The organism is Sphingomonas sp. Leaf34 (genome assembly GCF_001421805.1).
GTDB lineage: Bacteria > Pseudomonadota > Alphaproteobacteria > Sphingomonadales > Sphingomonadaceae > Sphingomonas.
Window position 1 is genome coordinate 568465 of record NZ_LMLC01000003.1, and the last position, 56776, is coordinate 625240.

Sequence of the window (56776 nt, forward strand, 5' to 3'; positions counted from 1 at the left end):
CCGCGGGCCTCACCGCTGCGATCTATCTCGCGCGGTTCCACCTCTCGATCCGGCTGTTCGACTGCGGCAGCAGCCGCGCCGCGCTGATCCCCTGCACGCACAACCACGCCGGCTATCCCGAGGGGATCCGCGGCACCGATCTGCTCGCCCGCATGCTGGCGCAGGCGGAAACCTATGGAGCAGTCCGCGAGGGCGCCCGTGTCGACGCGATCGAGGTCGACGACGACGGCTTCACCGTCCGCCTCGGCGACCGCCGCGCCCGCGCGCGGAGCGTCCTGCTCGCGACCGGGGTGGTCAACAACCGTCCGGCCATGCCCGACGCGGTCCACGACGCAGCGCTCGAGGCCGGCCTGTTCCGCTATTGCCCAATCTGCGACGGCTACGAGGTGACGGACAAGCGTGTCGGCGTAATCGGCACCGGCGACCACGGCATGCGCGAGGCGCTGTTCCTGCGTGGCTATACCAAGGATGTGACGCTGATCGCGCCGGACGGCGGCCATGACCTCGACGCGACCTGCGAGGCGGCGCTCGACGAGGCCGGGATCGTCCGCGTCGTTGGGCCTTGCGGTAACTATGCAATCGAAGGCGACCGCTTAGCGCTGGATACCGTCGAGGGCCGGCTGTCGTTCGACAGTGTCTACCCCGCGCTGGGATCGGTGATCCGGTCGGAACTCGCCGTCGCGGCCGGCGCACGCGCGACGGACGAAGGATGCCTCGAGGTCGACGACCATCAACGCACCTCGATCCCCGGGCTGTTCGCGGCAGGCGATGTCGTGAAGGGGCTAGACCAGATCAGCCACGCGATGGGCGAGGCCGGCGTGGCCGCCACGACGATCCGCAACATGCTGTCGGAGCAGCGCCCGTTGCGCCGCTGATTATTCGACGGCGAAGGACGCTTCGACCACCAGCCGGTCCGCATCCCATTCAGGCACGGCCTCGGCACGCATCGGCACCATGAAGCGCTTGCCAGTCGGCCGCTCGATCTCGATCACGTCGCCCGCACCGAAATTGTCGATCGCAACGACCCGCCCGATCGACTCCCCGTCGGTCGAAACGACCGCGAGCCCGATCAGGTCGGTATGATAATATTCGCCGTCGTCGAGCGGCGGCAGCGACGACCGCGGTACGGTCAGTTCGGTCCCGCGCATCGCCTCGGCCGCATTGCGATCGGCGACCTCGGCGAAGCGCGCGATCGTGCCGTTATTGCCAGCCCGCGCCGACTTCAGCATCAGCGCGCCATCGTTGAAGCTCTTATAGGCGCCGAAATTCTCGGCGAATACCTTCAGCCGCACTTCGCCGCCGATGCCGTGCGCGCCGATCACGACGGCGAGCGTCACGCTATCCCTGCGCGGAGCCGGTGTCGGGTCCGGGGCTGTCGTCGGCGCCTTCGGCGGGGTCTTCGGCGGAGACGCCTTCATTGCTGGCATCTTCGATGTCCTCGGGTGCGGGGGCTGTTCTTGGATCTGGATCGGGGGTCATCATGCGCTCCTTGTGGGTGACAGACCGACAAAGAACGCATGAACCGCCATTCGGGTGCGGGCGTTGCCGCCCCCCATCCGTCATCCGGGGCTCGACCCAGGATCCAGAGCCACAGACGCTGCCGCCCTTGGCTCTGGATCCCAGCCTTCGCCGGGATGACGGCATAAAGACGGATCGACCCCATCGGAGCCGACCCATCCGCAGTCTTACGAAGCGGCTTCTTCGGTCTCAGCAGCAGGTGCCTCTGCTTCGGCAGCAGGTGCCGCCTTTGCAGCCGCTTCGGCCTCGGCAGCTTCAGCCGCCTTGGTCGCACGCTCTTCAGCGCGCTCGGTGGCCTTCTCGCCGGGCTTGCCCTTGTTCGGGTTGTTGCGCGCCGACCGCTCGAGAACGCCGGCCTGGTCGAGGAAGCGTGCGACGCGATCGGTCGGCTGCGCACCGACGCTCAGCCAATGCTTCGCGCGATCGGCGTCGAGCTGCACGCGCTGCTCGTTGTCCTTGGCGAGGAGCGGGTTGTAGTTGCCGATCTTCTCGATGAAGCGGCCGTCACGCGGGCTGCGCGCATCGGCGACGACGATCTTGTAATAGGGACGCTTCTTGGAGCCACCGCGTGCGAGACGAATGTTGATTGCCATGATATTTTCCTTCGTTTTCTAATATTTCGCCCGGCGAGCGCCGGACCAATGGGGTTGGATAAGAGGTTATTTCTTCTTCAGAAAATCGTCGAAGCTGGCCGGCAGCTGCGGCATCTTGCCGCCCAGGCCCGGCAGGCCGCCGCCGGCATTGCCCCCCGGAAGCCCGCCTGCGCCGGCCTTGTTGAGCATGTCGCCCATCTGCGGCCCACCGATCGCATTACCAATCCCGCCCAGGCCGCCCCCAAGACCACCTTTTCCGAGCATCGCCATCATGCCCTTCATGCCGCCCATCTTCTTGATCTTCTTCATGGCGGTCGACATTTCGAGGTGCATCTTGAGCAGCTTGTTGACCTCCTGCACCGTGGTGCCGGAACCCTTGGCGATGCGGATCTTGCGCTTGGCGTTGATCAGTTCGGGCTTGTTGCGCTCCTTGATCGTCATCGATCCGATCATCGCGTCCATATGAACGAGGACCTTCTCGCCGCCGACCGAGGCCACCGCGCCCTGCGCCTTCTTCATGCCGGGGATCATCCCCGCCAGCGCGCCGAGCCCGCCCATCCGCTGCATCTGCGCCAGCTGGGCACGCAGGTCGTTCATATCGAACTGACCCTTGGCCATCTTGGCCGCCATCCGCTCGGCGTCTTCGGCCTGGATCGACTCCGCAGCGCGTTCGACCAGGCTGACGACGTCGCCCATGCCGAGGATGCGACCGGCGACACGCTCGGGATGGAACGCCTCGAGCGCGTCGAGCTTCTCGCCGGTCCCCGCAAACTTGATCGGCTTGCCGGTGACCGCGCGCATCGACAGCGCCGCGCCGCCACGGGCGTCCCCGTCCATCCGGGTCAGCACGATGCCGGTCAGCGGCACCTGGTCGGAGAAGTTCTGCGCGACGTTGACCGCGTCCTGACCGGTCAGCGAGTCGACGACGAGCAGGATCTCGGCCGGGTTCGCGACGTCGGCGACCGCCTTCATCTCGTCCATCAGCGCCTGGTCGACATGGAGTCGACCCGCGGTGTCGAGCATCAGGACGTCATAACCCTGCAGCTTGGCCGCCTGCATCGCGCGCCGCGCGATGTCGACCGGCTGCTGGCCCTGCACGATCGGCAGAGTCGCGACATCGATCTGCTTGCCGAGCGTCGCGAGCTGCTCCTGCGCGTTCGGGCGATTGACGTCGAGCGACGCCATCAGAACCTTCTTGCGCTCGCGCCCGTTGCCGCCGATCGCCGACTGCCCCGCCGCGAGCCGCTTGGCGATCTTCGCGGTGGTGGTCGTCTTGCCCGAGCCCTGAAGCCCGACCATCATGATGACGGCGGGCGGCGTGACGCCCAGTTCGAGCTCGGACGCCTCGGCGCCGAGCATCTCGACCAGCGCGTCGCTGACGATCTTGACGACCTGCTGCCCCGGCGTGACCGAGCGGAGTACGTTCTGGCCGACGGCCTTCTCGGTCGCCTTCTCGACGAACTCACGCGCGACGGGCAGCGCGACGTCGGCTTCGAGCAGCGCGACGCGCACTTCGCGCATCGCTGCGCGCACATCCGCTTCGGTCAGCGCACCCCGGCCGCGAAGGCGGTCGAAGACGCCGCCAAGTCGATCGCTCAGGCTTTCGAACATCGAAATACTCCCAATTACCGTCACCAAACGCAAAAGCGCCGGCGGGCGAAACCTCGCCGGCCAGCGTGCATCCTTGGATGCTCGTCCAATGCGTCCCGTAACGGAACGTGGGCCGCCTCTACGGGAATGCCGCGCCGGATGCAAGACGGGTAGCGCTCAAGGCGACCGCGCGAGACAGCGGCCTGGTCTTCCACAGTTGCCGACGATCCGACCGGGTCCCCGACGTGGAGCAATCATAATCGCGATCAACGTCCGGCGGCCGATACGTCGCAGCCAATCGCGCCCACGCCACGCCCCGTCCCGCTCACATGCGCCCTTAACATCTCTTACACCTCTCGCGTGGCACACCACATACCAATCAAGGACCGGACACCCCTCATGATCGCAAAGTCGGCGGCGACACGTGCGCCCCGCAACATCAGTCGGGAATTCATGACCGGTGCCGTCACGGGCGCCGCGCTCCTGCTGCTCGTGGGAACCGGTGGTACCGTGCTGATCAAAGCACTCGCCCATCTTCGCGGTAGCACCGCAACGATAGACCGCACGCTGATCGCGACGATGCTGCTCAACGTCTCGCTGATCCTGTTCGGCTGGTTCCGCTACCGCGCTCTGGCCGTGGAATTGAGCGACCTGACCGAAGCCGGCCGCCGCGCACAGGCGCTTGCGCAGCGCGATCCGCTGACCGGCCTCCTCAATCGCCGCAGCCTGTCCGAGGAAGGCGCGACGCTGTTCGCCAGTACCCGCCGCCGCGGCAAGGCGATGGCCATGCTGACGATCGACATCGACCATTTCAAGAGCGTCAACGATCTGCACGGCTATGCGGTAGGTGACCTGTTGCTCGCCTATGTCGCCGAGACGATCGCCGCGATCGCGCCGAGCACCAGCCTGCTCGCACGGCTGGGGGCGGACGAGTTCGCCTGCGCCTTCGTGTTCGACACCGCGCACAGGAGCGTCGCCGACCGGATCGCCGAGCGTCTGGTCGCCGGCCTTGCGCTCCCATTCCGCACGAACGGCGTCGATATCCATTTGAGTGCGTCGATCGGCGTCGCCCGGTCGGACGTCGACTGCGCCTCGGTCGATGCGTTGTTGCGCAATGCCGATATCGCGCTCCACGCAGCCAAGACCGGCGGTCGAGGCCGCCATGCCTGGTTCGACAATTCGATGGAACGCTCGCTGAAACTGCGCGGCGAACTCGAGGCTGGTTTGCGCGCCGCGATCCCTGCGCAGGAAATCGTGCCATATTTCGAGCAGCAGATCGACCTGACCACGGGCCGAATCACCGGTTTCGAAGTGCTCGCCCGCTGGGATCATCCGACCAGGGGCACGATCGCGCCCGACGTGTTCATTCCCATTGCCGAGGAAACCGGGCTGATCGGCGACCTGTCGCTGTCGATCATGCGGCAGGCGTTCACCGCCGCGCGTGACTGGGACGCGGGGTTGAGCCTGTCCGTCAACGTCTCGCCGTTGCAACTGCGCGACGCGTGGCTCGCGCAGAAGATCATCAAGACGCTGGTCGAGACCGGCTTCCCCGCCAGCCGGCTCGAGATCGAGATCACCGAAAGCGCACTGTTCGACAATCTGCCGCTCGCGCAGTCGATCGTCGGCAGCCTGAAGAACCAGGGAATCCGCCTCGCGCTTGACGATTTCGGCACCGGTTATTCGAGCCTCGCCCATCTGCGCGCGCTGCCGTTCGACCGGATCAAGATCGACAAGAGCTTCGTCACGTCGATCCTCGCCAATCCTGAGAGCATGGCGATCGTCAATACGATCGTCCGGCTGGGCGACAGCCTTAATCTGCCTACGACCGCCGAAGGCATAGAAGACGACGCGGTCGAGGAGCGGCTGCGCGGGATCGGCTGCGCAAAGGGCCAGGGGTATTTTTACGGCAGACCGCTCGGCGCGGCGCAGGTACGGCGGTTGCTGGCGGAAAAGCGGCTTTTGGCGCAGCGGCCGGACCGCGATGGCACCCCGCTGCGCGGCATCGCCCCACGCCTGGCCAGTTGACCGCGCGCGCACGCCGCCGCCCCATCAGTGCACCACCGCCAACGCAAGGCGTGGACTTCGCTCCGCGCGGCTCCTAAATCGCGCGCATGTCACCCGCCCCCGCGCCAGAGGTCATCTCCCTCGGCTGCCGCCTCAACATCGCCGAAAGCGAGACCATCCGCGCGCTCGTCGCCGGGCGGGACATGGTCGTGGTCAACAGCTGCGCGGTCACCAACGCCGCGGTGAAGGCAACGCGCGTCGCGATCCGCCGCGCGAAACGCGATCGGCCCGACGCACACATCGTCGTCACTGGGTGCGCTGCGCAGATCGACCCCGGCAGCTTTGCGGCGATGCCCGAAGTCGACCGTGTCATCGGTAATGCGGACAAGCTGACCAGCGCGGCGTGGGACGCCCCCGCCCCGGTGCTCGTCAGCGACATCATGCAGGTTCGCGAAACCGCGCCGCATCTCGTCGCGAGCTTCTCCGCCCATGCTCGCGCGTTCGTCGAGGTGCAGAATGGCTGCGACCACCGCTGCACCTTCTGCGCGATCCCGTTCGGTCGTGGCCCTAGTCGGTCGGTGGCCGCCGGCGCCGTCGTCGACCGGATCGCCGGACTGGTCGATTCGGGCCACCGCGAGATCGTTCTGACCGGCGTCGACCTGACCAGCTACGGGCCCGATCTTCCCGGCGCGCCGACGCTCGGCCATCTGGTCGAACGCATCCTCCAGCATGTACCCACACTGGAACGCCTGCGGCTGTCGTCGCTCGACGGGATCGAGATCGACGATCGGCTGTTCGCGCTGCTGACGACCGAGCGGCGGATCCTGCCGCACGTCCACCTCTCGCTCCAGGCGGGCGACGACATGATCCTCAAGCGGATGAAGCGCCGCCACGCGCGCGCCGACAGCGTCGCGCTGGTCGACCGCCTCAAGACCGCACGGCCCGACATCGCGATCGGCGCGGACCTGATCGCCGGCTTCCCGACCGAGGACGCGGCGATGTTCGCCAACACGCTGGCGCTGATCGACGACTGCCAGATCGTCCACCCGCACATCTTCCCTTATTCGCCCCGCGCCGGCACGCCCGCCGCGCGGATGCCGCAGGTCGATCCGGAGATACGCCGCGCACGTGCCGCGATCCTTCGACACGCCGGTGAGGCAGCGCGCGCGCGCTGGCTGCAAACGCTAGTCGGCACACGCCAGGACCTGCTTGTCGAGCGCCCCGGCGACCGCGGGCATATCGGCAATTTCGCCGAAGTCTTACTGGACGAACCCGCCATACCCGGCGACATCGTCCGCATCACGATCACCGGCGCGACCAATGACCGCCTCCGCGCAACACGGGAACTGACATGAGCACCACCCCAACCTGGCACGACAAGCTGATCGGCGGCTTCAAGCGCACGTCTGACCGGCTCGTCGGCAACCTCGCCGGCCTCGGCGGCGCACGGCTCGACGACTCGACACTCGACGATATCGAGGAGGCGCTGATCGCCTCCGATCTCGGCCCCGAAACCGCCGGCCGGATCCGCCACCGCCTTTCCGAAGGCAGTTTCGAGCGCAACATGGAAGAACTCGGCATCCGCGTGATCGTCGCCGAGGAGGTCGAGAAGGTGCTGGCCACGGTCGCCAAGCCGATCGAGATCGACGCGTTTCCGCGGCCGCAAGTCATCCTCGTGATCGGCGTCAACGGCTCGGGCAAGACGACGACGATCGCCAAGCTGGCGCATCTGCTGATGGAGCAGGATTACGGCGTGATGCTGGCAGCGGGCGACACGTTCCGCGCGGCCGCGATCGGGCAGCTGCGCACCTGGGCCGAGCGCGTCGGCGTGCCGATCGTGACCGGTCCCGAGGGCGGCGACGCGGCGGGAGTGGTATGGGATGCGGTCAAGAAGGCGACCGAGACGGGCATCGACGTGCTGATCGTCGACACCGCGGGCCGCCTCCAGAACAAGCGCGAACTGATGGACGAGCTGGCCAAGATCCGCCGCGTGCTGGGCCGCATCAACCCCGAGAGCCCGCACGACATCGTCCTCGTGCTCGATGCGACCACCGGCCAGAACGCGCTCCAGCAGATCGAGGTCTTCAAGGAGGTCGCCGGCGTCACCGGCTTGGTGATGACCAAGCTCGACGGCACCGCGCGCGGCGGTGTGCTGGTCGCGGCGGCGGAGAAATACGGCCTCCCTATCCATGCGATCGGCATCGGCGAAGGCATGACCGACCTGCGCCCGTTCGACGCGAACGAAGTGAGCCGGATCATCGCGGGCGTGGAGAGCGTTCGAAAGTAACGCGCCGCCCGCGTGCGACTCTCCCGTTCGTCCTGAGCGTAGTCGAAGGACCGGTCAGCTTGTGGCAATGTCGTTCGACTAGGCTCGGCGCGAACGGGATTTACCGTATTTCTTGGAAGACATAGTGACCAAATCCCCCCTGTCCCCCGGTCTCCGCATGGCGATCGACTATGGCCCGCTCGCGGTGTTCTTCGCGGTGAACTTCCTCACGCCGGGCGCACCGATCGCGCGCGTCATCGCCGCCACTACCGCGTTCATCATTGCCACGGTCGCGGCGATGATCGTGTCGAAGGTGAAGGCGGGGCACATCTCGCCGATGCTATGGATGTCGGGCGCGTTGATCATCGTGTTCGGCGGGCTGACGATCTATTTCCATGACCAGCGCTTCATCCAGATGAAGCCGACGATCATCTACACGATGTTCGCCGCAATCCTGCTGTTCGGGCTGCTGACCGGGCGTCCGCTGCTACAGTCGTTGCTGGAGAGCGCGTATCCCGGCCTTACCGCGCAAGGCTGGCACAAGCTGACGCGCAACTGGGTCGTGTTCTTCATCTTCATGGCGCTGCTGAACGAATTCGTCTGGCGCTACACGCTGGCGGCCTGGGGCAAGGACGCCGGTTGGAATTTCTGGGTCGGCTTCAAGCTGTGGGGTGCGATACCGCTGACACTGGTCTTTGCGTTCGCGAACATCCCGATGCTGCTCAAGCACGGATTGCAAACGGGCGACAAAGCCGTGACCGACCTGCCGCCCGAAGGGTGATCGCTCCCCCTCCCGCTCGGCAGGGGTTGGGGGAGGGCATGACCAACAGACTAACGCCAGCCTGTGGACAACCCCTCCCCTAGCCTCTCCCGCAAGCGGGAGGGGAACCAAGTGTCAGCCCGCGACCTTCGCGTAGCGCTCACCGACGACGTCCCAGTTCACGATGTCCCACCAAGCCTTCAGATAGCCCGGACGGTCATTCTTGTACGTCAAATAATAGGCGTGTTCCCACACATCGTTGCCCAGCAGCGGCGTGCCCGGCTCCTTGGCGTCGTCCATGAGCGGGTTGTCCTGGTTCGGCGTGCTCGTGACCTTCAACTTGCCGCTGTCGTCGGCGATCAGCCATGCCCAGCCCGACCCGAACTGGCCCGCACCCTTGGTGTTGAACTCTTCCTTCAGCTTGTCGAGACCACCGAAATCGCGCTCGATTGCTTCGGCCAGCTTGCCCGATGGTGCCTGGCCGCTCTTGGCCGCCATCGTCTTCCAGAAGAAGTCGTGGTTCCAGAAGCCGCCGCCATTGTTACGGACCAGCGGCGGCTGCGACGAGATCATGCCGAGGATGTCCTCGATCGTCTTGCCGGCCAGCGTGGGGTCCTTTTCGACGCCCTCGTTCAGCTTGTTGGTATAGGCGGCGTGATGCTTGTCGTGATGAAACTTCATCGTCTCCTGGTCGATCACCGGCTCGAGCGCGTCATAGGCGTAAGGCAGCGGCGGAAGTTCGAAAGCCATCAGGAGTCTCCTTCGTGAATGGGGTCGGACGTCAAACGCCCGCGGCCCCCAAATGGTCCCCACAAAGTCGTTACGCAAGCGTACGATCGGCGCGACCCGCACACGACCGGCCCCTAGTCGAGCCGCGGGTTCGCGCCGATCGCGTAGTGGATCGGCTTGAACGTACCGCCGTTCGAATCCGGCGCCGAGCATGCCGTCAAGCCGATCACCAGATCCATTACTGCGCGGAAAACGATCTGGTCGCCCGCCTTGCTGATTGGCGGCAGCACGCGAAGCTTGCCAGTTTCGGCGTCGATCGGCACGTTCATGAAGCAATTGAATGCGTTGGGTATCCGGTCGGGCACGACGCCGTACGGCTCGAGCGCCGCAGCCAAATTACCGAAACAACCCCGATGCGGCGGCAGCGTCGGATAGAAGTGGTGGAACGTATCGTAGGAGCAGGGCGTGAGCAGGAAATCATGCCGCCCGACATCGTCCGCGACGATCTCAAGCATTGGCTGAGACCGGTTCGAATAGAGGATGTGCCCCGTCGTCAGGTAGATCGTCTCGGCATAATCGAGCGTCCGACCCGATGAGATTACCTCGTCCAGATCGTCCGCCGCGAAGGCCAACAGATCGGCGACCTGCTCGCCGCGCGGATCGATCACCGTCAGGATCTCGCCGCGCGCCAGCCGGAACGCCGTACCGTTTCGCTCGGGGATCTCGTGGATCGTCAGTGCCTCGATCATGCCGCTCACTGCGATGCCCCCTGATAGGAAAACGGGCAGCGCCAGACTTCGTCGACCGAGCGGCCGCTATACTGCCGGGCCTCGCTCATCTCACCGTGCCGTGTGAGCATCGGATTACGCGACCCGGCAATCGCCTCGTCGCGCACCATGATCTTTTCGCGCATCGTCTCATACCGACCCTGCGCGCGCAGGATCGTGAACTGGTCGTGGAGATTAAAGACCATCGTCGGACGCGCGAACTGCCTCGCCGGGCGGCTCGCATTGGGATGCAGCCCGACAACGAAAAACGCCTCGCCGCCGAAGCTCAGCGAGAAATGCGGGCTGTCGGGATCCGCACTCACCCGCGCATCATAATCCTGGCCGCGCCACACATCCTTGTCGGACAGCGACTGGATACGGTTCCAGAGATGCCGCTCGAACGTCGGTTCGTCGAACGTGACGGGCTCGTCGAACACGACGGCAAAGCTCCGGAACAACGCAGGATCCTCGCGATACGCGGCTGCGAAGGTCAGCAGGCCGTCATGGATCCGCACATCGTCCCATGCGCTGTCGATCCGGTTGCACGAGAGCACCTCGAGCGTCCCCTTGGCGACCGCGGCCTTGGCACCGACGCACGGAAAACTGGCCTCGGCAATGTGATCGCGGAGCAGGGCCACGTGCGTGTCCTGATCCTTGTGGCGCCAGGGGAATAGGGATGAGTGCTGGATTTCCATGGGATCAAGGACGCTTTGCTGCGCCGCGTGTTCCGCCCATTGCCGTGGGTTAAGGCGATTACGGCCGCGACGAAGCGTGATATTTGCTCACGTGCGATAGTTAATATTGCCGGACTGTAGAGAGTTACGCGAGTCGGCCCCAAATCTTCACGACGCGTTTATTGTCGCGAACCATGCCGCATAGAGTGTCGTCCGCGCCAGATGCCGGTTCAGATCGGGGGCGCCGTCCGTCCACCATACCGGACCTCTTTCGCCGAGTTTGTGCTTCGCTATGTCGACCGCCCCATGCGCGGCGTGCTCGGCGGACTCATCGCCGCTGCGACGAGCCTGGCCAACCGCCCGGCGCGCATCCATCAGATCATGCACGAAGGACTCCCGCTCCGAGTCCGACAATCCCGGGTTCGCCTTGCGCCACAACCGCCCGCGAACCACGATATACCGCCCGTCCGGTGTCGACAGGGGGGCTTCTCGCACCATCAGGCTGCGGTCCTACCGTATTCCTGGCGGGTCACGGGGTGGCTCGACGACAACCCACCATCGACCGCGATCGCCTGACCGTTGACGTAGCTGGCATCGTCGGAGGCAAGGAACAGCGCGACCTTGGCGAGTTCCTCGGGCTGTGCACCGCGCTGGAGCGGGTTCAGACGGCCGACGCGGTCCATCTTGTTGGCCTCGCGCGCATAATCAAAGACGGGCTTGGTCATGCCGGTCTCGGTGAGCCCCGGGCAGATCGCGTTGACGCGGACGTTGGAGCCGGTGAGCTGCTGTGCGGAGACGGCGGCCAGATTGATGACGCCCGCTTTGGACGCCGAATAAGCCGGCGAGCCGGCGCCCGAGCGGATCCCGGCGACGCTAGCGGTCAGGACGATCGCGCCCTTCCCTCGTTCGGCAATGCGCGGCGCGGCATGCTTTATCGCGAGGAACGGGCCGATCAGGTTGACGCGGAGCACCTCGGTGATCAGCGCGACGTCGGTATCGAAGAGGTTCGCCATCCCGCCCGAGATGCCCGCATTGGCGAACATCACGTCGAGCCCGCCGAAACTGTCGCACGCGAGCGTCACCGCGCGGATCACGTCGTCCTCGATCCCGGCGTCGATGCGGATCGCCTTTGCGGTACCGCCTGCTTGCGTGACCAGATGCGCAGTCTCGTCCGCCCCTTCGGTTTTGTCGGCGACGATGACGTGGCCTCCCTCGGCCGCGAACAGCAGTGCGGCCGCGCGGCCGATGCCCGAGCCTGCGCCGGTGACGATGATCGACTTGTTCTCGAAACGCATGGGTCTGTCTCCGGTTAGATCGTGACGCCGCCGTCGATGACCATCGTCTGGCCGGTCATGAAGCTGCTCGCGGGCGAGGCGAGAAACACGACCGCGCCGGCGATCTCGTGCGGCTCGCCGATCCGGCGCAGGGGCACGCTGGTGTTCGCCGCCTCGATCCGCTGCGGGTCTTCCCACAACGCCCGCGCGAAGTCGGTCTTGATCAGCCCGGGCGCGATGCAGTTCACGCGGACCCCCGATGGTCCGAACTCGACTGCAAGGTTGCGCGCCAACTGCATATCCGCGGCCTTGCTGATGCAATAGGCGCCGATCACCGGAGAGCCGCGGAGGCCGCCGATCGACGAGATGATGACGATGCTCCCGCTTCCACGCTGGAGCATCTCGGGCGCGACCATCTGGATCAGCCAGTGGTTCGAAACGATATTGTTATCGAGGATCTTGCGGAACTGGTCGTCGGCGATCCCGGCTTGCGGCCCGTAATAGGGGTTGGACGCAGCGTTGCAGACGAGCACGTCGATCCGGCCGAACTGCGTGCGGGTCTCGTCGACGAGGTGCTGGAGACCGACCTTGTCGGAGATGTTGGCAGCGATCGCGATCGCGGTCCCCTCGCCATATTTCGCGTTTAGGTCCGCAGCGACGGTATCGCAGGCGTCCTGCTTGCGGCTGGAGATGACGACTTTCGCGCCGTGTTCGGCCAGGTCATGCGCCGAGGCCAGCCCGATCCCGCGCGAGGATCCGGTGACGATGGCGACCTTATCGGTCAGATCGAACTGCGACACATCTACTCTCCCCGCATCAATTCCGTCACCCCAGCGAAAGCTGGGGTATTCCCGTTGGCTGGCGCTGCGATCCAAACCGGGAGATCCCAGCTTTCGCTGGGATGACGGATGGGGCGGGAGCAGCCAGATCGATCGCAATCAAGCCCCGGCCTTCACCGCAAATCCCCAGGCCGCATCCGCCAGCCCGTGGATCTTCGCGACCGTCTTCTCCGCCTGCGCGCTAGACGCGGTGCCGTCGATGATGCGCTTCTTGATCCCCTGCACGATGCCGGTCAGCCGGAAGAGATTATAGGCGAAATACCAGTTGAGATCGGGCACGCCGTCGCGGCCGGTTGCCGCGCAATACCGCTCGACGACCTGCTCGATCGTCGGGATCCCCGTGTCCGGCCCGGTCATGCCGAGCACGCCGGAACGCCCCTCGGGCTCGGTCACCCAGCTCATCAGCAGATACGAGAAGTCCGCAAGCGGATCGCCGAGCGTCGATAGCTCCCAGTCGAGCACCGCGATCACCTTGGGCCCTGCCTCGTTCGACTTGGGGGCTGCAAAGATCATGTTGTCGATGCGATAGTCGCCGTGGACGATCGAGGTCCGAGTCTGCTCGGGCAGCGTCCGCGGCAGCCATTCGATGAGGCGCTCGACCGACTCCATGCGCTCGGTCTCGGCAGCGCGATATTGCTTGGTCCAGCGGCCGACCTGACGCTCGAAATAATTCCCCGGCTTGCCGTAATCGCCAAGCCCTGCCGCGGCGTAGTCCGTATTGTGGAGCGCGGCGAGCGTGTCGACCATCGCCTCGTAATGCGCGGTCCGCTCGGCGGGCGTCGCATCCGGCATCGCGCCGTCCCAGATCGTCCGCCCCTCGACCATCTCCATGACGTAGAACGCCGAACCAATCACGCCCGCGTCCTCGCATAGCCCGTAGGGCCGCGGGACGGGGAAGCCGGTCGGATGCAGGCCCGCGATCACGCGGTATTCGCGGTCGACCGCGTGCGCGGAGGGCAGGATCGGGCCGAACGGTTTGCGCCGCAGGACATAGGCGCGATTTGGCGTGTCGAGCCGATAGGTCGGGTTCGACTGCCCGCCTGCGAACTTCGCGTAAGTCAGCGGCCCCGCATAATGGGGCACGTTGGCCGACATCCAGGCGCCAAGCGCATCGAGGTCGAGCCGATCCTTGTCGCCGACCGCGATCGTGCCAACCATGCTGGTGGCTGCGTCGCTCGTCATGAGCCCATCCTCACGAGAAGGTGATCACGCTTCGGGTCGTGTCCCCGCGCCGCAGTTCGTCGAACGCGTCATTGATCCGCTCGAGCGGCATCCGGTCGGCGATGATCGTGTCGAGGTCGAGCAATCCTCGCATGTAGAAGTCGACCAGCCGCGGGATATCGACCGGAAACCGGTTCGAGCCCATGAAGCCGCCCTGCAACCGCTTCCCCGACAACAGGTCCATCGCCGACAGCCCGACCTTCTCGCCGAGCGGCATCATGCCGAGGATCGTCGCGGTGCCGCCACGCCGCAGCACCTTGACCGCGGTCGCCGCCGATTGCGCCCGCCCGACCGCCTCGATCGCGTGATGCACGCCGCCCTTGGTCAACGAGACGACCTCGTCCGCCGCGGTGTCGGACAGCGCGTCGATGCTGTGAGTCGCGCCGAGCTTCTCCGCCATCGCGCGCTTCTCCGGCACCGGGTCGAGCGCGATGATCTTGCCCGCGCCCGCGATCTTGGCCGCATTGACCGCGGCGAGGCCGATTCCGCCGCAACCGACCACGCACACCGTCTCTCCTGGCGTCACGTCCGTGGTGTTGAACACCGCCCCCGCCCCGGTGGTGATCGCGCAACCGAGCAGCGCGGCACGATCCATCGGCATGTCGCGGTCGATCGCGACGCACGCATGTTCGTGGACCAGCATCATCTCGGCATAGGCGCTGAGGTTGAGCATCTGCGCGATCGGCCGGTCGCCAAGCATCAACCGCGGCGGCGCGCCCTTGGGTCGACGCACCGAACTGTCGACGCACAAGGCCATCCGCCCGGTGACGCAGAATTCGCAATGCCCGCAGAACGCCGACAGACACGTGACGACGTGGTCGCCGACCTTGACCATGCCGACCTCGTCACCGATCGCCTCGACCACCCCGCAAGCTTCATGGCCCGGGATGGTCGGCATCGCATGCGGATAGGCGCCGTCGACGAAATGCAGGTCGGAACGGCACACGCCGACCGCCATCGTCCGGATCAGGACCTCGCGCGGGCCCGGCTTCGAGATGGTGACATCCTCGATGCTGAGCGGGGTGTTGGCTTCGAAAAGGACTGCGGCTTTCATGTCTGCCTCTCGTTAGATTCTGTCTTCTTTATCCCCGAACCCTGCCTCGAGCCCCTCGCCCAAGCCCGTCACCCCAGCGAAAGCTCAGGTATCCCTGTTGGCGGGCGCCGCGACCCGAATGGGGAGATCCCAGCTTTCGCTGGGATGACGAACAAGGGGTGGTGATCTTGAGAAGGGTTCGGGTGACGGATTGGGCAAGGCGATCGTCGCCCGACTTCGCCCCGGATGAACGACGTGCTTCTACCGGCTGACCCCGACATCCCCGCTCGATACGCCACCCTTGCGGAAGTCCCCGTATTTCCCGAACTCGTTGCGCGCGATGGAGCGGTTGTGAACCTCGTCCGGACCATCCGCGAACCGCAGCGTCCGCATCGCCGCCCAGTCGTGCGCCAGGCGGAAGTCGCCCGACACGCCGCCGCCGCCATGCGCCTGGATCGCATCATCGAGGATCCGCAGAGCCATGTTCGGTGCTGCGACCTTGATCATCGAGATCTCGAGTTGCGCAGCCTTGTTGCCCGCCTTGTCCATCATGTCCGCCGCCTTGAGGCACAGCAGGCGAGTCATCTCGATATCGATCCGCGCGGTGGCGATACGCTCTTCCCAGACCGAGAAATCGGCGATCCGCTTGCCGAATGCGACACGGGTCAGCAGCCGCTTGGCCATCGCCTCGATCGCGGTTTCGGCGACGCCGATCGTGCGCATGCAGTGATGGATGCGGCCCGGCCCGAGCCGACCCTGCGCGATCTCGAACCCTCGGCCCTCGCCCAGCAGCACGTTCTCGACCGGCACGCGGACATTCTCGAGCACCACTTCGCCATGCCCGTGCGGCGCGTGATCATAGCCATAGACCGACAACATCCGCTTGATCGTCACGCCGGGGGTATCGAGCGGCACGAGGATCTGGCTCTGCTGCTGGTGGCGCGATCCCTCGAACGACGTCTTGCCCATGACGATCGCGATCTTGCAACGCGGATCGCCGACGCCGCTCGACCACCATTTCGTTCCGTTGATGACGTAGTGATCGCCGTCGCGGACCATCGACGTCTCGATGTTGGTCGCATCCGACGACGCCACCGCGGGCTCGGTCATCAGGAACGCCGACCGGATTTCGCCACGCATCAGCGGCCCCAGATACGCTTCCTTCTGCGCGCGCGTGCCATAGCGGTGGAACACCTCCATGTTGCCGGTGTCGGGCGCGGAACAGTTGAAGCACTCGCTCGCCCAGCCGACCTTGCCCATCTCCTCGGCGCATAACGCATATTCGAGATTGGTGAGCTGCGTCCCCTCGAACGCGAACGAATCATCGACATGAGTCTGCCCGGAATGCGGCGGCATGAAGAAATTCCATAGGCCTGCGGCCTTGGCCTTTTCCTTCATCTCCTCGATCACCGGGAGCACCTTCCAGCGCTCTCCCTCATGCTCCTGCGCGTCGTAATCGGCCTGGCGCGGGCGGATATTCTGGTCGATGAAATCGCGCACCCGATCGCGGAAATACGTCTCTCGTTCGGTGAGGCTGAAATCCATGCGGGCTCTCCATTCGTCATCGCTTTGGAGGCGGGTTAAACCATACCGCGTATTCGGTAAAGCGTACGGAGAGGTCCAGAAAGCATGTTTTCAAGTCCGCCCTGAAAGCGCCTAAAAAGCACTGTATCTTCAAATCGAAGCTGTTAGGGTGTTTCGATGAAGGTTCCGGCAGAGGCCAGCGACGAGAGCGAACAGGGTACCAAGCGCTTCCGTGCGAAGCGTGATGCGATCCTCGCCGCGGCGGCAGAAGCGATCAACGAGCAGAGTGCCAAGGGCATGACGTTCGCGGACGTGGCGCGGCGCGTCGGGCTCAACACGACGAGCGTTACCTATTATTTCAAGCGCAAGGAAGACCTCGCGGCGGCGGCGTTCGAGAACACGCTCGAGTCCCTTATCGCGATGCTCGACGTCGCGATGGAAGAGGCGACGCCCGAGGCGCGCGTCCGCCGCTATCTCGCGCTCAACATGGATCGGCTGAACCGGATCCAGCGCGGCGAGGAGAAGGCGTTCGCGGTCCTGTCCGATCTGCGCGCCACCGAGGAACCGATGCGCGGCCGGCTGATGGCGGGCTGGCGCGAGGTGTTTCGCCGGACGCGGCTGCTCTGGGGACCGGCGTCGTCACGCGCGCAGACCGATCTCAACGGCGCGCGGGCGCATGTCCTGCTCGAAAACACGTTCTGGCTGCCGATCTGGCTGACCCGCTACGAGCCCGACCAATATGGCCGCGTCGAGGAGCGGCTGATGGATGTGTTCGCGCACGGCATCGCGGGCAAGGCCGCCACCTGGTCGCCGACGCTGCTCGACCTCAGCCATGACGAGGCGGAGCCGGGTCGCGAGGCGTTCCTGCTGGCCGCCACCCGGCTGATCAACGAACTCGGCTATCGCGGCGCGTCGGTGCAGAAGATCGCATCCGAGTTGAACGTGACCAAGGGCAGCTTCTACCATCACCTCGACGCCAAGGACGACCTGGTCATCGCCTGCTACCAGCGCAGCTTCGACACGATCGCCGATGCGCAGAGCCGGGGCGAGGCCGAGGGCGGGACTTATTGGCACAAGCTGTCGAGCACGGTCGCGACATTGCTCGACGTGCAGTTCGCCGAGCGCGGGCCGCTGTTGCGCACCACCGCGCTTAGTGGTTTGCCGGTCAATGTACGCAACGCGATGGTCGATCGGTCGAACGGCATCGCGCGGCGGTATGCGGGCATGATGATGGACGGGATCGGCGAGGGCTCGATCCGCGCGGTCGATGCGCTGATCGCGGCGCAGGCGTTGATGGCGCTCCAGAACGCGGCGTTCGACATGCGCAAATGGGCCTCGACGATGCCGCGCGAGCGCGCGGTGGCGATGTATGCCTCGACGCTGATGTTCGGGCTGTTCGACGATCAGGTGGCCAAGGCGTAAAGCGCGACCGACCCGGATCGGCGCACGTTCGCAGCCGGATCGGATTGGTTACCTCGCGTTAACGGCTTGCCGCCGATCCCGGCGCTCCACGGAGGGCGCCATGCATAGTATCACGACCGATCTCGACACGGGCATCATCGAGGTCGAGGCATCGGGCTTCTGGACGATCCCGCATGTCGAGGATTTCCTGCGCGACCTGGACCGCGAGGCGCGCCGCGTGTTGGCCACCGGCAAGCGCCACCTGCTGCTGTGCAACTTCTCGAAGTCCGCGATCCAGCCGCAGGAGGTGATTGCGATGCTGCAACGCGTCGCGATGTCGATGCCGCTGAAATCGCGCAAGGTGGCGCTGTACACCGAAGGCAAGCTCGCACGCCTGCAGGTCAAGCGGATCGCCTCGGTCCGCGACGACATGGCGGTATTCGACGACCGCGCGACCGCGCTCGCGTGGATACTGGACGGGCCAGCCGGCGCGCCGCACTGACACAAAGCGCCACGTCTCGCAGCGCCCCCCCTCCTCTCCCGTCATTCTGACGAACGTCAGGACCCAGGATTACAGGGGACGGCGTTCATAACTCTGGGTCCTGACTTTCGTCAGGATGACGAAGGAGCGTGCGCGCTTACCCGACCGCATCCTCCGCCCGCTTGAGGAGAACCCCGGCGCGCCAGTAGTGGAACAGCGCCCAGGGCGTCATCAGCGCGATGATCACCAGCGCATAACGCAGCGAATCCTCACCAAACCCAGGCTTCAGCAGGTCACTGAGCCAGCCCACCATCGTCGGCCCCAGCCCCAGCCCAATCAGGTTGATGACGAGCAACGTGATCGCCGCCCACATCGCGCGAATCTGCAACGGCGCCAGATGCTGAATCAGCGCAAAGCTCGGCCCGAGGTAGGAATTCGCAAAGATCAGCGACACGAAGTAGCTACCGATCGCGATCGCCGGCGCATCGATCAGGTAGAATGCGAGCGCGAACGGCAGCGATAGCCCCTTCATGGCCAGCACCACCCACGCCTGGACATGCAGCCCGTGGCGCTTGGCGAGCATGTCCGCGATCTTGCCGCCGGCAAGCGCCGATACCGCGCCGAACAACGCGCCCGGCAACGCGATATAGCGCGAGATATCGAGCATCGACACGCCCAGCGACCGCTGCATGTAGCTCGGCCCCCAGCCCGTCAGCGCATAGCCGATCATCGACGTAAGCGTCACGCCGACCACCAGATGCCGCGCCGGTGCGCTCGCCCACATCGATGCAAAGCCCTGGCCGATGCTCGGCATCGGCGTCGCCTCTGCTGCGCGGGCGGCGTCGGACAGCCCGCGGCGCGGCTCGACCATGAACAGCCGGACGAGGATGGCGAGCGCGATCCCCGGCAGCCCGACGGTCATCATCGCGATCCGCCAACCATAGGAATGCGCGACGACGCCGCCGATCAGCGTCCCGAAGCCCGCCCCAAGCACGACGCCGAGCGAATAGACCGCCATCGCGCTCGCACGCTTTTCGGGCGGATAGAGATCGGCGATAATCGAATGGCTGGGCGGGCTCGATCCCGCCTCGCCGATGCCGACGCCGATCCGGAAGAGCATCAGCTGCGTGAAGTTCTGCGCGAGCCCGCACAATGCGGTCATCGCGCTCCAGATCGTCAGGCTGGCCGCGATGATGTTGCGCCGATTCGTCCGGTCCGCGAGCCGCGCGACCGGGATGCCGAGCGTCGCGTAGAAGATCGCGAACACCAACCCCGACAGCAATCCGAGTTGCGTGTCGGTCAGCACCAGGTCCGCTTTGATCCGCTCGAGCAGGATCGCGAGGATCTGGCGGTCCATATAGCTGAAGAAATAGGTGAAGGTGAGCAACGCGAGCGTCAAACCCCGTCGCTTCATCGCCAATGTGTCGGCGATCTCGGGATGGGACTGATACGCTGTGGCCACCGGCAATACCTCGAAATCGAAACAGGCCTTACGCTAGGACAGGCAGGACGTACCAGACAAGCGAAAGCTACAGCGATTACAGACCATGAAGCACCACGATGGCCGCGGCGAAGCACGGTTTGGTAAATTTAACGGTATGACCGGGTAACGTGAGAAGGACGGCGGAAGATGCGTCCTCGTTCGGGTCGCTCTTCCGCCTTATCCCCTCTCCAACGTCGTAGCCGGGTACCTGTCCGCATTCTTCAAGTCAACGGACCGTCCGGGCAATCTGAATACCGGGTATGCGGGCTCCCTCGCATAGATTCGCGACGTTGCAAAGCGTCTTTTACGTGCAATGCCGACTGACCCTGAAAACGTCCGCCCGACCGTTGCCTGGCGTTGGCGGGGCCCTCCCCACCGGCACCACGATGGCCGACGGTCGAGCCGACCTGTTCAGACCGGAACTCAACTACGCGCCCGCGCTCGACCGCGCAGAGGCCCGCGAATGCCACGCGCGCAAATGCGTCAGCGCCTCGGGCATCGGCACACCCACGAAGGTCGAAAAGTCGATCGTCGTCAGCAGGACAATGTCGGCAATCGTGTAGCGTTCGCCGTCGAGCCAGTCCCGGCCGTCGAGCGCGGAATCGAACTCCGCCATCGCTGCCAGCACGCGCGGCCGCTGGCTCTCGCCGAATTCGGTATATTGTGGCTTCACGATCCGCGCGGTCCAGGGATGTGTATGCTGCCAGACCATCGACAACGGGGTCATCAAGCGTAATTCGGTTCGCCGGGTCCACATGTCGATCTCGGCGATGTTGTGCGCGCCGTGCCCGAACATCGGTGGATCAGGGTGCAGCACCTCGAAATAGCGGCAGATCGCGACGCTTTCGGTCAGCACGCGGCCGTCGTCGAACGCGAGCGCGGGCGTCTGCCCGAGCGCGTTGACCGATAGGAACGCGTCAGACTTGTGCTCGGCCTTGGGAATCGAGATCTGTACCATTGGCACACGGATGTGCTTTTCGGCGAGGAAGATGCGGACGCGGCGCGGGTTGGGCGCGGGCATCGCGCTATCGTAGAACAGCATGGGCGTCTCCTCGATATCGTTTTTCGAATATACCGTATGGCATTGCCTGCGACGTTCGCCTAGCGATGCAGCGATGACGACCGCCGCAGACATGCTCGCCACGGGCTTCGCCACGCTGCCCGATTTGATCCGCACCCACGCGCTCGAACGCGGCGATCGTATCGCGGTAGCCGATACCAAGGGCAGTATGGACTATCGAACGCTCGACTCGACGATGGACCGCGTCGTGGCGGCGCTGCAACGCGATGGAGTGGAGCCGGGCGCGGCCGTGGCGATCGTCGCCGCGCCGACGACCGACTACGCCTCGGCATTCCTTGGTACGGTACGCGCTGGCTGCGTCGCGACGCCGATCGCGCCGTCCGCCACGCCGGCGGCAATCGCCGCGATGATCGCCGATAGTGGCGCGCCGTTGGTGTTCCTGGATGTCGAGAATGCACGGGCATTGGAAGGTCAAACTTTTGCAGCCCGCTCCATCTTGTTCTCCCGCGAAGGCGACAGCCCAGACTGGACTCCCGCCTTCGCGGGAGAACAATCTTTTGATTCATGGCTTGCTCCCGATGGAGCCGAGCCCACCCCAGTTACCATCGCGCCCCAAGATCCGTTCAACATCATCTACTCGTCGGGCACCACCGGCACCCCCAAGGGTATCGTCCAAAGCCACGCGATGCGCTGGGCGCATATCGCGCGCAATACCGCCGCGGGGTTCGATACCGCCGTCACGATGATCGCCACGCCGCTCTATTCGAACACCACGTTGGTCAGCTTCCTGCCGACTCTGGGCTGGGGCGGCACCGTCGTCCTGATGGGGAAATTCGACGCGCGCGCGTATCTCGAACTCGCGCAGCGCTACCGCGCGACGCACACGATGCTGGTGCCGGTGCAGTATCAGCGGATCATGGCGCTGCCCGATTTCGACAGCTTCGACCTGTCGGCGTTCCGCTTCAAGACCAGCACCAGCGCGCCCTTCTCCGCTGCGCTCAAGGCCGACGTGGTCGCGCGCTGGCCGGGCGTGCTCGTCGAGTTCTACGGGATGACGGAGGGCGGCGCGAGTTGCGCGCTGAACGCCACCGCCAATCCGACCAAGCTGCACACCGTCGGCCAACCGATGCCCGGCCACGAGATCCGCCTGATCGACGACGACGGTTTCGAGGTGGCGCCAGGCGAGATGGGCGAAGTCGTCGGTCGCAGCCCAGCGATGATGAACGGCTATCATGGCCGCGCGCAGGCGACGCGCGAGGCCGAATGGCACGACGCGGACGGCAACCGCTACATCCGCCACGGCGATGTCGGCCGGTTCGACGCGGACGGGTTTCTGACGCTGATGGATCGCAAGAAGGACCTGATCATCTCGGGCGGTTTCAACGTCTATCCGTCGGATCTCGAGGCGGTGCTCGCGCAGCACCCGGCGGTAGCGGATTGCGCGGTGATCGGGGTGCCGTCCGAGGCGTGGGGCGAAACACCGGTCGGCTTGTACGTGCCGCGGGCGGGTGCGACCGACGACGCGGCGACGATCCTGGCCTGGGCGAACGCGCAACTGGGCAAGACTCAGCGCTTGTCCGCGCTCCATGTCGCCGAGGAACTGCCGCGCAGCGCGATCGGCAAGGTCCTCAAACGCGAACTGCGCGACACCCTCGCGTCTACACCTCCGTCGTTTTGACGAAAGTCAGGATTAAGAGCCACGAATGCTCCGCCGCCTGGCTCTGGATCCTGGGTCGAGCCCATGATGACGAAGGATGAAAGGATCATATTGACCAGTCTCAAACAGGCAATCGACGCCTTGGAGCCGATCGAGGGCGGCTGGCGCGGGACGGTGCCAGAAAACTGGAAGCAGGGCCGCACCGCCTATGGCGGTTTCTCCGCCGCGCTCGCGCTCCATGCCGCGCAGGCCTCTGATACCGACCTGCCGCCGCTGCGATCCGCGCAAGTGTCGTTCATCGGGCCGCTGTCGGGTGAGATCACGGTTCGCGCGCAGCGGCTGCGGCGCGGGCGCAACGCCGCGTTCGTCCAGGTCGACGTCGAGAGCGCGGCCGGGCTTGGGCTGCGCGCGACGTTCGTTTTCATGGGCCCGGTCGCCTCGCGCGTCGATCACCAGACTGGCGCCGCGCCGGAGTTTCCGGTGCCGGGGCCGGACACGCAGACGTTTCGCGGTCACAGCGCGGTCGCGTTCTCGCGCAACTTCGACCTGCTCGATCGCCGAGACGACGGCGTCGGGCCGTCCGAATGGCTGCGCTGGGCGCGACTGGCGGAGCGCGACGGGCTCGATCCGATGGTCGAGCTGATCGCGATCGCCGACTGCCTGCCGCCCGCCGCGCTGAAGCTGCTCGGCGGCCCTGCCCCGCTGAGTTCGATGACGTGGCTGTTCAACGTCCTCGGGCCCCGGCCGGTGACGCGCGACGGCTGGTGGCTGCTCCGCGCGACCACCGATTACACGCGCGAGGGCAGTTCGAGCCAGCAGATGGCGATTTGGAACGCCGACGGCACGCCCGTCGCCGAACAGATGCAGAGCGTCGCGATCTTCGCCTGAACCCGACATATCTTGCGACATATTGACTACTTGGCGGCAAAACCCTGCGACAAGCGCGGCGTAGACCAGCGGCATTCGATGGGAATTCTTACCCCTCCGCCGGAGACCGACATGCGCAAGATCATCCTACCCCTCCTGTTCGCGGCCAGCGCGATCGCCTCTGCGGCGGGTGCCGCCCAGATCAATCCCGCCCCAGCGACCCCGCGCCCGCCGATCCGTCAGGACGCGAACCGCGACGGTGTCGGGACGCGCGCCGAAGCGATCGCGCAGGCCGACGCCCGCTTCGCACAGATGGATACCGACCGTGACGGCCGGGTCACCGCCGGCGAGATGCGCGCCTATCGTGCCGCGCGGCACGATAGGATGGTGGCGAGCGGCCGCGATGTTCCCATCCCGCCGCCGGGCGGCAGCAAGCATGATGGGATGGGCCGGCGGATGGATCCGAACGGCGACGGCAGCGTGACGCGCGAGGAGTTCGAAGCCCGCGCGCTGAAGCGGTTCGACCGGATCGACGCCAATCACGACGGCGTGATCGATGCGACCGAGCGCGCGAATGCCGCGGAGATGCGCCATGACGACCGGCGCGAACGCCACCAGAGCGTCACGCCGCCTGTGCAGGCGACCGTGCCGGCGCCTGCTCGATAACGCGAAGACGGGAAGCATCGGACGAACCCCGATGCTTCCCCTGGACAGCCGCCATGCTAGACACTGCCCCGATGGGAGACATGCCGCATCTGCTGCTCGTCGATGACGAGCGCTCGATCCGCGAGCCGTTGGCCGCGTACCTCACCAAACAGGGGTTTCGCGTCACGCAGGCCGGCGATGCGGAAAGCGCGCGAACCCGGCTGACCGCCTATGCGATCGATCTGGTCATCCTCGACATCATGATGCCGGGCGAGGACGGCTTGTCGCTGTGCCGGCATATCGCCGCGACCAGCGAGGTGCCGGTGATCCTGCTGACTGCGCGCACCGAGGAGACCGACCGGATCATCGGGCTCGAAATGGGCGCGGACGATTATGTCGTGAAGCCGTTCTCGCCGCGGGAATTGGCAACGCGCGTCAAGGTGATCCTGCGCCGCGCGACCGCGGGCGGTGCACGCCAGCATGCCCCCGAGGCGAACGCCTATGCCTTTGCCGGCTGGGTGCTGAAATCGGGCGAACGCGCGCTGGTCGACCGCGAAGGCGTCTCGGTGCCGCTCTCGACCGGCGAATATAACCTGCTGCTCGCGCTCGTCACGCGCCCCCGTCAGGTGCTGACGCGCGACCAGTTGCTCGACCTGACGCAGGGCCGTGAGGCGGCCGCGTTCGATCGCGCGATTGACAATCAGGTCAGCCGGTTGCGCCGCAAGATCGAGGCGGATGCAAAATCGCCCGAATTGATCAAGACGGTGTGGGGTGGCGGCTACACGCTGGCTGCCGAAGTCACGCGGTTGTGACACGCCCCCTGTGATCGACAGACCATGACCCAATTTCGGCCTTGGCCGCGCAGTCTCGCGGGGCAGATGGCGCTGCTCATCGCGCTTGCGCTGTTCGTGGCGCAGGTGATCAACTTCGGTCTCGTCCTGCGCGATCGGGTCGAGTTCCGCCTGACGCAAGCAACGCGACCAGTCGCGTCCCGGATCGCCGATGCGCTCGACCGCGAGGCGCATGGCGGTCGCCCCCTTACCGCGGATCGCGGCCGCGTTCGCCGCCTGACTGCCGATCCGATTCCCCGGATCGGCTATGAGCGTCATCCCGAGGTCGCCGCCGAACTGCGACGCCAGCTCGCCGATCAGGGTGTCACGGTCGGACGGATCGACACCGGCCTTCGCCCGTCGTCCGACGAGGACGACACCCAGACCAGTGATGACCGGCGCCGTGCGGCCAATCGGCGCATCGATCGCGATGGCACCGCGCTCTTGATCGCGGTCGAACAGCCCGGTCGCGGCTGGCTGACGATCACCGCGCCCTGGCCGCAGCCCGGCCCGCGCCTGCTGATCGCGTTGCTCAGCCAGACCGCGATCCTCTACATCATCGTGCTGCTGCCCGTCCTGTGGATCGTCCGTCGGCTGTCGCGTCCGCTCCGCGACCTGCGCGCTGCGGCGGAACGGTTTCGGCCCGGCGAGCCTGGCACGCCGATGCCGATCGAAGGGCCCGACGACGTGGCCGCGCTGATCACCGCGTTCAACGCGCTGCGACTGCGCGTGACGGCGATGCTGGACGAAAAGGACCGGATGCTCGGCGCGATCGGCCATGACCTGCGCACGCCGCTCGCCGCGCTGCGGGTGCGAATCGAGTCGGTCGATGACGATATCGATCGCGCGAAGATGATCGACACCGTCGCCGAGATGAACCGCACGCTCGACGACATCCTGTCGCTGGCGCGGTTGGGGCGGCCGAGCGAGCTGCCGACCGATGTGGACCTCGCGGCACTGGTCGATGCCGTCGTCGAGGACTTTCGCGACATCGGCAGCGATGTGAGCTTCGTCGAAGCGGATCGCCTGCGGATGCGGTTGCGCCCATCGCTGATGCGTCGCGCGGTGCGCAACCTCATCGAGAATGCGGTGAAATACGGCGTGTCTGCGGAAGTACGGGTCGAGGCGGGCGCCAAGACGGTCGCGATCGTCGTGGCGGATCATGGCCCCGGCATCCCCGAGGACCGGATGGGCGACGTGTTTGACGCGTTCACGCGACTGGAGAGTTCGCGCAACCGCGAGACCGGCGGGATCGGGCTGGGCCTGGCCTTGGCGCAGGCGATCGTGCGCGAGGCCGGCGGCGAGATCCGGCTGGTCAACCGCACGCCGTCCGATCAGACTGGCGGCGGGCTCGACGCGATCATCGAACTGCCGCGCTAAGCCCGTCATCCTGGGTCGAGCCCAGGATGACGGCGATAGCCCCGACCTTAGTCCTCGACGATCCGGCTATGCGTCCGCGTATCCTTCATCCGCAGATACACGATCAGCGACACCCCGATCATCGCGGTGACGTACCAGTAAAATCCGCGCTCCATGCCCTCGTTCTTGAGCCATAGCGCGACATATTCCGCGGTCCCGCCGAACATCGTGTTGGCCAAGGCATAGGGCAACGCCACGCCCAGCGCGCGGACGTGCGCGGGGAACAGCTCCGCCTTCACGACCGCGTTGATCGCGGTGTAGCCGGTGACGATGAACAGCGATCCGACCACGAGGCCGAACGCCAGATAAGGGTCGGTCGCGGTCTCCAGTACGGTGAAGATCGGCACGGTGAACAGCACACCGGCGATCCCGAACCCGACCATCAGCGGCTTGCGCCCGATCCGGTCGGACAGCGCACCCGCGGCCGGCTGGAATGCCGCGTACAGCGCCAGCGCCGCAGTCATGATCAGCGTGGCGGATTCGCGGCTGAACCCGCTCGTGTTGACCAGGAACTTCTGCATGTACGTGGTGTACGCATAGAAGGCGAGCGTACCGCCCGCGGTGAGCAACAGCACGGTGAACGCCTCGCGCGGGTATTTGCTGAACAGCAGCCACCCGCTCGATTTTGGCGTGCCGTCAGCCTTGGCGTTCTGATAGCTCTCGGTCTCGAGCAGCCCGCGACGGATGCGGAACACGACCAGCGCGAGCACGCCGCCGATCGCGAACGGAATGCGCCAGCCCCACGCGTCGAGCTGATCGACGCTGAGCGTCGATTGCAGCAGCAACAGCACGCCGAGCGCGAGCAACTGTCCCGCGATCAGCGTCACATACTGGAAGCTGGAGAAGAAGCCGCGCCGCGACTTGCCCGCCATCTCGGACAGATACACCGCGCTCGCGCCATATTCGCCGCCGACGCTGAGGCCCTGCATCAGCCGCGCCAGGATCAGCAACGCGGGCGCAACCCAGCCGATCGTCGCAAAGCCCGGCGTGATCGCGATCAGGAACGAGCCCGCGCACATCAGCGTCACCGACAGCGTCAGGCCCGATTTGCGCCCGTGGCGGTCGGCATAGATGCCCATCACCCACGCACCGATCGGCCGCATCAGGAAGCCGACCGCGAACACCGCCGCGACGCTCATCAACTGGGCGGTCGAGTTACCCTTGGGGAAGAACACGGGCGCGAAATACAGCCCGAACGCAGAGTAGACGTACCAATCGAACCATTCGACCAGGTTGCCCGCCGACCCGCCCAGGATCGATTTCAGGCGATGGTTCTTTTCGGGCTCCAGTGTCGTGCCGGTCATCATTTGCCCCCCTGCGTCGCGAAGCCGCGCTTCTTCAGCAGCGCGTTCACGTCGGGATCGCGCCCGCGAAACGCGCGATACGCCTCGGCGCGATCGGTCTCGTTACCCGTCGACAGCAGGATCCTCGCAAAACGATCCGCGGTCGCCTTGTCCCACGGGCTGCCCGCCTCCTCGAACGCCGCGAAGGTGTCGGCGTCCATCGTCTCGGACCAGAGGTAGCTGTAATAGCCCGCCGAATAGCTGTCCGACGAAAATAGATGCTGGAACTGCGGTACGCGGTGACGCATCACCAGCTGCTTCGGCATGCCGATCTCCGCGAGCGTCGCGGCCTCGAACTTGTCCGGATCTATGACGCCGTCTGGGACGGTATGGATCTTCATGTCGACGATCGCCGACGACAGATATTCCGCAGTCGCAAACCCCTGGTTGAAGGTGCGCGACTTCTCGATCTTGTCGAGCAGGTCCTGCGGCATTGCCGCCTTGGTCTGGTAATGCCGCGCATATTTGTCGAGCACGTCGCGGGTCAGCAGCCAATGCTCGTTCACTTGGCTCGGATATTCTACGAAATCGCGCGGCGTGCCGGCGAGCCCAGGATATTCGACATTCTGCAGCATCGCGTGGATCGCGTGGCCGAATTCGTGGAACAGCGTCTGCGCATCATCGAGGCTGATCAGGATCGGCTCGCCCGGCGCGCCCTTGGCGAAGTTGTTGTTATTCGACGACAGCACGAGCTGCGCCGGGGCGAGGCCGCGCTGGCCGCGATAGGTGTTCGCCCACGCGCCCGACCGCTTGCCGGTCCGCGCGAAATCATCGCGGTAGAACAGCCCGACGTCTTTGCCGGCCTTGTCGGTGACGCTCCACACGCGCATGTTCGGCTCGAACACGGGAACGGTCCCGGTGATCTCCTTGAAATTCAGCCCGTACAGCCGGTTGGCGGCGTAGAGCGCCCCCTGGATGATGCTGCCGAGCTCGAAATACGGCTTCAGTTGCGCCTGATCGAGATCGTACCGGCTTTTACGTACCTTCTCCTGGTAGAAGCGGTAATCCCACGGCTCGATCGTCAGCGAGGTGCCGGCGACCTTCTGCATGTCGGCAACTTCCTCGGCGACACGGCCCTTGGCGGCGGGCCAGACGCGCATCATCAGGTCCATCGCCGCGGCGGGCGTCTTGGCCATCGTGTCCTGCATCCGCCAGTCGGCATGCGTCTTGAACCCGAGCAGGTGCGCGCGGTCGGCACGCAGCTTGACGATCTGTGCGATCGTCGCGTTCGTGTCGTTGGCATCGCCGTTGTCGCCGCGGTTGACGAACGCGCGCCATACCTTCTCACGCAGCGCACGGTCGGTCGCATAGGTCAGCACCGGATCGACCGCCGAGCGCGTGTTGACGATCGCGTAGCCCGGCAGCTTCCGCTCGGCAGCGGCGGCCTTGGCGACCGCCTTCACGCTGTCGGGAAGCCCGGCGAGCTGTGCCTCATCGGTGACCGAGATCGCCTTGCTCTCGTCTGCGAGCAGCTTCTCGCCAAAGGTCGAGAATGCGGTCGCAAGCTGCTGGTTATACTGCGACAGCTGCGCCTTTTGCGCATCGTTCAGCTTGGCGCCCTGGCGGACGCTGCTGTCGTAAATCCGTGTGATCAGCCGGACCTGCTTCGCGGTCAGCCCACTCGAATTGCGCGTGTCGTAGATCGCCTGGATGCGCGCGAACAGCGGCTTGTCGAAGGTGATCGCGTCCGACGCGGCAGAGAATTTGGGCGACCATTCGCGGTCGAGCTTCTGATAGGCGGGCGTGTTCATGTTGCCGGTCATCACGCCGAACAGCGTCATCACCCGACCATAGCGCTTGCCCGCCAGCTGCATCGGCACAATCGTGTTGGCGAAGGTCGGCTTGGCGGGATTGTCGGCGATCTTGCGGTAGTCCGCGGCGCGTTCGGCGAGCGTCGTCTCGAACGCCTGGGGGAACACATCGGGGCGAACCTTGTCCCAGGGGGGCACCCCGCCCATCGGGCCGGTCCAATCGGCGAGCAAGGGATTGGCGGCGGGGGTAGTGGCCGGCGCGGTCTGCGCGACGACGGAGGTAGACGCCATCAGCGCGACGGCGCTCGCGGCGAGGTATAGAAACTGCACATGGATCTCCCGGTCAATGTACCGGGTAGCATAGTGATAAAGTCACACAGAGGAAGGCGTGCACCGTGTTTGGCCGATGACGCATGCCCGCCGCTCAATCCAGTGGTGGCTCCTCGATCGTTTGACCGGCAGCGCGCTCCGCCGCTGCGATCAACCGACGGCCGGTTTCAGCCGCGGCCTCAGGTGTCATGGTGATCGCGACCCCATCGGGTCCGTCGAGCGTCACGATTCCGCCCTCCGCCGAGGCAACACCAGGGAGGATTTGGGGCTTCAACATGATCGGCTCTCCAGGCTTCGGTGCCATTGGCGATCGCATGCTGCGGGTCGCAGTCAGTCGCTTTTGGACCCGTAGAGGTATTGCGGTTCGAATTCAGCAACGGCTTCGAGCGCTTTACGATCCAGGATCCGCGCCTCACCTGCCTTGAACGTCAGCAAATTTTTCTCGCGGAGCGACCGAAGCACGCGATTGACGTGCACCCCGGTCAGCCCACTCGCTTCCGCCAGGTCGGGCTGCGTCATCGGCAGTATGAAACGGCCATCTGCAGCCATCCCGACCATCTCAAGTTTGACGTTGAGTTCGCAGAACAGATGCGCGATCCGCCCCTCGGCACCAAGGCGACCAAGCCGGAAAATCCATTCCCGGTGCATCGCCGCGTCGAGAAGGGTACTGAACCAGAGTTTTTGCGTGAGGTGCGGATAGCGTTCGGTGATGCCCTGCAGCGTCCGGTGATCGTAACACGCGATCTTCACCGGTCCGAGCGTCGCGATGTCGTGATCGAGCCGTTTCATCGGAAAGGCATGGAGATCGACAAAGTCGCCCGGCACATGCACCGCGACCAGCTGACGCTGCCCCTCGCGGTCGTCCATATACCGGCAGACGAACCCGTCGATCAGAAGCGTGCTTGTGTCGATGAGGTCACCCGCGCGGACCAGTTGTTTGCGCGCGGCGACGTGCAGGACCGAACCGATACCGTCTTCCAGCACCTGCTTTTCTTCGTTGCTCAACTCATGGCGACCGCGCCCCATGAGAAACTTTTCCGAGATCATCCACGCCCCCTCTTCGTTCGACCTCGTAACGCGGTCGAACCTAGAAGAACAGACCGGGACTCGTACTGATCCATATCAGCGCAGCCGAACATCCCCATCAAAGACGTGCTTTGGTAACCGTCGCAAGAATCAGGGGCGAACAGGCATAGCGCTCGGCGCACCGGGTGCACCCGGCATGCCGCGCTGCTGCATCTGCGCCTGTGCCTGCATCTGCTGAACAACGCTCTGTGGCAGGAAATCAAGCAGCTCGACGTCGAACACGAGGGTCGAGTTCGCCGGGATCGGCCCCGTGGCCTTATCGCCATACCCAAGCGACGGCTTCAACCAGAACCGATACTTGGCCCCCTTAGGCATCAACTTGAGCGCCTCGGAGAAGCCAGGAACCACGCCGGTGACGGGCATCGGCGTCGGCTGTTGCGACTTGTCGAAGGTCGTACCGTTGAGCAGCTTGCCCTCGTAATTGACGAGAGCCACGTCCGCGTCGGTAGGCTTTGCCGCGCCGGGCTTACCGGGCGAGATGACCTTGTATTGCAGCCCCGATGCGGTGACGGCAACGCCGCGTGCCCGTGCGTTGCGCGCTAACGGGTCATCGCCCTGTCGCGCGAGCGCAACCGCGGCAACCAGCGCCAGCGCGATGCCGACCCACAAATAGACGAGATAGCTGCGCTTGGTGGGCTGCAGCGGCACGGCGGTGACGGTCGACATCGGATCAAGCCCCGGTCATCTGGTCACGCCGGAGCGCCGCGCGTGCCGTTGTTAAAATCTTGTGACTGAATCACGACGGGGCTGCCGATTAGCGACAACCCCGTAGATCGGATCCCGAAGCTCGATCACGAGCACGGGATCAATGCGTATTACCGCGCGCCGTCGCGCTCAGCGCGCTTGCGGTCGAGCTTACGCGAGCGACGGATCGCTGCTGCACGCTCGCGCGCACGCTTCTCGGACGGCTTCTCGTAGTGGCGGCGCAACTTCATCTCGCGATACACGCCTTCGCGCTGCAGCTTCTTCTTGAGCGCGCGAAGGGCCTGGTCGACGTTGTTGTCGCGTACGATGATCTGCATAAACCCGTTTAGCTCCGGTCGAATAGATTTAGCCGTCGCGAATAGGTCCGCGCCGCATGAACCCGGGGCCCTATCAGCGTGCGTCCCGGGTTTCAAGCCAAACCCGCCGAGTCGCATGGATAAGCTGCACAAACGATACGCTGCGCGATTTGCGAGACCCGGACCGGACCGCTAGGAGCAGCGAATGACCCGCACCCCCCTTACGCTTTACAACAGTCTCTCGCGCGAACTCGAGACGTTCCGGCCGATCGATCCGGCCGATGTCGGCATCTATTCGTGCGGCCCGACGGTCTACAACTATGCGCATATCGGCAATCTTCGGGCCTATGTGTTCACCGACACGCTCAGCCGTGTCCTGACGTGGAAGGGGTATCATCTCACCCACATCATCAACATCACCGATGTCGGGCATTTGACGTCGGACGCGGACATCGGCGACGACAAGATGGAGGCGGCGGCGCGCGCGAGCGGGCAGGATATCTGGGCGATCGCGAAACACTATACGGACGCGTTCAAGCAAAACCTCGTCGACCTGCACATTCGCGCCCCGACCCGGTTTCCGCTGGCCACCGATCACATCCCCGAGATGATCGCGTTTGCCGAGGCGATCACCGAGCGGCATTGCTATGTCCTGCCCGACGGTCTGTATTTCGATACGACGACGGTGCCCGACTATGGCCGCCTCGCGCGATCGCAGGACGATACGGGCGAGAGCCGGATCGATCCGGTCGAGGGCAAGCGCCACCCGCAGGACTTTGCGATCTGGCGGACGTCGGCGCCGGGCGAGAACCGGCAGATGGAATGGGATTCGCCCTGGGGTCGCGGTGCGCCCGGCTGGCATCTCGAATGCTCGGTGATGAGCAAGAAGTATCTCGGCGCGACATTCGACATCCACACCGGCGGGATCGATCACCGCGAGATCCACCATCCCAACGAGATCGCGCAGAACCAGGCGCATTGCGACTGCGGCGACACCGGCGCGACGCTGTGGATGCACAACAACTTCCTGGTCGAACGCTCGGGCAAGATGTCCAAGTCTGGCGGCGCATTCACCACGCTGAAGACGCTGGTCGACCGGGGCTTCCACCCGCTCGCCTACCGGCTGATGTGCCTCCAGGCGCACTATCGCAGCGAACTGGAATTCTCGTGGGAGAATTTGGCTGCCGCGCAAACCCGCCTGAAGCGGCTGGCGATCACAGTCGATGCGTTGCGCGGCCGGCCTGCGGGCGGCCCGTCGGGTAACGCGTTTGCCTATCGCGACCGGCTCGACGCCGCGGTATCGGACGATCTGTCGACGCCCCGCGCGCTGCCAATCCTCGACGAGATGCTTGGCGACAAGCGCGTCGCGCCGGCAGACCGGCTGGCGGCGCTGGTCGATTTCGACGCGGTGTTGGGGCTCGATCTCGCGTCGATCCGCCGCGAAGACCTCCGCGTCCGCCCGGTATCGGCGACGCTCGACGAGGCGACGATCGCGGACCGCCTCGACGAGCGGAGGGCAGCGCGTGCGGCGAAGGACTTCCCGCGCTCCGACGCGATCCGCGACGAACTGGCGGCGGCGGGCGTCGAGGTCATGGACGGCGATCCGCTCGGCTGGGACTGGAAACTGGGCTGACGCCTCAGCGAAAGCCCAGCCAGTAGAGCAGGCCGATATTGACCGCGAGCAACGGCAGCGCCGTCGGCACCTGCGCGCGGATGACGGCGTTCTTGTTCTTGAGGTCTAGCAGCGCGGCGGGGACGAGATTGAAGTTCGCCGCCATCGGCGTCATCAGCGTGCCGCAGAACCCGCTGAGCATGCCGATCGCCGCAACGACGGCGGGGTCGCCGCCATAGTGCCGGACAAGCAGCGGGATCCCGATCGCCGCCGCCATCACCGGGAACGCCGCGAACGCGTTGCCCATGATCATCGTGAACAACGCCATGCCCAGCGTATAGGCGAGGACCGCGCCGATCAGGCTGTTATCGGGGATCGCATGGCCCGCCAGCCCGCCGACGACGTCCCCGACGCCCGCCAGCGCGAAGACCGCGCCGAGGCTTGCCAGCATCTGCGGGAGGACGGCCGCCCAACCGATCGCATCCATCACCCGCAGACCTTCCGCCAGTGGCGTGGCGAGCCGCGGGCGGAACCAGGCCAGCATTGCGATCAGCGCGATCAGGACGCCGCAGGTCAGCGCGACGAGCGTCGCCTGCTTCGGATCGACGAGGCTCGGCACCGCGCGGAACAGCACCGTGCCGCCCAGCGCCGCGGCCGGGATGATCAGCGCGGGGAGGAATATCCGGTTGCCGAGCCGTGCGGCGTCGTCCCGTCTCGCGTCGAGCGAGGTGGTCGCCCGCCCGCCCCGCCCCATCGCGCCCGAGCCTGCGATCGCGACGAGCGCCAGGACGAGGACGCCATTGCCGACGTCGCCCAGCCGCCCGCCGAGCAGGAAGCTGATCGCCAGCACCGCATAGAACGCCGCATTGCCAAGACGTTTGGGATTGGTGCGATCGGTCGCGCTCAGCACCGCGAACGCCGCGAACATCAGCCCTGCAACCGTGTAGATGAAGCCGGTGCCTATCACGCCGCGCGCGCCAGTCGGCAGTCGAGCAGCCAGAGGCGGAACCCGTGGATCACGAACGCAGCGATTGCGGTCGGAATCGCCCACATCGACAGATGCAGCGGCTGGATGACGATGCCATAGCCCTCCAGCACGCCCTTCATCAGCAGGATCGAACCGATCGCGATGAAGATGTCCTCGCCGAAGAACAGCCCGATATTGTCGGTCGCCGCGGCCATCGCCGGTATGCGGTCGCCGCCCGACGGGAGTCCTTGCGCTTCCGCGGCCGCTTCGGCCATCGGCGCGACGAGCGGGCGGACGCTCTGCGCCGGGCCGGCGATCGACGTCAGGCCGAGCGCCGCGGTCAACTGGCGAAACAGCAGATAGCCGATCAGCAGCCGCCCGACCGTCGCGCCCCTGAGCTTGCCGATCGCGAGCCGCGCGCGCTCCTGCAATCCGTGGCGTTCGAGCATCCCGATCACCGGCAGCACGAGGTAGATCACCGTGACATAGCGGTTCTCGTTGAACGCCTTGCCGAACGCCGCGAGAATCGCGAGCGGTGCGATCCCCGCGGCAAGCCCCGTGACCAGCGCGGCGACCGCGACCACGAGCAGCGGATTGAACCGGAGCAGGAAGCCAGCGACGATGACCGCGATACCGCACAGGACCAGCATGGCGTCTAGCGCGCCTGCCTGGCGAGATCGGCATCGAACCCGGCTTTGGCCTTCGCGACGATCCTGGGCAGCAATGTCGGATCGACGAACGCGGTCGCGTCGCCCGCCGCGCGGCGCCGACCGCGTGCGATCACGTCGGCGAGTTCGGGGTGCGACGGCAGGACGATGTCGGCGTGCAACGTGCCGAGCATCGCGATGCTGCGGCGATAGTCGGCGACGATGCCGGGATAGGCACGGTTGCCGATCAGCCGATTGCCCGCGACGCTGACGCTGCACGGGAAGACGACGTCGAGCGCGCGCGGCTGAGCAGGAATCCGCATCGTCCAGGTCGTGCAGCCGGGGGTATGGCCAGGCGTCGCGCGTGCGGTCAGCGTGACGTTGCCGAGCGTCACCGTATCGCGATCGCGAACGCCGCGATCGACGGGGACCGCGGGGAAGCGGATGACGCCGTAGTTCGTCTCGCCCGGCGGTATCCCGGTTTCGAGCGCGCGGACATCGCCGATGCCAGCAACGACGCGCGCGCCGGTCGCGCGCTTGAGCGCGGCCACGCCGGCCGCATGATCGAAATGCGCGTGCGTGACGAGGATCAGCTTCACGTCGCGGAGGCGGACACCCGCCGCGACGATGTTGCGCCCGATCATCCCCGCATTCTCTGCCAGCGTCCCGTCGATCAGGATCGCGCCTGCGGGCGTCTTGATCAAATAGGCCGCGATGCCTTCGCTACCGACATAAGTGATCGGACCGGCGACAGCGAACGGCGCCTGCGCGCGCGTCCAGGCGGGCGGATCCGCCGCGCCGAGCAACAGCGGCGCGCTGGCGACGATCGCCAGCGCGCCGAACGATGGTCGTGCTCGTCTTATTCCCACTCGATCGTGCCGGGCGGCTTCGAGGTGTAGTCGTAGGTGACGCGATTGATGCCCTTCACCTCGTTGATGATCCGCGTTGCGACTCGCGGCAGGAAGTCGCCGGGGAATTGGAACGCCTGCGCGGTCATGCCGTCGGTCGACGTTACCGCGCGCAGCGCCAGCACGTTGTCATAGGTGCGGCCGTCGCCCATCACGCCGACGCTGCGCACCGGCAGCAGCACCGCGAACGCCTGCCAGATCGTGTCGTAGAGACCCGCCGCGCGGATCTCCTCGAGATAGATCGCATCCGCCTTGCGCAGGATGTCGCAGCGTTCCTTGGTGACTTCGCCAGGGATGCGGATCGCGAGGCCGGGTCCCGGGAAAGGGTGACGGCCGACGAAGATCTCGGGCAGACCCAGCTCGCGCCCCAGCGCGCGGACCTCGTCCTTGAACAGCTCGCGCAACGGCTCGACGAGCTTCATGTTCATCCGCTCGGGAAGACCACCGACATTGTGGTGGCTCTTGATCGTCACCGACGGACCGCCGGTGAAGCTGACGCTCTCGATCACGTCGGGATACAGCGTCCCCTGCGCGAGGAACTCCGCGCCGCCCAGTTTCTTCGCCTCCGCATCGAACACGTCGATGAAGGTCTTGCCGATGAACTTACGCTTCAGCTCCGGGTCGGTGATACCGGCGAGGCCGCTGAGGAATAACTCCTCGACGTTCACATGGATCAGCGGGATGTTGTACGCGCCGCGGAACAGGCTGACGACCTGCTCGCTCTCGCCCGCGCGCATCAGCCCGTGATCGACATAGACGCAGGTGAGCTGCTCGCCGATCGCCTCGTGAATCAGTACTGCCGCGACCGCCGAGTCGACGCCGCCCGACAGCCCGCAGATGACTCGGCCCGTGCCGACCTGCGCGCGAATCTCGGCGATCTTGGTCTCGCGGAACTCGGCCATCGTCCAGTCGCCGCTGAGCCCGCAGACGTGCCGCGCGAAGTTCGCGATCAGCTTGCCACCGTCCGGCGTGTGGACGACCTCGGGGTGGAACTGCACGCCGTAGAAGCGCCGCGTCTCGTCGGCGACGATCGCATAGGGCGCGCCGGTCGAGGTGGCGACGGGGGTGAAGCCCGGCGGGATCGCGTCGACCTTGTCACCGTGGCTCATCCAGACCTGGTGGCGTTCGCCCTCGGCCCACAGCCCGTCGAACAACGCGCACGCCGACTTGACCTCGATGAACGCGCTACCGAACTCACCGCCATCGCCCGAGACGATCACGTTGCCGCCGAGCTGCGCGGACATGACCTGCTGGCCGTAGCAGATGCCGAGGATCGGGATTCCCGCCTCGAAGAAGCGCTGCGGCACGCGGGGGGAATTCTCCGCGGTGACCGACGCGGGGCCGCCCGAGAGGATGATGCCCTTGGGCTGCATCCGGTCGAACGCGGCCTCGGCGGACTGGAAGGGGGCGATCTCGCTATAGACGCCAGCCTCGCGCACGCGGCGGGCGATCAGCTGGGTTACCTGGCTGCCGAAATCGACGATGAGAATGCTGTCTGGGTGCTCCATGTCGGGCGCATAGCCGGATGGGACCCGTAACGAAAGAGGCCGCGCCTCCCGGATGGGAAACGCGGCCTGCAATTCGATCTTACGAGGCGGGGATTATGCCGCTTCGTTGTAATCCTCGTCCGACATCACCGGACCCGAATCCTGGCCCTTCGCCGAGACGTCGCGATCGACGAACTCGATGACCGCCATCGGCGAGGCGTCCGACATGCGGATGCCGGCCTTGATGACGCGGGTGTAACCACCGTTGCGATCCGCATAACGGGTCGCCAGAACGTCGAACAGCTTGATCAGCTGTGCGTCGTCGAGCAACCGGCCGTGCGCGAGACGACGGTTGGACAGGCCACCCTTCTTCGCGAGCGTGATCAGCTTCTCGATGTAAGGACGCAGTTCCTTCGCCTTGGCGACGGTGGTGGTGATCTGCTCGTGCTTGATGAGCGCAGCGCTCATGTTACGGAACAGAGCAAGACGGTGGGCCGAGGTCCGCTGAAGCTTACGGCCGCCTACGCGATGGCGCATGTTTAATACCTTTTCGTTCGTTCAGGGGCCGTATGAGGTACCCGGGAGCTGGTCGCCGTTAAGGCCGTCGACCGATGCCTTCGTAAAGACGACAAGGACGGGTTCCGTCAATCACGAAACCCGCGCCCTGCCCGCTTTGTCTCCAGCCGGATGGCGACCCGGCAAAGCCGTGTCGTCGGATGGGTCGGTCCAAACCGACCCGCCGGCCGGGCTGTCTGGTCTCCGGTGCAGCGTGGCTGCACCGGCGCCAGATCAGCCCATGATTTCCTGCTCGAGCTTCTTGGCCATCTCTTCGATGTTCTCAGGCGGCCAGCCGGGGATTTCCATCCCCAGGCGAAGACCCATCGACGACAGCACTTCCTTGATTTCGTTCAAGGACTTGCGGCCGAAGTTAGGCGTACGCAGCATCTCGGCTTCGGTCTTGCCGACCAGATCGCCGATATAGATAATGTTGTCGTTCTTGAGGCAGTTCGCCGAACGCACCGACAGCTCCAACTCGTCGACCTTCTTGAGAAGATACCGGTTGATCTGCTGCGTATCGCCTGCGGGCTCCGCACCACCGGCAGCGGGTGCTGCCTGGCCGATCGGGGCCGACGAACGCGTCACCGACGAATCGTCGAAGTGGACGAACAGCGCGAGCTGATCCTGGAGAATGCGACCGGCATAGCCGACTGCGTCTTCCGGGGTGATCGTGCCGTCGGTTTCGATCGTCAGCGTCAGCTTGTCGTAATCCAGGTCCTGACCGACGCGGGTCGGGTCGACCTTGTACGATACCTGCCGTACCGGCGAGTACAGCGCATCGACCGGGATCAGACCGATCGGCGCATCGGCCGGGCGGTTTGCGGTCGCGGGCACATAGCCCTTACCGATGTCGGCGGTCAGCTCCATGTTGAGCGTCGCACCCTCATCCAGGTGACAGATCACGAGATCCTTGTTCATGATCTCGATGTCGCCCGAGACGGCGATGTCGCCGGCCTTGACTTCACCCGGACCCGTTGCCGAGAGCTGGAGGCGCTTGGGCCCCTCGCCCTGCATGCGGATCGCGATCTGCTTCACGTTGAGGACGATGTCGGTCACGTCCTCGCGGACGCCGGCCAGGCTCGAGAACTCATGCAGCACGTTCTCGATCTTGATCGAGGTAACGGCCGCGCCCTGCAGCGACGAGAGCAACACGCGACGCAGCGCGTTGCCGAGCGTCAGGCCGAAGCCACGCTCGAGCGGCTCGGCGATGAAGGTCGCCTTGCGCTTGGTGTCGCCACCGGCCTTTTTCTCCAGGCCGCTGGGCTTCTTGAGTTCCTGCCAGTTCTTTGCGTTGACAGACACTTGCTTCCCCTAATTTGGGGGCCGGCGAAAAGGACTTCCGCCGGCCGTTAAAATGCACCCGTGCCGCGCGATCAACCGCGCACGGGCAACGTCGGAGAAATCAGACGCGACGACGCTTCGAAGGACGAACGCCGTTGTGCGGGATCGAGGTCACGTCGCGGATCGACGTGATCTGGAAACCGACGGCCTGAAGCGCGCGCAGTGCCGATTCGCGACCCGAGCCTGGGCCCTTGACCTCGACTTCGATCGTGCGGACGCCGTGCTCGGCGGCCTTCTTGCCGGCGTCTTCCGCTGCGACCTGCGCCGCGTACGGAGTGGACTTGCGCGAGCCCTTGAAGCCCATTGCGCCGGCCGACGACCACGAGATCGCGTTGCCCTGGGCATCGGTGATCGTGATCATCGTGTTGTTGAAACTGGCGTTAACGTGCGCGACGCCAGAGGTGATGTTCTTGCGCTCGCGCCGCTTAATGCGCTGAGGTTCGCGTGCCATGAGGTATTTCCTGACCTGTATCTGCGTGACGCCGGGCGGCCCGTTGGGACCAGCGCCGGCGGAGTAATCCATTAAAAAAGTGGATTACTTCTTCTTACCGGCGATCGGCTTGGCCTTGCCCTTGCGGGTGCGCGCATTGGTATGCGTGCGCTGGCCGCGGACCGGCAGGCCCTTGCGGTGACGCAGGCCACGATAGCAGGCGAGATCCATCAGGCGCTTGATGTTCATCGACGTCTGGCGGCGCAGATCGCCCTCGACGGTGTGATCGGCGTCGATCGTCTCGCGGATGTGCAGGACTTCCTGGTCGGTCAGGTCCTGGACACGCGCCGTGTCGGCGATGCCGAGCTTCGTGATGATTTCCTTGGCCTTGGTCGAACCGATGCCGTGGATATAGGTCAGCGCGATCACCACGCGCTTGTTGGTCGGGATATTAACACCCGCGATACGTGCCATGAACTTGGTTCTCCTGCTCCACGAGGTCCGGCATGGCTGCACGGCCCTCATCTCCTAGCGATGATCCGAAACGCACGATAACGGCGAACGCGAATACGCGCCGCCGGGAACCGTCGTGTCGGGGAAAAATCAGGTAGGCGCGGGCAAACGCGCTGTCAAGCGAGCGGTTCCGCATGGAGCGGCACGGACTGACGCATCTTGAGCCAGCGACGGAACGAGACGATCGTCCAGATGACCTCGACCACGCCGAACGGCCACGCACCCTGGAGGAAGCCGTAGATCGAGCCAAGCACGCAGCCAAATGCAAAGCCGAGCGTCCACCAGTGCGTGCCGGCTTCCTTGGCATAGCATAGCAGGGTGAACGACACCGCGGCCAGGCCGAATAGGGAAAGGGGGTCCATCAGCTGCTTTTGCAGCGAACAGCATCTGATTGCTACGGCCATTTGGCAGGACCGAACCGGACCCAACCTTTCAAAGGGTGATGCGCATAGCGCCAAGCGAACGGCAAGCGCACATAATATTAATACCCAAAACTGGGTAACATTGACCACCGATTTACTAAAAAAGAAACACGGCAACTACCATGGAAAGATCCTATCATGATGACATTGAGCAGGATGGCCAACAGCTTTAGAAATCCGGGGGGATCATTTCATGGGAAAGTCTTCGATAATCGGCGTCGCGGGATTTGCACTTGGCGCACTTGGTGGGTGTGGCTCAGACGGCGGCAAGGGGAATGGTTCCATTGACCTGACACCCGCACCGACGCCCTCACCGACGCCGACGCCCGCCCCTACACCTACGCCAACTCCGACGCCCACCCCCATGATCAGCTATACAGTGCCGACGTTTTTGTCCGCGACAGGGTCGGTGACACTCGATAACTATCCGGGCTTTGGCATCCGTCTGGTCGATACGCAGACGACCGGCACCGGGACGATCGTCCATCACCCGGTTGCAACGATCCAGTCCGACGAGAGTGTGGTCGGCATCGACGTCGCGCCGACTACGACGCCTGGCGACGGGATCTTCACTGCACGGTACGAAACCGACGTGTTGCAAGGCCGTATCCGGATCGGCCAATCGGCCCGTTCCAGTGTCACGACGTACAGCTATTCTAATGCGATCACCGTACCCGCGGCAGCCGCCACCTTGACCGGCGGCGTCACGACCGGGACAGGCGACGATTATGTCGGCTATTATACGTGGTTAGCGCCAGCCGGTGCCACAGCCGGCGCGAGTATCACGCTGCGCCATGTCTTCTACGGCCCGAAGACGCAACGGACGGACCTGCCCACGACCGGGTCCGCGCAGTTCTCGCAGGTGAGCCGAGAGACCAGCTATTTCGACCTTTACACGGTCACCCCCGACCAAGGCATCGCCAGTTTTGGCGATCAGTTCGCCCTTAAGGTCGACTGGCCGACGCGAACAATAACGGGAACGCTGCGGCAGATTTCGCACGTGCCTGCGGTGGCTGGTCCTCATTATTATCTGCGCTTCTCAGGCAGCTTCAGCGCTACAACCGGCTTAGTCACGGGACAGGTCTACGAGGTCGCAGCGGATACGACCACACCCGTCGCGAGCGGCTATTCCGGTGATTTCGCCGCCAATTTCTACGGCCCCGCCGCCAAAGGCCTCGGCATGGTGTTTCGACTGGGAAGGTCCGACGGCACGGTCGTCATTGCTCGCGGTATTGGCCATCAAGGGACCTGATCGACGCGTTTAGGTCGGTGGACCGGTAGGCCCGCCCCCCCCTATTTCCGCCCGAACAGCTTCTCGATGTCGCCATGCGCGAGCTTCACCCAGGTGGGGCGGCCGTGATTGCATTGGCCGGAATGCGGGGTGACTTCCATTTCGCGGAGCAGCGCGTTCATTTCGGGGACCGATAGGATGCGGCCGGCGCGGACCGAGCCGTGACAGGCCATCGTGCCGGCCACCGCGTCGAGGCGCTCCTTTAGCGAAAGCGCCTCATCAAAGGCTGCGAGTTCGTCGGCGAGGTCGGTGACGAGGCCCTTGGGGTCGCTCTGGCCGAGCAACGCCGGCGTTGCGCGCACGAGCATCGCGTGCGGGCCGAAGCGTTCGAGGTCGAGGCCGAACTCCGACAGTTCGTCGGCGCGCGCTTCGAGGCGGTCGCACGCGGATTCGTCCAGCTCGACGACCTCGGGGATCAGCAGCGCCTGGCTGGCGATCGTGCCGCCGTTCAGTGCAGCGCGCATGCGTTCGAGGACGAGGCGTTCATGCGCGGCATGCTGGTCGACGAGGACGAGCCCGTCTTCGGCTTCGGCGACGATGTAGGTTTTCGCGACCTGGCCTCGCGCGACGCCCATCGGGAAGGATGCGGTTTGCGGTGGGGGCGTCCAGGCGGGTTCGGCTCTTGCCTGTGGGGGCGCGGCGAAGAAGGTGGGGCGGGCGTCGTTGACGGCGCCGTAGTGGCGATTTTCCAGCGGTAGCCTTTGGGGCGTGCCCTCACCTTCCCATCCGTTTTGCGGACGGGCCCCTTCCTCTCCCCCGGGGGGAGAGGAGGTTTCCTGTTGCCACATCGAGAGGGCGGATTCGGAGGCGCGCTGGCTGCGGTGGCCCGCCGCATCGAGCGCGCGGCGGAGGCCCGAGACGATCAGGCCTCTTACCATCGCGGGGTCGCGGAAGCGGACTTCGGTCTTGGCGGGGTGGACGTTGACGTCGACCTGGTCGGTCGGGATGTCGAGAAACAGCGCGACGACGGCATGGCGGTCGCGCGGGAGCATCTCGGCATAGGCGCCGCGGATCGCGCCCATCAGCAGGCGATCCTTCACGGGCCGGCCGTTGACGAACAGATATTGGTGGTCGGCGATGCCACGATTGTAGGTCGGCAGGCTCGCGACGCCGCCCAGCACGACGCCCTCGCGCTCCAGATCGATCGCCACCGCATTGTCGGCCAGCGCGCGGTCGGTGAGCGTCGCCACCCGGCCCGGCCGATCCTCGACCTGCACCGCCGACAGCGCGCGACGGCCGTCATGCTCGAGCGTAAAGCCGATATCAGGCCGTGCCATCGCGAGGCGGCGGACGACGTCGAGGCAGGCGGCGTATTCGGCGCGGGGGGAGCGGAGGAATTTGCGCCGCGCGGGCACGCGCGCGAACAGGTCCTCGACCACGACGCGCGTGCCGGGCGGCAGCGCGGCGGGGCCTTCGCGCGTGACCTGGCCATTGTCGACGGTCCGCGCCCAGCCTTCGGCGCCGCGGATCCGACTTTCAATCGTCAGCCGTGCGACGCTCGCGATCGAGGGCAACGCCTCGCCGCGAAAACCGAGCGTCACGACCGATTCGATATATTCGTCGGGCAGCTTTGAGGTGGCATGCCGTTCGAGCGCCAGCGCCATGTCGGCCGGAGTCATCCCGCAGCCGTCGTCGGCGACTTCGATCCGCGATGTTCCCCCCTCGACGAGGAGAATCGCGATGCGGCCCGCGCCCGCGTCGATCGCGTTTTCGACTAACTCCTTCAACGCGCTGGCGGGTCTTTCCACCACTTCACCGGCGGCGATGCGATTGACCAGATGCTCGGGAAGACGCCGTATTGACATGGGTTTGCGTCTAGACCAAGCGACGGCATCCCGCGACCCGCAAACGCCCGCTTATTTAGGCACCCGGTGCTCAAAACCACCGGCGGGTCCCGCGAGATGATGTGTGCGAAATGCCGCCCGTCCGGCGGCCAGGATTACGGGACCCTGATTGAATGGCCTTCTACTCGCGTTTCTTCAAGTTCATGTCGCACGACATGGCGATCGACCTCGGCACCGCGAACACCGTCGTCTACGTCCGTGGCCGCGGCATCGTCCTGAACGAGCCGTCGGTGGTCGCGGTCGAGACGATCAACGGGATCAAGCGCGTCAAGGCGGTCGGTGACGACGCCAAGATGATGATGGGCAAAACCCCCGGCAACATCGAGGCGATCCGGCCTTTGCGCGATGGCGTCATCGCGGACATCGACGTCGCCGAGCAGATGATCAAATACTTCATCCAGAAGGTGCACGGCCCCCGCAAGTTCGCGCGCTGGCCCGAGATCGTGATCTGCGTGCCGTCGGGATCGACGAAGGTCGAGCGCCGCGCGATCCGCGATGCCGCGTCGAACGCGGGCGCCTCGCAAGTCTGGCTGATCGAGGAGCCGATGGCCGCGGCGATCGGCGCGGACATGCCGGTGACCGAGCCGATCGGTTCGATGGTCGTCGACATCGGCGGTGGCACGACCGAAGTCGCGGTGCTCTCGCTTCGCGGGCTCGCCTACACGACGTCGGTGCGCGTCGGCGGCGACAAGATGGACGAGGCGATCGTCAGCTATGTCCGCCGCAACCATAACCTGCTGATCGGCGAAGCGACGGCGGAGCGGATCAAGAAGGAGGTCGGCATCGCCAAGCCGCCGGTCGACGGCATCGGCATGATCATCCAGATCAAGGGCCGCGATCTCGTCAACGGCGTCCCGAAAGAGATTCAGATCAACCAGGGCCAGATCGCCGAGGCGCTTAGCGAGCCGGTCGCGACGATCGTCGAGGGCGTCCGCGTCGCGCTCGAGAACACCGCGCCCGAGCTGGCGGCGGACATCGTCGACCAGGGCATCGTGCTCACCGGCGGCGGTGCGTTGCTGCAGGGGCTCGACGAGGTGCTGCGCGACGAAACCGGGCTGCCGGTGACGGTCGCCGAGGACCCGCTGACCTGCGTCGCGCTCGGTACCGGCCGCGCGCTTGAGGATCCGCTGTTCCGCGGCGTGCTGATGAGCGGCTAAGAGGTTGGTTTTGCTGTAAGACACACGGACACGAAATCGCGCCGTCCGAGTCGTGGGGGTAAAGCCCTCCACGCTTCGGCGGCGCCCGAGACAGGGGGACAGGCGCATGGCGCCAGCCCGCGATCGGCGCACGGGGTTTTCCCGGCGCCGGCAATATGGTGTGTTCATGGGCTATGTGCTCGCCGTCGCTGGTGCGGTGGTGGGCTTGGTGCTGCTTGTCGCGTCGACCTTCAATCCGCCTGCCTTTTCCGCGCTGCGGATGGGAGTCGCAGGCCTGACGGCGCCGGTGTCGACTGGGCTTGCGACGGTCGGCTCGGGCATCGCCGGCATCCCCGAGGCGATCGGCCAGTATTTCTTCGTGAAGCAGGAAAACGTCGCGCTCCGAGCGGACCGCGACCGGACGCGCTCGCTGCTGATGCGCGCGCGGACGATCGCGTATGACAATCGCCGGCTGCGCAGCCTGCTCGCGATCCGCGACCGCGCGGCAGAGCCCGTCGTGACCGCGCGGCTGGTCAGCTCGAGCGCGTCGAGCGGTCGGCGCTTCGCGTTGCTCAACGCGGGCCGGTGGAGCGGCGTGAAGCCCGGCATGCCGGTGCGCGGCCCCGACGGGCTGATCGGCCGCGTCGTCGAGACCGGGCCGAACGCGGCGCGCGTGCTGCTGCTCAGTGACGGCGACAGCATCGTCCCCGTCCGCCGCACGCGCGACGGCCTGCCCGCGATCGCGGCCGGGCGCGGCGACGGGATGATCGACATCCGCTCGGTCAACGCGACCAACGTGCGGTTCAACGCGGGCGACCTGTTCGTCACGACCGGCACCGGCGGGATCTACGGCCCTGGCGTGCCCGTCGCGCGCGTGACCAAGGCGGGCTCGGATTCGGTGATGGCGCGAACCTTCGCCGATCCCGACACACTCGATTTCGCGCTGGTCGAGAACGTGTTCATGCCCGTCCCGCCGCCCCGACCAATCGCACAGCCATGAGCGCACAGCGATGAGCCGCCCCCGCGTCGTCGACAGCGTCGATTACAAGCCGTTCGAGACCAAACTGCCCGCCAGCCGCGCGCGCGTCATCCCCTGGGCAACGGTGATGGCGGGATCGCTGATCACGATCATCCCGGTCGTCGCGACGATCCCGCTGCTCCCGCCGTTCGGGTTCGTGATGCTGCTGGCATGGCGCCTGCTGGCGCGGTTCGCGTTCCGGCCATGGGCAGCCGCGCCGCTCGGCTTTTTCGACGATCTCGTCAGCGGCCAGCCGCTCGGCAGCGCGGTGCTGATGTGGTCGCTCGCATTCGTCGCGATCGACATGCTCGAACAGCGCCTCGCCTTTCGGGACCATTGGCAGGACTGGTTCATCGCGAGCGGACTGATCGCGCTGTGCATCATCGTCGGCCGGTTCATCGCGGTCCCGGTCGGCGCGCATGTCGACACGATCCTGATCGCGCAGATCGCTGTCACCATGCTCACCTTCCCGCTGGCCGCGCGCATCGTCGCGGCGATCCAGAACAAGCGTGGTGCCGAATGAGGAGCACGCCGCGGATCGTCACCGAGATGTCGCAGGCGTACAGCTTCTCGCGGCGCGCCTGGATGCTGGGCGCGGCGCAAGGCGGCGTCGGGTTGCTGCTCGCGGGGCGGATGGCATGGCTGTCGATCGCGCAGAACGAGCGCTACACGATGCTGTCCGAAAGCAATCGCGTGAACATGACGCTGTTACCCCCGCGGCGCGGCTGGATCGTCGACCGCCACGGTGTGCCGATCGCCAACAACCGCACCGACTTCCGCGTCGACATCATCCCCGATCGCCTCCGCGACAAGGAGCGCGTCTTGCCGCTGCTCGGCCGCATCCTGCAGCTGCCGCCCGAGGAAGTCGAACGGATCGCGATCGATCTCGACCATGCCGCCGGGTTCCAGCCCGTCCAGGTCGCCGAAAATCTCGATTGGGAGCGGTTCGCGGCGGTCAGCGTCCGGCTACCCGAGCTGCCCGGCGTCGCGCCCACCCGTGGTTTCGCACGCAGCTATCCGGCGGGCGCCGCGGTCGCGCATCTGACCGGCTATGTCGGCGTCCCCAATGCCGAGCAGTATAAGAAGACGCACGACCCGCTGCTCGTCACGCCGGGTTTCAAGCTCGGCAAGGACGGTCTCGAAAAGATGCTCGAGACCGAGCTGCGCGGCGTCGCCGGCGCCAAGCGAGTCGAGGTCACCGCACGCGGCAAGCTAGTCGCCGAACTTGCGACCAAGCCCGACGTGCCGGGCAAGACCGCGCGGCTGACGATCGACGTGGGGCTTCAGGAATATGCCGCGCGGCGGCTCGGCACCAACTCCGGGTCGGTCGTCGTGCTCGACTGCCGGACGGGCGAGATGCTCGCGATGGTGTCGATGCCGGCCTATGATCCGAACAGCTTTTCGGACGGGATCAGCCATCTCGAATGGCAGATGCTCAGCGACGACGATCACGTGCCGCTAATGAACAAGGTGACGCAGGGTCTTTATCCGCCAGGCTCGACCGTCAAGCCGATGAACGGGCTCGCGCTGATGAACGCGGGCGTCGATCCGTCGGCGCGGGTCAATTGTTCCGGCGCGATGCGGCTCGGCACCAGCGTGTTCCATTGCCACAAGAAAAGTGGCCATGGCGCGCTCGATCTTAAGAACGCGATCATGCAAAGCTGTGACATCTATTTCTACGAGATGGCGCGGCGGGTCGGCTACAACGCGATCGCGCCCGTCGCGCGGACGCTCGGGCTCGGGCAGAAGTTCGACCTGCCCTTCTCGACGCAGCGCTACGGCACGGTGCCCGATCCGGCGTGGAAGCTGAAGAAGTACAAGCATGACTGGACCGTGGCGGATTCGCTTAACGCCTCGATCGGCCAGGGCTATGTGCTCGCCAATCCGTTGCAGCTCGCGGTGATGGCGGCGCGGCTCGCATCGGGCCGCGCGTTGCAGCCGAGCATCCTCGCCGATCACGTCCACCGCGATTCCCCTGCCCTCGCGATCGATTCCGAGCATCTTGCGCGTGTCCGCGATGCGATGTTCGGCGTGATCAACCAGGGCGGCACCGGCGGTGCGGCGAAGCTGCTCATTCCCGGTGTCGCGATCGCGGGCAAGACCGGCACCGCGCAGGTCCGCCGCATCACGATGGCCGAACGACGCTCGGGCGTGCTCAAGAACGGGCAGCTGCCGTTCAAGATGCGCGATCACGCGCTGTTCATCGGTTTCGCGCCCGCCGACAACCCGCGCTATGCGCTCGCGGTGGTGCTCGAACATAATGGTCATACCGTGCGCAATCTCGACACGCCGATGATCGGCCGCGACATCATGACCTATATGCTCGACCGCGACCGGGCGCTGAAATCGCTCGCCGAGGTCGAACCGACCTGGGGCGGCGACATCCGCACGCGCATGGCCGCGACCGCGGAGACGTATCGCAAGGCGCAATCCGCGCCGCCCGCGGCGATCGCCACCAAGACCGACGCGATCGTACCGAGCGACGCCCCTGCGGTCGCGAATGCCACGGATATGGCCAACGCGACCCAGGAAGCGCTCACTGCCCCCGGCGCGACCGTGGCCGAAGACGATTCGAGGGACCGCCAGCCATGACCAGCCGCCGATGAACCGGATCGTCCCCGAACCGCTCGCCAAACTGCCCTGGCTCGTGATCCTGCTGGTCGTCGCGATCGGCTGTTTCGGTCAGGTTGTGCTCTATTCCGCCGCGGGCGGCTCGCTGCGCCCCTGGGCGCTGTCGCAGGGAATCCGCTTTTTCGTACTGCTCGCCGGCGCGATCGGCCTGTCCTACATCCCCGAACGCAGCTGGAAGGCGGTCGCCCTGCCCGCCTACACATTGATCGTGCTGTCGCTGATCGCGGTCGAGATCCTCGGCAAGGTCTCGGGTGGCTCGCAGCGCTGGCTCGATCTCGGTTTCATCCGGTTGCAACCGTCCGAGTTCATGAAGCCGGCGATCGTACTGGCAGCCGCGAAATTCTACGACATGCTCCCGCCCGGCGAGACGCGGCGGTTCGGGGGCGTCTGGCCTGCCGCGCTGCTGATCGGCGTACCCGCGGCGATCGTGATGAAGCAGCCCGATCTGGGGACCGCGCTGATGATCTGTTCGGGCGGCGCGACCGTCATGTTCCTCGCCGGCATCCCGCTCCGGCTGTTCGTCGGCGGCGCGATCACCGCGGCGATCGCGATTCCGCTGGCGATCAACTTCCTGCTCCACGACTATCAGCGCAACCGCATCTTTATCTTTCTCGATCCCGAAAGTGATCCGCTCGGCACCGGCTATCACATCAGCCAGTCGAAGATCGCGATCGGCTCGGGCGGGATCTGGGGCAAAGGCTTCCTCCAGGGCACGCAGAGTCATCTTGATTACCTCCCCGAGGGCCATACCGACTTCGTCTTCGCGACGATGGCGGAAGAATGGGGGCTGGTCGGCGGCTGCCTGCTGATCCTCGCCTTCCTGCTGGTGATCCGCTGGGGCATCGAGGTCGGCCAGCGCGCGCAGACCCGCTTCGGCCGGCTGACCGCGGCGGGCCTCGCGACGACGATTTTCTTCTACGTAGCGATCAACCTGATGATGGTGATGGGCCTCGCCCCGGTCGTCGGCATTCCACTCCCGCTGGTCAGCTTTGGCAGCTCGGCGCAGATGACCGTGCTGTTGTGTCTTGGGATCCTGATGTCGATCGACCGGCAGAACCGCAAGACGGTCGGCTGGTAGGAAAGAGCGGCGGGAAGATCGGCAGTTTGCCCCGAAGTCCGAACGCCCTCGCGCCACCACGTAAGGCTTCGTCGTCTAGTACCGCCCCTTGCAGTCCGGACCGGTACGGTGATGGCCGCACGCATCCGTGATCGCCGCGCTCGAACCGGCGTCAGATCGTCGTCGCATTAAGCAGACACCGTTCGCTCAGACGGAGGGTACCATCAGTGTCCGCGTAACGATCGCCGCGTGCGTCCGAATACGCGCGTTCGCTGTGCGCATCAGCGCGGTCATGTGCGCCTTCGCCGTCGCTTCGGCGATGCCAAGACTGAAAGTGATCCGCTTTGAGTTGCCCCGCACGGAGGCAGCGCACCACCCTGATCTGGGTCGGCGTCAATTGCGATGCACGCGCTGCGGCCTCCGATACGGAAAAGCGGGCGAGGATAGACGCGCATCTTGAACAGACGGTTCGATGATCACCCTCTTCTGCTCTCGAAGGCATCGATGCGATATGACGTCGCGGGAACAGGGCACAAGGTCTTCGCCCGCCCAAGCGCCTTTTACGGATTCGGTTGGACGGAGTTACATTACGCGCCGCTGTTCACTGAGCCGCCGAGCCTTTCTATTCGCACGCGGCCAAGACCTGTCCTACAGATTGATCTGCCCGACAGGCGAAGGCGTCGTCGGACCGAATGGGGAGGATGTCGATGCCATCACGCCTATGTATCGCTCAACCCGCGATCACCCGACGATGATCGGCGGCGATCTCAGGCTCGTGATTGCGGCACTGTCGGGTATCCTGCTGGCGGTGTTGATGATCGTTCGCGGACGCTTGCATCCGTTCATCGGACTGTTGTGCGGCGCGTTCATGGTCGGGCTGCTCGCGGGATTGCCGCTGCCCGATGTTGCCAAGGCGGTGCAGAAGGGCGTTGGCGACATCATCGGCGGGACTGGGCTGGTCGTCGCGCTCGGCCTCTCGCTCGGCGCTATGCTGCATCTATCGGGCGCCGCCGCGTCGCTCGCCAGGGGCGCGCTCCGGCTGACCGGCGTGCAGGCCGCACCTTGGGCGACGCTGGGCATCGCGATTGTCATTGGCCTGCCACTATTCTTCGAGACCGGGCTGGTGCTGCTCCTCCCAATCGTCGTCGCGGCGGCGGCGGAGATGTCGGCGATGACCGCCGAGATCGACGACGCCGACCGGGATCGGGCCAAGCTGCGGCTGATCATGCCTGCGCTCGCCGGGCTAGGCGTGGTGCATGCCCTGGTGCCGCCGCATCCGGGGCCCCTGCTCGCGGTCGAGGCGCTTGGGGCGAATCTGGGGCTGACGATGCTGTACGGGATCGTGGTCGCGATTCCGACGGCGATCGTCGCGGGGCCATTGCTGGCCACGTTTACGACACGCGGTGTCCGCCTCGCCTCGCCGGTCGTGTACGACGACGGGCTCGGGATCGCGACGCCGCCGCGGCTGCTATCGCTGCTGATCGTGCTGCTGCCGGTGCTGTCGATAGCGACTGGCGAAATCGGCCAGATGGTGCCCACGTGGAAAGGTGCCACCGGCCTGGTCGCGGCGAGCAACCCGGTGCTTGCTCTCCTGGTGACGAACCTGCTCGCGTTGCCGCTGCTGTTCGGTCGGCGGCTGCGCGAGGCGGCGATTCAGGAGGCTGTGTGGCGTGAGACGATGGGCGCGGCGGGGGCTATCCTGCTCGCGATCGGCGCGGGCGGCGCGCTGAAGCAGGTGCTTGTCGTTGCGGGGCTGTCCGACCTGCTGGCGCGGACGGTGATGTTGTACGCGATCTCGCCGCTCTTGCTGGGCTGGCTGGTGGCGGTCGCGATCCGGCTTGCCGCGGGATCGGCGACGGTTGCGACGATCACTGCGGTCGGGATCATGCCCGGCGTGGTTGCGAGTTCGGGTGTGTCGCCTGAACTGGTTGTGCTGGCGATCGGCGCGGGATCGGTATTCTTCAGCCACGTCAACGATCCCGGATTCTGGTTGGTGAAAAGCTATGTCGGCACCAGCACCGCGGACACCTTCCGCACCTGGTCACTGCTCGAAACGGCGATCTCGGTGGTTGGCCTTCTGCTGGTGATAGCGTTGAGCTATGTCGTTTGACCACGACGGACCACATATCGAAAGGACGGTCGTGAGCTAAGCCAGGCTGGCGGATCGCGCCTATACGGCGATCGTCCGGATCATCACCGACGGCTGGCTCGCGGTCGGTGACAGGCTTCCGTCCGAAGCGCACCTTGCCGCCAGCGTCGGCATATCGCGCACGATCGCTCGCGACGCACTCGCGATTGGCATCCGACGGGATCACGCCAGCGCGGCGGGGTGCGGGATCTCGCGTCAAACGCCGCTGGTACGACCGCCTTGGTACGCACATGTCGATGGATGCGCTGGCAACGACGTTCGGCACATACGAGGTGCGCTTCGTGCTTGAGGTGGAGGCAGCGCGTCTGGCAGCATGACTCCGGTCGGATCGACAGCTCGACGGAATCGAAAGGGCGCCGGAGGCGTTGGTGGCGCGCGGCTCTCGAACGCGCTGGCCCATGACGAAGACTGAGTGCTGCATGTGCTATCGTCGACGCGATTACGAACGGCGCGTTTCTGCTCGTCGTTGATTATCTCCACGAAGACGTGGTGCGGATCCTGCGCGCTGGCGTCGATATTTCGCGCTCGCGACCGCCAGGGGTGATCGGCGCGATGATGGGGGAGCATGACGCGATCGTCGAAGCGATCCGCACGCAGGACGCTGACGGCGATGCGCGGGCATCTGTCGCAGGGGCGCAAGCGGTTGATGTCATGAGGGCGTATCGGGACGGAACGGCAATCCCACCTCGCCGGGGGAAGGTGGGACCGTAGGTAATGGAGGAGCGGATATGAAACCGATGTCGGCTCTACCGCCCATCTCCCTGAAACGGGTGCCTGCCACCGGCACGTGGCGGAAGAGACTTGCCCCCCTCTGAAACCTAGGCTGGCGGTGCAATCCCGAGCCAGGCCACCACATCGGCCGCCAGCGCATCCGGTGTCCGACCTGCGTCCAGCGTCAGCGCATGCTCGTCGGGACCGGGGCGTTCCAGCGTCGCGAGCTGGCTGTCGAGCAGGCTAGCCGGCATATAATGGCCTTCCCGCGTCGCGAGCCTGCGCGCGATCTCCGCGGGCATCGTCTCGAGCAACACGAACGCCAATGGCACAGCAGAGGCGGCCGACAATCGCTCGCGATAGACCCGCTTGAGCGCGGAGCAGGCGGCCACGGCGATGCCGCCGTGCCCTGCGCCCGACGCAGCATCACCGATCGCGGCACCGAGCCGGTCGAGCCACGGCCAGCGATCGCCATCCTCGAGCGGATGGCCCGATCGCATCTTGGTGACGCTGGTGGCCGAATGAAAGGAATCGCCTTCGAGGAACGGGCAGCCGAGCCGCTCTGCCAGACAGGCCGCGAGCGTCGACTTGCCGCTGCCGCTGACTCCCATCACGACGAGACCGCGGCGATGTCCGGACCTCTCTCGCTCTGCCTGCACCATTCGCCCTCGTCCCACTGCCCCGTCGCACTGCCCACGTTGCACTGCCCACGTCACGACGCTATCGGGCGGCGCGACCGGATTGGCCATTACGACCTTCGTCGTGGTCATTCTAGCCAGGCCATTGCAACCTTTGTCGTGTATGCCGCGATCTCCGTTCATGCGGTAGAATTGGTCGAACCGCCGGCGTGACCGGTCCGGAGCAACGGCCGGCGACGCATAGTATGAACACGGCTTCAACATCACCGACATCAACGCCGACAATGTCAGCCTCACGGGCCGCTACACGAAGGCAATTAACGCGACGCGGACCAATGGCAAGATCATCTACGCCAATGCGGCCGCGCGCGCCGCCCGTGCCAGCCGATTCACATTTTCGGCAGCACTCGACTGTCCGATGCCGCTTCGCTTATGCCACGCCCACGGCAGGACCGTATCAGCATACCAGACAAACCCAGGATAGCCCCGTTACAAGAATGAGACGGGCAGATACACCGTCCTCAACAGTTTTCTCGCGCGGAACCTTCCGATCCTCGATGCGAGGACGCTGGATCGCGCGAACGTTAACGCCGCAGGGCGCGCCACGGCTATTAGACCTCGGGCGTCGTCTCTGCCTGTCAAGTCGGCGGGGCACAGGAAACGCCGCACGATAGGTTCCAATTTTGAACAGTGACGTCGCGGGGCGTCCAGGCGCAGAGCCTGTCAGAGTTGTTCGCGGCGCCGACCACGAAAACCGTCCCCAATTTTTTTTCAACGATCCGTTCCGTAACGCACAGGTGCTGATCATCCAGAACACGAGCGGCAATTCGGCACTGCGCTCCGAGATCGCGCAGAGTATCGAGGCGAACACAGTATCGAGGCGGGCATCGTGTTCTCCCAACTGAACCGGCTGCCGGGGTTGAGCCTGTCGTTCGGCGATCACACGTTCACCCCGAAGAACGTCGTCTCAAGCCCGTCCGCGGCGCCGATCGTCAATCTCTGCTCGCAGGACAACACCGACACTGCGGCGCTTTTAACCGCACGCACCGCGGCCGAACTTCATCAGCGTACAGTCGTTCAGCCTTGCATCGATTAAGACCAACGGCTTCGACATAGAGGGCAGTTATGAGCGGCGAAAACCGCTCGGAGCCGACGGCACGCTCCCGGTTCACGCGCGGTGGGTGCCGCCGGAGCCAATTCGAGCGCCACTCCCGAAACAAAATGGCGCGCCACGGAAAGCTACGACAACGAGCAGTTCAGCCCCACGCTGGAGCAGCGCTGGTTGAGCCACGGCGGTATGAGCCGCCAAGATGTCGTCTGCTCGGCTGGCGCTTGTTCAGTATCGGCCAGCAGCAAGGCGACGATCGACTATGACCGGATTAAGCGCGCACGCGACTTCGACGTCGGCGGCGCGCTGAACGTCGCCAAGCGGGTAAGGATGTTCGTCGCGATTGCCAATCAGTTCGACCACGATCCCGGAGCATCGCCGGACCATCGCCGGAAACCAATACAGGGCTCGACGTGAGCCCGGCATTGTACGACACATTGGGTCGGTCCTACCGGATCGGCATGCGCGCGGTTATGACAGGTCCGATCCCTTCTTCCTTACGCTGGGGCGCCCACCATGGATTTTGCACGACGCGACATCATCCTGTCCGCTGCCGCGCTGGCGCTGAACTCGGTTGCTTGCGGCGCGGCACGTTCAGACCGGCGGCTTGGCTATGCGATCGTCGGGCTCGGCGCGTACGGTCTCGACGTCATCATACCCCAGTTTGCCAATTGCACGCACAGCCGACTGGCCGCGGTCGTCAGTGGCGATCCTGCCAAGGCGAAACGCGTTGCGGACGAGCAGGGATTGCCCGTCAGCGCACTCTATTCCTATGCCACGTTCGATTCGATCCGCGACAATCCCGACGTCGACATCGTCTATGTCTGCCTACCAAATGCGCTCCACGCCGAATACACGATCCGTGCGGCGAAAGCGGGCAAGCACGTGATGTGCGAAAAACCGATGGCGGTCTCGGTCGCGGAATGCGAGGCGATGATCGCCGCGTGCAAGGCTGCGAACCGCCAGCTGATGATCGGCTATCGCTGCCATTTCGAGGCCTATAATCTTGAGGCAATGCGGCTCGCGCGGACCGGTGCGGCAGGCAAGATTCGTTATGTCCGGTCCGAGCACGGCTTCGTCCAGCGTGACCCAGCGAAATGGCGCTTGAAGAAAGCCTTGTCGGGCGGCGGCTCGCTGATGGACATGGGCATCTACAGTCTTCAGGCGGCGCGCTACATGACCGGCGAGGAACCGGTCGCTGTGACCGCGCGCGAATCCACCGACCGCAGCGATCCGCGCTTCACTGAGGTCGAAGACATGATCGACTGGACGCTGGAATTTCCCTCGGGTGCGATCGCCGGGTGCCAGGCAATGTATAGCGCCAACCAGAACCGCATCCTGCTGATGGGCGACAGCGGGCGGGTCGAACTGGAGCCGGCAACGCGTTACGACGGCAACCAGATGTGGCTCGGCAGGGACGGCCGTGAACGTGTGGTCACACCGCCGCCCGGCCCTGGCAAGACGCAATTTGCGGGGCAGCTCGATCACCTCGCCGACTGCATCCTCGCTGGGCGCCAACCGATCGTCTCCGGCGAAGAGGGCCTGCGAGACATGCGGATCGTCGAGGCGATTTATCGCTCCGCGCGTGAGGCCCGCACGATCCGCCTCGACGGCCGAGCATGATTGCGCGTTTGCTCGCCATCGCCTTTGGATCCGCGGCCGCACCGGCACAGCCCCCCGATTCGAACGGGTTGGCGTCGTCTGTCGACGTTGCCGCTTAGGTGGCGGGGATAGCGAAGGCGATAAAACCTGGCCAGGGCTTTGCGTGGCAGCCGCTGGTCCGCGATGGCGAAACGGTCGGTGACCCTCCGGCGCACTCGGATCGGGCCGAATATGCGGTAGTTATCGCCAGCGCCATAAGCTGATATCGGACGACTCGCTCGTTGCCGCGAAACCGATAAAGGCTAACCAGACCGAAGGCGACCGCATCGTTGGCGGCACGACGCGCGCGCTGCGGCCCGGCGATATCATGCTGATCCCGGCAGGCGTCCCGCACTGGTTCGGTATCACCGGCGACCACGCTGTGCGGCGGTAGGAAAGCTTTACTATCCTCTCCCGCCAGAGGGGCGCGACGAGCGGGATGTTCTGAGCGGTGTTGCGCTCGTTCATCCCCACCAGCCGCGGTGTGACCGTACGCGCAGGATGCGGTCGTCCGCGGCGAGGTACAGCACGCCGCCCCCTTCGCCGAACGCGCAGTTGGC

The 56776-nt window shown here is 65.4% G+C and carries 57 protein-coding genes and 1 pseudogene (2 of these 58 running past the window's edge); 25 read left to right on the forward strand and 33 right to left on the reverse strand.

The window, feature by feature from the left end; genetic code table 11:
* Positions 1–875, forward strand: the 3' portion of a protein-coding gene (locus ASF00_RS11120) for an NAD(P)/FAD-dependent oxidoreductase (RefSeq protein ID WP_055878498.1). Its footprint begins 31 nt before the window's first position; the window shows 875 of its 906 coding nt (coding positions 32–906); the start codon falls outside the window, past its left edge; its stop codon occupies positions 873–875.
* On the opposite strand, the gene rimM is transcribed toward ASF00_RS11120, so the two are convergent.
* The 4 genes from rimM to ffh all read right to left on the reverse strand — a co-directional run bounded on the left by rimM (position 876) and on the right by ffh (position 3722).
* Positions 876–1337 carry a ribosome maturation factor RimM gene (gene rimM / locus ASF00_RS11125; RefSeq protein ID WP_055878500.1) on the reverse strand — a complete coding sequence of 154 codons (462 nt, stop codon included), beginning with the start codon at positions 1335–1337 and terminating at the stop codon, positions 876–878.
* Position 1338: 1 nt separating this feature from the next.
* A complete protein-coding gene (locus ASF00_RS19025; protein ID WP_234422849.1) occupies positions 1339–1479 on the reverse strand; it encodes a hypothetical protein in 141 nt (46 codons plus the stop codon).
* Between the two features lie 206 nt (positions 1480–1685).
* Positions 1686–2111: a 30S ribosomal protein S16 gene (rpsP, locus tag ASF00_RS11130; protein WP_055878503.1), complete on the reverse strand. Its 426-nt coding sequence runs from the start codon at positions 2109–2111 to the stop codon at positions 1686–1688.
* A 66-nt stretch (positions 2112–2177) separates the two neighbouring features.
* Positions 2178–3722, reverse strand: a complete 1545-nt coding sequence (ffh, locus tag ASF00_RS11135; protein WP_055878505.1) for a signal recognition particle protein — start codon at positions 3720–3722, stop codon at positions 2178–2180.
* Positions 3723–4154: 432 nt separating this feature from the next.
* Between ffh and ASF00_RS11140 the strand changes: the two genes are divergently transcribed.
* The 4 genes from ASF00_RS11140 (at position 4155) to ispZ (ending at position 8752) form a co-directional block, all read left to right on the forward strand.
* Positions 4155–5726 (forward strand): putative bifunctional diguanylate cyclase/phosphodiesterase, encoded by a 1572-nt coding sequence (locus tag ASF00_RS11140; protein WP_082463399.1) that lies wholly within the window; start codon positions 4155–4157, stop codon positions 5724–5726.
* A gap of 86 nt (positions 5727–5812) precedes the next feature.
* Positions 5813–7060, forward strand: a complete 1248-nt coding sequence (gene mtaB, locus ASF00_RS11145) for a tRNA (N(6)-L-threonylcarbamoyladenosine(37)-C(2))-methylthiotransferase MtaB (protein ID WP_055878510.1) — start codon at positions 5813–5815, stop codon at positions 7058–7060.
* Complete coding sequence (gene ftsY / locus ASF00_RS11150; RefSeq protein ID WP_055878512.1) at positions 7057–7992, forward strand: signal recognition particle-docking protein FtsY; 936 nt, start codon at positions 7057–7059, stop codon at positions 7990–7992. Before mtaB ends, ftsY begins: the two co-directional genes overlap by 4 nt.
* A gap of 157 nt (positions 7993–8149) precedes the next feature.
* The gene (gene ispZ / locus ASF00_RS11155; protein WP_055878513.1) at positions 8150–8752 is read left to right on the forward strand and encodes a septation protein IspZ; all 603 of its coding nucleotides are present in this window, start codon (positions 8150–8152) and stop codon (positions 8750–8752) included.
* A 114-nt stretch (positions 8753–8866) separates the two neighbouring features.
* Here ispZ and ASF00_RS11160 read toward each other — a convergent pair whose 3' ends face one another.
* The 9 genes from ASF00_RS11160 to ASF00_RS11200 form a co-directional block, all read right to left on the reverse strand.
* Positions 8867–9481 (reverse strand): superoxide dismutase, encoded by a 615-nt coding sequence (locus tag ASF00_RS11160; RefSeq protein WP_055878516.1) that lies wholly within the window; start codon positions 9479–9481, stop codon positions 8867–8869.
* Positions 9482–9594: 113 nt separating this feature from the next.
* Positions 9595–10209 (reverse strand): DUF1989 domain-containing protein, encoded by a 615-nt coding sequence (locus ASF00_RS11165; RefSeq protein WP_055878518.1) that lies wholly within the window; start codon positions 10207–10209, stop codon positions 9595–9597.
* 5 nt (positions 10210–10214) lie between these two features.
* Positions 10215–10922 (reverse strand): guanitoxin biosynthesis heme-dependent pre-guanitoxin N-hydroxylase GntA, encoded by a 708-nt coding sequence (gene gntA, locus ASF00_RS11170; protein ID WP_055878521.1) that lies wholly within the window; start codon positions 10920–10922, stop codon positions 10215–10217.
* 147 nt (positions 10923–11069) lie between these two features.
* The gene (locus ASF00_RS11175; protein WP_055878523.1) at positions 11070–11399 is read right to left on the reverse strand and encodes a hypothetical protein; all 330 of its coding nucleotides are present in this window, start codon (positions 11397–11399) and stop codon (positions 11070–11072) included.
* Positions 11399–12196, reverse strand: a complete 798-nt coding sequence (locus ASF00_RS11180) for an SDR family NAD(P)-dependent oxidoreductase (RefSeq protein WP_055878525.1) — start codon at positions 12194–12196, stop codon at positions 11399–11401. Before ASF00_RS11180 ends, ASF00_RS11175 begins: the two co-directional genes overlap by 1 nt.
* Positions 12197–12210: 14 nt before the next feature.
* Complete coding sequence (locus tag ASF00_RS11185; protein ID WP_055878528.1) at positions 12211–12975, reverse strand: SDR family oxidoreductase; 765 nt, start codon at positions 12973–12975, stop codon at positions 12211–12213.
* Between the two features lie 138 nt (positions 12976–13113).
* Positions 13114–14196 carry a phosphotransferase family protein gene (locus ASF00_RS11190; RefSeq protein WP_055878531.1) on the reverse strand — a complete coding sequence of 361 codons (1083 nt, stop codon included), beginning with the start codon at positions 14194–14196 and terminating at the stop codon, positions 13114–13116.
* Between the two features lie 10 nt (positions 14197–14206).
* Positions 14207–15289: a Zn-dependent alcohol dehydrogenase gene (locus ASF00_RS11195; RefSeq protein WP_055878534.1), complete on the reverse strand. Its 1083-nt coding sequence runs from the start codon at positions 15287–15289 to the stop codon at positions 14207–14209.
* Between the two features lie 240 nt (positions 15290–15529).
* Positions 15530–16813: an acyl-CoA dehydrogenase family protein gene (locus ASF00_RS11200; protein WP_055878537.1), complete on the reverse strand. Its 1284-nt coding sequence runs from the start codon at positions 16811–16813 to the stop codon at positions 15530–15532.
* Between the two features lie 156 nt (positions 16814–16969).
* Between ASF00_RS11200 and ASF00_RS11205 the strand changes: the two genes are divergently transcribed.
* Together ASF00_RS11205 and ASF00_RS11210 are read left to right on the forward strand one after the other, a co-directional pair.
* Entirely contained in the window at positions 16970–18214 is a 1245-nt protein-coding gene (locus tag ASF00_RS11205) for a TetR/AcrR family transcriptional regulator (protein ID WP_055878539.1), read from the forward strand.
* A 100-nt stretch (positions 18215–18314) separates the two neighbouring features.
* Positions 18315–18695, forward strand: a complete 381-nt coding sequence (locus ASF00_RS11210; protein ID WP_055878542.1) for a hypothetical protein — start codon at positions 18315–18317, stop codon at positions 18693–18695.
* Between the two features lie 136 nt (positions 18696–18831).
* Here ASF00_RS11210 and ASF00_RS11215 read toward each other — a convergent pair whose 3' ends face one another.
* Positions 18832–20136 carry a spinster family MFS transporter gene (locus ASF00_RS11215; RefSeq protein WP_235525753.1) on the reverse strand — a complete coding sequence of 435 codons (1305 nt, stop codon included), beginning with the start codon at positions 20134–20136 and terminating at the stop codon, positions 18832–18834.
* 448 nt (positions 20137–20584) lie between these two features.
* Positions 20585–21199 carry a glutathione S-transferase family protein gene (locus tag ASF00_RS11220; RefSeq protein ID WP_055878910.1) on the reverse strand — a complete coding sequence of 205 codons (615 nt, stop codon included), beginning with the start codon at positions 21197–21199 and terminating at the stop codon, positions 20585–20587.
* Between the two features lie 73 nt (positions 21200–21272).
* Between ASF00_RS11220 and ASF00_RS11225 the strand changes: the two genes are divergently transcribed.
* The 5 genes from ASF00_RS11225 to ASF00_RS11245 all read left to right on the forward strand — a co-directional run bounded on the left by ASF00_RS11225 (position 21273) and on the right by ASF00_RS11245 (position 26557).
* Positions 21273–22856, forward strand: coding sequence for a class I adenylate-forming enzyme family protein (locus ASF00_RS11225; protein WP_055878548.1), 1584 nt, complete (start codon positions 21273–21275; stop codon positions 22854–22856).
* A gap of 90 nt (positions 22857–22946) precedes the next feature.
* On the forward strand, positions 22947–23723 hold the full coding sequence (locus ASF00_RS11230) for a thioesterase family protein (protein WP_055878914.1): 777 nt from the start codon (positions 22947–22949) through the stop codon (positions 23721–23723).
* Between the two features lie 111 nt (positions 23724–23834).
* Complete coding sequence (locus ASF00_RS11235) at positions 23835–24368, forward strand: EF-hand domain-containing protein (protein ID WP_055878550.1); 534 nt, start codon at positions 23835–23837, stop codon at positions 24366–24368.
* A 71-nt stretch (positions 24369–24439) separates the two neighbouring features.
* Entirely contained in the window at positions 24440–25159 is a 720-nt protein-coding gene (locus tag ASF00_RS11240) for a response regulator (RefSeq protein ID WP_055878553.1), read from the forward strand.
* A 24-nt stretch (positions 25160–25183) separates the two neighbouring features.
* Positions 25184–26557 (forward strand): sensor histidine kinase, encoded by a 1374-nt coding sequence (locus ASF00_RS11245; protein ID WP_055878556.1) that lies wholly within the window; start codon positions 25184–25186, stop codon positions 26555–26557.
* Between the two features lie 47 nt (positions 26558–26604).
* Here the strand turns inward: ASF00_RS11245 and ASF00_RS11250 are convergent, their stop codons facing one another.
* The 6 genes from ASF00_RS11250 to rpsU all read right to left on the reverse strand — a co-directional run bounded on the left by ASF00_RS11250 (position 26605) and on the right by rpsU (position 32128).
* Positions 26605–27900 (reverse strand): MFS transporter, encoded by a 1296-nt coding sequence (locus ASF00_RS11250; RefSeq protein WP_156348304.1) that lies wholly within the window; start codon positions 27898–27900, stop codon positions 26605–26607.
* Entirely contained in the window at positions 27900–30020 is a 2121-nt protein-coding gene (locus ASF00_RS11255) for a M3 family metallopeptidase (protein WP_055878563.1), read from the reverse strand. The genes ASF00_RS11250 and ASF00_RS11255 overlap by 1 nt, the downstream gene beginning before the upstream one ends.
* 94 nt (positions 30021–30114) lie before the next feature.
* Positions 30115–30297 (reverse strand): hypothetical protein, encoded by a 183-nt coding sequence (locus tag ASF00_RS11260; protein WP_055878567.1) that lies wholly within the window; start codon positions 30295–30297, stop codon positions 30115–30117.
* A 53-nt stretch (positions 30298–30350) separates the two neighbouring features.
* Entirely contained in the window at positions 30351–31067 is a 717-nt protein-coding gene (locus ASF00_RS11265; RefSeq protein ID WP_055878570.1) for a Crp/Fnr family transcriptional regulator, read from the reverse strand.
* 129 nt (positions 31068–31196) lie between these two features.
* Complete coding sequence (locus ASF00_RS11270; protein ID WP_055878575.1) at positions 31197–31772, reverse strand: FKBP-type peptidyl-prolyl cis-trans isomerase; 576 nt, start codon at positions 31770–31772, stop codon at positions 31197–31199.
* A gap of 149 nt (positions 31773–31921) precedes the next feature.
* On the reverse strand, positions 31922–32128 hold the full coding sequence (rpsU, locus tag ASF00_RS11275; protein WP_055878578.1) for a 30S ribosomal protein S21: 207 nt from the start codon (positions 32126–32128) through the stop codon (positions 31922–31924).
* A 184-nt stretch (positions 32129–32312) separates the two neighbouring features.
* On the opposite strand from rpsU, the gene cysS reads away from it, so the two are divergent.
* The gene (cysS, locus tag ASF00_RS11280; protein ID WP_055878581.1) at positions 32313–33740 is read left to right on the forward strand and encodes a cysteine--tRNA ligase; all 1428 of its coding nucleotides are present in this window, start codon (positions 32313–32315) and stop codon (positions 33738–33740) included.
* Positions 33741–33744: 4 nt separating this feature from the next.
* Here the strand turns inward: cysS and ASF00_RS11285 are convergent, their stop codons facing one another.
* The 9 genes from ASF00_RS11285 to ASF00_RS11325 form a co-directional block, all read right to left on the reverse strand.
* On the reverse strand, positions 33745–34686 hold the full coding sequence (locus tag ASF00_RS11285; RefSeq protein ID WP_055878584.1) for a DUF979 domain-containing protein: 942 nt from the start codon (positions 34684–34686) through the stop codon (positions 33745–33747).
* A complete protein-coding gene (locus ASF00_RS11290) occupies positions 34683–35336 on the reverse strand; it encodes a DUF969 domain-containing protein (RefSeq protein ID WP_055878588.1) in 654 nt (217 codons plus the stop codon). Before ASF00_RS11290 ends, ASF00_RS11285 begins: the two co-directional genes overlap by 4 nt.
* Before the next feature lie 5 nt (positions 35337–35341).
* Positions 35342–36202: a subclass B3 metallo-beta-lactamase gene (gene bla / locus ASF00_RS11295; protein WP_235525755.1), complete on the reverse strand. Its 861-nt coding sequence runs from the start codon at positions 36200–36202 to the stop codon at positions 35342–35344.
* Positions 36193–37749 carry a glutamine-hydrolyzing GMP synthase gene (gene guaA / locus ASF00_RS11300; protein WP_055878592.1) on the reverse strand — a complete coding sequence of 519 codons (1557 nt, stop codon included), beginning with the start codon at positions 37747–37749 and terminating at the stop codon, positions 36193–36195. Before guaA ends, bla begins: the two co-directional genes overlap by 10 nt.
* Positions 37750–37842: 93 nt before the next feature.
* Positions 37843–38265: a 50S ribosomal protein L17 gene (gene rplQ, locus ASF00_RS11305; protein ID WP_055878595.1), complete on the reverse strand. Its 423-nt coding sequence runs from the start codon at positions 38263–38265 to the stop codon at positions 37843–37845.
* A 252-nt stretch (positions 38266–38517) separates the two neighbouring features.
* Positions 38518–39588, reverse strand: coding sequence for a DNA-directed RNA polymerase subunit alpha (locus tag ASF00_RS11310; RefSeq protein WP_031395236.1), 1071 nt, complete (start codon positions 39586–39588; stop codon positions 38518–38520).
* Between the two features lie 100 nt (positions 39589–39688).
* Positions 39689–40078, reverse strand: coding sequence for a 30S ribosomal protein S11 (rpsK, locus tag ASF00_RS11315; protein WP_031395237.1), 390 nt, complete (start codon positions 40076–40078; stop codon positions 39689–39691).
* Between the two features lie 84 nt (positions 40079–40162).
* Positions 40163–40531 carry a 30S ribosomal protein S13 gene (gene rpsM / locus ASF00_RS11320; protein ID WP_055878599.1) on the reverse strand — a complete coding sequence of 123 codons (369 nt, stop codon included), beginning with the start codon at positions 40529–40531 and terminating at the stop codon, positions 40163–40165.
* A gap of 155 nt (positions 40532–40686) precedes the next feature.
* Positions 40687–40932 carry a hypothetical protein gene (locus ASF00_RS11325; RefSeq protein ID WP_055878602.1) on the reverse strand — a complete coding sequence of 82 codons (246 nt, stop codon included), beginning with the start codon at positions 40930–40932 and terminating at the stop codon, positions 40687–40689.
* 424 nt (positions 40933–41356) lie between these two features.
* On the opposite strand from ASF00_RS11325, the gene ASF00_RS11330 reads away from it, so the two are divergent.
* Positions 41357–42244, forward strand: coding sequence for a hypothetical protein (locus ASF00_RS11330; RefSeq protein WP_055878605.1), 888 nt, complete (start codon positions 41357–41359; stop codon positions 42242–42244).
* Positions 42245–42285: 41 nt separating this feature from the next.
* Here ASF00_RS11330 and mutL read toward each other — a convergent pair whose 3' ends face one another.
* The gene (mutL, locus tag ASF00_RS11335; protein WP_055878609.1) at positions 42286–44088 is read right to left on the reverse strand and encodes a DNA mismatch repair endonuclease MutL; all 1803 of its coding nucleotides are present in this window, start codon (positions 44086–44088) and stop codon (positions 42286–42288) included.
* Between the two features lie 152 nt (positions 44089–44240).
* On the opposite strand from mutL, the gene ASF00_RS11340 reads away from it, so the two are divergent.
* From ASF00_RS11340 to ASF00_RS11375, 7 genes and pseudogenes are all read left to right on the forward strand, one after another.
* Positions 44241–45284: a rod shape-determining protein gene (locus ASF00_RS11340; RefSeq protein ID WP_055878614.1), complete on the forward strand. Its 1044-nt coding sequence runs from the start codon at positions 44241–44243 to the stop codon at positions 45282–45284.
* Positions 45285–45390: 106 nt separating this feature from the next.
* Positions 45391–46263, forward strand: coding sequence for a rod shape-determining protein MreC (mreC, locus tag ASF00_RS11345; RefSeq protein WP_055878617.1), 873 nt, complete (start codon positions 45391–45393; stop codon positions 46261–46263).
* A gap of 10 nt (positions 46264–46273) precedes the next feature.
* Complete coding sequence (mreD, locus tag ASF00_RS11350; RefSeq protein ID WP_055878622.1) at positions 46274–46804, forward strand: rod shape-determining protein MreD; 531 nt, start codon at positions 46274–46276, stop codon at positions 46802–46804.
* The gene (mrdA, locus tag ASF00_RS11355; RefSeq protein ID WP_055878626.1) at positions 46801–48873 is read left to right on the forward strand and encodes a penicillin-binding protein 2; all 2073 of its coding nucleotides are present in this window, start codon (positions 46801–46803) and stop codon (positions 48871–48873) included. The genes mreD and mrdA overlap by 4 nt, the downstream gene beginning before the upstream one ends.
* Before the next feature lie 10 nt (positions 48874–48883).
* A complete protein-coding gene (gene rodA / locus ASF00_RS11360) occupies positions 48884–49990 on the forward strand; it encodes a rod shape-determining protein RodA (RefSeq protein WP_055878629.1) in 1107 nt (368 codons plus the stop codon).
* Between the two features lie 730 nt (positions 49991–50720).
* Complete coding sequence (locus ASF00_RS11370) at positions 50721–52079, forward strand: GntP family permease (protein ID WP_055878920.1); 1359 nt, start codon at positions 50721–50723, stop codon at positions 52077–52079.
* 46 nt (positions 52080–52125) lie between these two features.
* Positions 52126–52773, forward strand: a pseudogene (locus ASF00_RS11375) (FadR/GntR family transcriptional regulator).
* A gap of 163 nt (positions 52774–52936) precedes the next feature.
* Here ASF00_RS11375 and ASF00_RS11380 read toward each other — a convergent pair.
* Positions 52937–53599 (reverse strand): gluconokinase, encoded by a 663-nt coding sequence (locus tag ASF00_RS11380; protein ID WP_443024403.1) that lies wholly within the window; start codon positions 53597–53599, stop codon positions 52937–52939.
* 757 nt (positions 53600–54356) lie between these two features.
* Between ASF00_RS11380 and ASF00_RS18525 the strand changes: the two genes are divergently transcribed.
* From ASF00_RS18525 to ASF00_RS19035, 4 genes are all read left to right on the forward strand, one after another.
* Entirely contained in the window at positions 54357–54563 is a 207-nt protein-coding gene (locus tag ASF00_RS18525) for a hypothetical protein (RefSeq protein WP_156348305.1), read from the forward strand.
* Positions 54564–54644: 81 nt separating this feature from the next.
* Positions 54645–54992 carry a hypothetical protein gene (locus ASF00_RS11385; protein ID WP_055878637.1) on the forward strand — a complete coding sequence of 116 codons (348 nt, stop codon included), beginning with the start codon at positions 54645–54647 and terminating at the stop codon, positions 54990–54992.
* Between the two features lie 99 nt (positions 54993–55091).
* A complete protein-coding gene (locus ASF00_RS11390; protein ID WP_055878640.1) occupies positions 55092–56198 on the forward strand; it encodes a Gfo/Idh/MocA family protein in 1107 nt (368 codons plus the stop codon).
* A gap of 346 nt (positions 56199–56544) precedes the next feature.
* A complete protein-coding gene (locus ASF00_RS19035) occupies positions 56545–56610 on the forward strand; it encodes a hypothetical protein (RefSeq protein ID WP_235525779.1) in 66 nt (21 codons plus the stop codon).
* 70 nt (positions 56611–56680) lie between these two features.
* Here ASF00_RS19035 and ASF00_RS18530 read toward each other — a convergent pair whose 3' ends face one another.
* Positions 56681–56776, reverse strand: the 3' portion of a protein-coding gene (locus ASF00_RS18530) for a hypothetical protein (protein WP_156348306.1). Its footprint extends 60 nt past the window's final position; only the last 96 of its 156 coding nucleotides appear in the window; its start codon lies beyond the right edge, outside the window — the gene reads right to left on this strand; it ends in the stop codon at positions 56681–56683.

Bases quoted from the DNA above. Each gene is read 5' to 3' on its own strand.
- ASF00_RS19025 (WP_234422849.1), bottom strand. From the start codon at position 1,479: ATGACCCCCGATCCAGATCCAAGAACAGCCCCCGCACCCGAGGACATC.
- rpsP (WP_055878503.1), bottom strand. From the start codon at position 2,111: ATGGCAATCAACATTCGTCTCGCACGCGGTGGCTCCAAGAAGCGTCCC.
- ffh (WP_055878505.1), bottom strand. From the start codon at position 3,722: ATGTTCGAAAGCCTGAGCGATCGACTTGGCGGCGTCTTCGACCGCCTT.
- ASF00_RS11140 (WP_082463399.1), top strand. From the start codon at position 4,155: ATGACCGGTGCCGTCACGGGCGCCGCGCTCCTGCTGCTCGTGGGAACC.
- mtaB (WP_055878510.1), top strand. From the start codon at position 5,813: ATGTCACCCGCCCCCGCGCCAGAGGTCATCTCCCTCGGCTGCCGCCTC.
- ftsY (WP_055878512.1), top strand. From the start codon at position 7,057: ATGAGCACCACCCCAACCTGGCACGACAAGCTGATCGGCGGCTTCAAG.
- ispZ (WP_055878513.1), top strand. From the start codon at position 8,150: ATGGCGATCGACTATGGCCCGCTCGCGGTGTTCTTCGCGGTGAACTTC.
- ASF00_RS11160 (WP_055878516.1), bottom strand. From the start codon at position 9,481: ATGGCTTTCGAACTTCCGCCGCTGCCTTACGCCTATGACGCGCTCGAG.
- ASF00_RS11165 (WP_055878518.1), bottom strand. From the start codon at position 10,209: ATGATCGAGGCACTGACGATCCACGAGATCCCCGAGCGAAACGGTACG.
- gntA (WP_055878521.1), bottom strand. From the start codon at position 10,922: ATGGAAATCCAGCACTCATCCCTATTCCCCTGGCGCCACAAGGATCAG.
- ASF00_RS11175 (WP_055878523.1), bottom strand. From the start codon at position 11,399: ATGGTGCGAGAAGCCCCCCTGTCGACACCGGACGGGCGGTATATCGTG.
- ASF00_RS11180 (WP_055878525.1), bottom strand. From the start codon at position 12,196: ATGCGTTTCGAGAACAAGTCGATCATCGTCACCGGCGCAGGCTCGGGC.
- ASF00_RS11190 (WP_055878531.1), bottom strand. From the start codon at position 14,196: ATGACGAGCGACGCAGCCACCAGCATGGTTGGCACGATCGCGGTCGGC.
- ASF00_RS11195 (WP_055878534.1), bottom strand. From the start codon at position 15,289: ATGAAAGCCGCAGTCCTTTTCGAAGCCAACACCCCGCTCAGCATCGAG.
- ASF00_RS11200 (WP_055878537.1), bottom strand. From the start codon at position 16,813: ATGGATTTCAGCCTCACCGAACGAGAGACGTATTTCCGCGATCGGGTG.
- ASF00_RS11205 (WP_055878539.1), top strand. From the start codon at position 16,970: ATGAAGGTTCCGGCAGAGGCCAGCGACGAGAGCGAACAGGGTACCAAG.
- ASF00_RS11210 (WP_055878542.1), top strand. From the start codon at position 18,315: ATGCATAGTATCACGACCGATCTCGACACGGGCATCATCGAGGTCGAG.
- ASF00_RS11220 (WP_055878910.1), bottom strand. From the start codon at position 21,199: ATGCTGTTCTACGATAGCGCGATGCCCGCGCCCAACCCGCGCCGCGTC.
- ASF00_RS11225 (WP_055878548.1), top strand. From the start codon at position 21,273: ATGACGACCGCCGCAGACATGCTCGCCACGGGCTTCGCCACGCTGCCC.
- ASF00_RS11235 (WP_055878550.1), top strand. From the start codon at position 23,835: ATGCGCAAGATCATCCTACCCCTCCTGTTCGCGGCCAGCGCGATCGCC.
- ASF00_RS11240 (WP_055878553.1), top strand. From the start codon at position 24,440: ATGGGAGACATGCCGCATCTGCTGCTCGTCGATGACGAGCGCTCGATC.
- ASF00_RS11245 (WP_055878556.1), top strand. From the start codon at position 25,184: ATGACCCAATTTCGGCCTTGGCCGCGCAGTCTCGCGGGGCAGATGGCG.
- ASF00_RS11250 (WP_156348304.1), bottom strand. From the start codon at position 27,900: ATGACCGGCACGACACTGGAGCCCGAAAAGAACCATCGCCTGAAATCG.
- ASF00_RS11260 (WP_055878567.1), bottom strand. From the start codon at position 30,297: ATGTTGAAGCCCCAAATCCTCCCTGGTGTTGCCTCGGCGGAGGGCGGA.
- ASF00_RS11265 (WP_055878570.1), bottom strand. From the start codon at position 31,067: ATGATCTCGGAAAAGTTTCTCATGGGGCGCGGTCGCCATGAGTTGAGC.
- ASF00_RS11270 (WP_055878575.1), bottom strand. From the start codon at position 31,772: ATGTCGACCGTCACCGCCGTGCCGCTGCAGCCCACCAAGCGCAGCTAT.
- rpsU (WP_055878578.1), bottom strand. From the start codon at position 32,128: ATGCAGATCATCGTACGCGACAACAACGTCGACCAGGCCCTTCGCGCG.
- cysS (WP_055878581.1), top strand. From the start codon at position 32,313: ATGACCCGCACCCCCCTTACGCTTTACAACAGTCTCTCGCGCGAACTC.
- ASF00_RS11290 (WP_055878588.1), bottom strand. From the start codon at position 35,336: ATGCTGGTCCTGTGCGGTATCGCGGTCATCGTCGCTGGCTTCCTGCTC.
- guaA (WP_055878592.1), bottom strand. From the start codon at position 37,749: ATGGAGCACCCAGACAGCATTCTCATCGTCGATTTCGGCAGCCAGGTA.
- rplQ (WP_055878595.1), bottom strand. From the start codon at position 38,265: ATGCGCCATCGCGTAGGCGGCCGTAAGCTTCAGCGGACCTCGGCCCAC.
- rpsK (WP_031395237.1), bottom strand. From the start codon at position 40,078: ATGGCACGCGAACCTCAGCGCATTAAGCGGCGCGAGCGCAAGAACATC.
- rpsM (WP_055878599.1), bottom strand. From the start codon at position 40,531: ATGGCACGTATCGCGGGTGTTAATATCCCGACCAACAAGCGCGTGGTG.
- ASF00_RS11325 (WP_055878602.1), bottom strand. From the start codon at position 40,932: ATGGACCCCCTTTCCCTATTCGGCCTGGCCGCGGTGTCGTTCACCCTG.
- ASF00_RS11330 (WP_055878605.1), top strand. From the start codon at position 41,357: ATGATCAGCTATACAGTGCCGACGTTTTTGTCCGCGACAGGGTCGGTG.
- mutL (WP_055878609.1), bottom strand. From the start codon at position 44,088: ATGTCAATACGGCGTCTTCCCGAGCATCTGGTCAATCGCATCGCCGCC.
- ASF00_RS11340 (WP_055878614.1), top strand. From the start codon at position 44,241: ATGGCCTTCTACTCGCGTTTCTTCAAGTTCATGTCGCACGACATGGCG.
- mreC (WP_055878617.1), top strand. From the start codon at position 45,391: ATGGCGCCAGCCCGCGATCGGCGCACGGGGTTTTCCCGGCGCCGGCAA.
- mreD (WP_055878622.1), top strand. From the start codon at position 46,274: ATGAGCCGCCCCCGCGTCGTCGACAGCGTCGATTACAAGCCGTTCGAG.
- mrdA (WP_055878626.1), top strand. From the start codon at position 46,801: ATGAGGAGCACGCCGCGGATCGTCACCGAGATGTCGCAGGCGTACAGC.
- rodA (WP_055878629.1), top strand. From the start codon at position 48,884: ATGAACCGGATCGTCCCCGAACCGCTCGCCAAACTGCCCTGGCTCGTG.
- ASF00_RS11370 (WP_055878920.1), top strand. From the start codon at position 50,721: ATGATCGGCGGCGATCTCAGGCTCGTGATTGCGGCACTGTCGGGTATC.
- ASF00_RS11380 (WP_443024403.1), bottom strand. From the start codon at position 53,599: ATGACCACGACGAAGGTCGTAATGGCCAATCCGGTCGCGCCGCCCGAT.
- ASF00_RS11390 (WP_055878640.1), top strand. From the start codon at position 55,092: ATGGATTTTGCACGACGCGACATCATCCTGTCCGCTGCCGCGCTGGCG.